Below are 54,829 nucleotides of genomic sequence, written 5' to 3'. Positions count from 1 at the left end.
ACTTTTCTTTTGAAGAAGAAGCGCTCCAACTCTTAGCAAAAGCAGCGCAAGGAAGTATGAGAGATGCTTTAAGCTTGTTAGATCAGGCTTTAGCCAGCTCTACTACATTAACGGCTGAAGAAGTTAGAGCTATTTTAGGTTATACACAACAAGATTATGCACTCCAAATTTTACAAGCGCTTGCCGACGTAAACGCTGTACAATTAATTCAAATTAGCCAGCAAATTGCTAAGGAAGGCGGGCAATTTAATTTTGTTCTCGATGAACTGCTAACTTATTTACATACTATAACCATTATCCAGCATTTACCGCCTAATAATACTTTAAATAATTATTCTGCTGAGCTCAAAGCCCTTGCAGTAAAATTTAAACCAGAAGATGTACAACTATTCTATCAAATTGGTCTTAAAAGTACGGAAGAAATTCATCTAGCACCTACTCTAGCAATTGGTTTTGAAATGGCTATATTGCGTATGTTTACTTTTAAACCTGCTGAAACATTGCCTACACCTGTTTTGACTTATGAACGTAACAATAAAAGTGAACAAAGTATAACTTTTCCGCCCTTGGCTAGTAATCAACCACAAGAAACTCAAGCACAAAAAACTGCAGAAGTTGCAATTAACTTAGAAGAAACTAAGCCATTAGTTAACAAGACTATAGATTCCCCTACACCAATAGCATCCTCTACATTAACTGAAAATTGGAGTATGATACTTAAAAAACTGCAATTAACAGGTTTAGCACAAACAGCTACTGAAAATGCAGAGCTACTTAGTAAATCAGCTGGAGAGATTAAATTACGCGTTGATAAGGGTCACCGTTCACTTTTTACTCCTAATATAACAGAACGTATTGAACAAGCTTTATCTAATTATTATCAGCAAAGAATTAAACTTAGTTTTGATTTTAATGAAGTACAAGCATCGCCAGCGCAGCAAAAAAGCGCCGCTCATGCACAGAATTTACAAGAAGCCGCGCTAAATTTAGAACAAGATTCCTTTTTACAGCGCTTAAAGCAAGAATTTTCAGCAGAATTAGTCAAAAATTCTATTGAACCACGTTAAGATCAATTATAATTATTTAAATAACCATAACTGTGAGGTTTTATACATGGATATGAATCAAAATTTAGCAAATTTAATGAAAGAAGCGCAAAAAATGCAGCAGCGCATGCAAGAAGCGCAAGAGCAGCTTAGTAAGCTCCAGGTTCGTGGTGAAGCTGGTAGCGGTATGGTAGTTGTCGAGATGAATGGTCGCCATGATGTATTAAAAGTCAGTATTAAACCTTCTTTAGCTGAAGAAGATTTAGAATTAATTGAAGATTTAGTTGCTGCAGCATTTAATGATGCTGTACGTAAAGTTGAAAAAGCTTCGAAAGAAAAAATTAGTCAACTTACAGCCGGTCTCAATATTCCTACTGATTTTATGCAGGGTGAAGAAGGTAATTAATAGCAGATGGATTCATTAAATCAGCTTATTACTGCGCTGCGCTGCCTGCCTGGCATAGGACCTCGGTCAGCGCAACGAATGGCCTATCATTTATTACAGCGGCAACGACAGCGAGGATTACACCTTGCAGCTTGTCTACAGTATGCTATGGAAGCTATTAAGCATTGCCAACGTTGTAATAATTATACAGAGTATGAACTATGTACGCTTTGTCAAGATAAAGAGCGTGACTTTTCTATCCTTTGTATAGTTGAAAATCCAGCTGATGTAATAGCTATCGAACAAAGTAACGCATTTAAAGGTGGATACTTTGTTTTAATGGGAAAAATATCGCCATTAGATGGTATTGGACCGGATGAAATTGGTTTACCACACCTACAACACTTAATTTTATCTGAAGGTATTAAAGAGGTTATTTTAGCTTTAAGCCCTTCTATTGAAGGTCAGACAACTACGCATTTTATTTGTGAATTACTGCGTCCTCATTCTATCAAAGTTAGTCAACTAGCGCATGGTATCCCGTCTGGAGGAGAGTTAGAGTTTCTAGATGGAATAACAATTAGTAGCGCTCTACGTAATCGTGCTGAGTTACATGAGTAAATCTTATCCTTATCGTAATACCACTTTAGCACTGGTATTATTGTTTGTAGCCAATATAGCTTTTGCAACTACTAAAAATTTATGGAGTATGTGGCAAGTCTTTGATCCGTTATCAACAACAACTATTTCGCATCAGGATTGGCAAAATTTTCTTGATAAAAGAGTTATAACTAATGGCGAAGGAATTAATTTAGTTGACTACTCTCACTTAAACGAAGCCGACTTAAATTTACTTAAAAATTACATTAATCAACTCAGTCAAATTGACATTAGTAACTATAACCGTAATGAGCAACTAGCTTATTGGATTAATCTTTATAATGCAGTAACTGTTCAAACGGTTGCAAGTTATTATCCTGTAAGTAGCATTGAAGAAATTAATATTTCGCCTGGTTTATTTAGTGTAGGCCCTTGGGGAGCAAAACTAGTTACTATAAACAAAGTTGCTTTATCACTTGATGATATTCAAAATCGAATTCTACGCCCTATATGGAATGATCCGCGTATATTGTATGCTATTAATAATGGTTCAATTGGTGCAGCCAATTTAAGCAAACAGGCTTACCAAGGTAACTTAATAGATAAGCAATTAAACTCAGCTGCTTTTGAATATATTAACTCTTTGCGCGGAGTTCAGGTAATAGAAGGCGCTTTAATTGTATCAAAGCTTTATGAATGGTTTTCTGAAGATTTTGGTGGAAGTAAACAAGATATCCTTAAACATTTGAAACAATTTGCGAAAGAGCCCTTATGCAACCAGCTTAAACATATTAATAGTATCGATGGTTATGTGTATAATTGGCATTTAAACTCAACGATTACAACTAATCGTGAATAATCATCCATTTCAATTTAAAAGGTATTTAATTGAATTTCTTATCTATAACCTAGTTTTCGTTTTTCTTCAGCTACTTTTTGTTTTCAGCAATGGCAGTAGTTTTATTCAAGCAATGCCCTTACCTATTGGTGTTTATATTGAATTATTAGCAGCTGTTTTTATTCAGCTTCTTCTTTATGGTATCTTGTCATGTTTACAGACAGGAATATTGTGGAGTATTGCTCAATTTACTTTTAATAAAAAAATAATTGAAAATTGGCAAATTTTTATTTACACCGTAACCATTATTGCTTTAATTACCCTTAACTGTTATTTCTTTCCGCTCAGTAAATTCAGCCGCATCTTCCTGCCAGGATTTTCAGTAACTCTTTTAAATGGATTAATGCTAATTAGTCTCAGCATTCTTGCTATTCTTGCTTTAATTGCCATCATTCAATTGATTTATAAACGGCCTGCCTCGCTTGTCCTTATCATACTAATAACTGCCATTATTATTTTTCCACAATTAAAGCCTGGCAAAACTAATTTAGATAGTAGTAAGCCTAACCTTATTATCATTGGCGTTGACTCGTTAAGCCCTAATCAAGTTAATAGCCAAACTATGCCTAATTTATATAAGTTTCTTCAAGAGAGTGTTCATTTTACCGAAACAATTAGCCCACTTGGTCGCACTTACGCTGCATGGACTACTATATTAACTGGGCTTTATCCATTGCATCATCACGCCCGAGAAAACTTATATCCTGCGGATGAAATCGATTTTAAAGCTAGTTTTGCATGGAAATTACATGAAAAAGGCTATAGGACTTATTTCGCTACTGATGACCGTCGATTTAATAATTTAGGTAATGAGTTTGGCTTTGATAAAATTATTGGTCCGCGCATTGGTGTTAATGAAACCTTACTAGGGTCATTTTATGACACACCTTTAAGCAATTTACTTATTAATTTACGATTCACCCGATGGCTATTTCCTTATAACTATGCCAATCGAGCTGGGCATTTTTCCTATTATCCTAGTACCTTTGACTTAGAATTAGAACATGCTCTAGCTGATGAAAATAGTCAACAGCCACTGTTTTTAGCCGTACATTTTACCCTGCCTCACTGGCCATATGCTTGGGCAACTTCATCACCTGCTCAAGTCCAAGATGAATTTAATATCAATAATCGTGAAGAGCTATATGATGCAGCTATTCAACAAGCCGATCAACAGGTAGGTAAGCTACTAACATACCTCGCTCAAAGTGGTGCATTAACTAATAGTTTTATTATTTTGTTAAGTGACCATGGTGAAGTTTTATATAAACAAGGTAGTCGGCAGACTGATCTTAAGCTCTATCGTGGGCAGGGTTATAATCAATTTATTAAATACATTAATAATAAAACAGATACCGAACTTGAGAAAAGTTCTGGACATGGAACCGATTTACTAAGCCCTGATCAGTATCATTGTGTGCTTGGATTTAAAATTTTTAAGCAAGATAAGCTACTCACTTATCCTAAAATAGTTTCCACTCGTATTGCTTTAATTGATATTGCACCAACAATTGCTGCCTTTTTTAAGTTTAACTTAGCAGAAAAACCAGATGGAATTTCTTTATTAAATACTATTTTAGGTAACCAACCACTACCAGAAAACAGAGCAATAATGCTTGAAAGCGGTATGTTACCCAATCTCGCACCAACACCAGCTAAGGTGATTGAATATGTCAGAAAACTTTTCCAAGTTAATCCGGAAACAACTCATCTTGAAATTCGAAAAGATAAGTTTACTACTATAAATGCTATGAAACTCTACGGTATTATTAAAAATAATTGGGTTTTGGCTTTATACCCTGATGATAATCATTATATAAGTGTTATTTTACAATTAGATACAGGTTATTGGTCTGACAATTTAAGCAGTGATTTTGCTAAATCTTCCCCAGCTCAGGAAATGTTATCAGAGCTTCTTCAATTTTATCGCAAAGATTTAAGTAAATATCCTTATGTATTGCCAAGTCCGCCCCCTTAATTAACGATTTACAGCCTATCCACTTAAATAGTTTTTAAAGGTAGTAATATCAAGCGATCGCTTTAGCAAATAAAATTCTAAGCACTTATTGCTATAATTAAGAATAGTTGTCTTTGCAAATTGTTAGTAAAAGTTTAATTAACCTCATATGGATGGAGGTTTTATGCATAACTTTAGCAGCCAAAACTCAATGATAACGATCTATGAAACGGCCGCCCGTAACCTTACGGTCGTACAAGGAAATTCAGGCGTTATCTACCCATTTTACAAATCATCTGGCAAAAATAGTGGCTTTGAAGGTATTTGGGCACCTTGGATGGGTTATTTTGCAGAACATCCCAAAGCTGCTCAGCAAATTTATATGGTTAAACCAAGTACGGCGAGCTTATCTTCAGAGTTAATTAAAATTATAGAAGCGCATTGCACTAAGCTAGAAACAGAAAGCCTCATGGCTCGTATGGGCAATGACGAAGCGCTAGCTATTTCTTGCGCCCTTGGTGGTGGCGTATGGACAGAGCGGCCAAGTTTTTGTGAGGCAATAAAAAATGCTGTATGTATAAAACCTTTTCTTAAAGAAATCATTGTACACCATGTTGAAACAGTATCGCTACCTACTTCAGATAAGGAAAACCCAGCTCAAACGGTTAACTTTAAAGGTAAAAATTATAAAGGTAATGTATTAAAAACTCAGGCTGAGATGGCAACTATAATGGAAAAGATCATTACCCAGGAATCAGCCAATATACAAACATCTAAAAAATTCAATTATGTCATTCAAGACCGCAAAAAGTTTCCAACTACTAAGCAACTTAAAAACATAGCTAGTGAGGTACATGGGTTAACTCTTAGAACTAACTATTACCATAAACTTGGTCTTTTTAAAAAAGAGCCGGGGCTTGCTGATAACCTAGTAAAAGGTAAAGCGAAAGTCACTGATTTACCAAGCCCTAGTAAGCAAGGATAATATTAACTTAGCTTTCATTATTATAATTTAATAGTGCTTTACAGTGCTAAAAATTCTGTAGCACTAACTTTTTGCTAGCCTAGATCTATCATTTTCCTTAAGTAAACAGTAAGTATCTATAGCATCACCCACTAAGTTTTAGACAGGGCGCAAGTAAAGAAGGCGAAGGAGTGTACGCAGAAATACATGACTGAGCCGAAAGAGCTTGCAACGAAGTATAAAGCTTAGTGGGTGATGCTATAAAACTATTCCTCTAATTTTGCAAACAACTGCTCAAGATTAGTCATTTGGACTGTAGAAGGCTCACAATAAATATCAAGGACACGCTGTAGAGCCTGTAAATTACGGCGCCCTGGCGTTAAAGTTTTAGTTTTAATATCATGATCATAAGGATCGGTAACAATATGTCTATTTTTAAGCTCTTCACGTAAGGTATTCATAACTAAATTTAAAACTGTATAAACAGTTAATACAGCCTCTTTTTCTGCTGGTAATAAAGTTCTAGGTAAAATTTTATAACCTTGATAACTCGCTAATAAAGTACGCATCAGGTAATTGGTATCTTTATTAGAAAAATAACCATATAAATTTAGACAATCTGTAGTAGTTAGCTGCTGATAGAGCATATTTAATTGATTTAAAAACAACCCCTTACTACCAGCCAGTGTTTTAGTAGTATTCGCTTTAGTATAAAAGTTCATTATAGAATCAATAAGGCTAATAGGATTAAACCAAAATTTATAAGCTCGAAATATCTCACTTAGCTGCTCTGGAACTGATTCACTAAATAAGTTTAAATGATTTAACCGCCATGTTTTAATAGCTTGTCTAATTAAATCCTTATGTTCACTCTTTATTTGTATATTTATACCTGCAGGAATTTCCTCCCCATGAAATAAATAATCATGCTTATCTCTTAACCCGCGTTGCTTTAACAATTGGCTAGAAAAATACTGTAACAATTCGATAAAATGATACAAAAATTTTAACCTCGTTTTTACAGAAATTAATTTCTCAGGATGAATAGTTTGTGGATACAATTCATTAGGATTAATTTTAAAAAAGAAAATACTGTTATGCAGAGCAATAAAATCTTGCGCCATCAATTTTTTATCAATAATTAATAAATCGTCCGTACTTAAACTACTTAATTGCTCTTGATAATAGTCAATATTATTACCTGTTTCATTAGCAAATTTAACGAGTGCTAACAACCATTCTTCGGTAGTAACGACCTGAATTAACTTTTTTAAAAAGATATTTTTAGATGATTCAACTGGCTTTAGAGCCTTAGTAGGTATACTTAATAATGATTTTAAATTTTGATAAAAAAATACTAATTCTGCAACCAGTTCTATTTCTGTTTTTAGTAATAAAATCCCCATTAATTTTTGCTTAACTTGCTGGATTTTAATATAACAGCTAACTAAATTATTTTCATATTGAAAAGATAAGCTAGTTATTTTAATTTGATTATCTGCATTAAGAATACCTAATAGCTCTCTGTATAATTTAATTAAAGCCGTAGAAAATTCTAAAGCGGACTGCCGCTGTGATGGACTATTTTGCCAACCCTGCATGACTTCTTTTTGAAAGCGAACCTCTGTTTGTTTAATATCATACTTAATAAATGCTTTAGCCTGATAAACTTCATCAAACAACCCGGGAAAAAGTACTTGTTTATCGTTCTTCATCCTTATCCTCCAAGCATTTATAATGGAAGTCGGACTAGCTAGACAATTTAATAACTATTTAAACTGGGCATACTCTACTATTTCACTTAAGTAAATATTCTCTTTAGCTAGCTTAGAGCAGTACTTCTATATTAATTACATCATGCAATGGAATAACTATATACTTTATCTAATTGGTATGTCTTTAAATTATAGTCATTTATACTTAAAAGGCAGAAACGCTTAGATTAGTCGTTATTTAAGTTTTAAATTATTTGCACAGTTAGTTTATAATAAAGACAAAATACAAATTAATTCTCTTTCTTCTTACATGTCAATGCCAGAAAGTTACTAAGAGATTAGTTATTATTTTAATTTAGAGATATAGACGAATACTATGCTAAAAATAATCATTATTTAGGCAAATTTTGTATAAGAAATTACAATTTACCATTAAATATTTGTAGCTAAACTTATTTAATGGTAATTTAGCTAGAATTTTTTTTAAAAAAATAAAATTTTACCATAAAAAATGTATTTTAATTTTATATTACTTACTGGAGAATTTTAAATGTTATCGCATCGAAAATACATCATAATTATTGACGATGCCCCAAAAGATATTCAAATTGACGAATATTTTGATAAATATGATTACCAAATTTTGCATTATAATACAGTTCCAGATTTAAATACTATTACGGAAATCCCTACAGCTTTTTTGATTCATACTAAGTTGCTTTCTGAAATAAAATTATCAACGATTAATGTATTTTATCAATGGGCGGTTCCTATCATTGTTCTTAATGATGATAAGGATGAAACCCTGTGCGTTAGAATGCTAGAAGAAGGCGCTGATGATTTTTTAGTAAAACCTATATTAGCTCGTGAGCTTCATGCCAGAATTGGAGCAATAAGTAGGCGGGTTCAACGCTCTTTAAAAGAACAAGATCAAGAAAGAGACGTTTTAATATTTGATAATTGGCGATTATACCCTGCTTCGCGGCAAGTTTTTGATAGTAATCAGCAAGAACTACAGTTAAGTGCCGGAGAATATGACTTATTATTAGCTTTTGTCCGTCAACCTCAACAAATTCTAGGCAGAGAATTTTTGTCACAAATTACTAAAAGTAACGATCTAAGTCCTTTTGATCGGCGGATTGATGTACAAATAAGTCGACTAAGGCAGAAAATTGAAACAGACACTAAAAAACCTGCATTAATTAAAACTATCCGTAATGGTGGATATCTTTTTACGGCCCAAGTTTTTACCTTAAAAGAAGGACCAAATCCTTATTCAAATATTGAGTAAACCATGACAATTTATAAAAAAAAATGGCTAATATCCTTTGTTCTTTTTATAACAGCTACAGCTTTAATCTATGTTAGTTTTTTAAAAAAAACTGCGACTGTAAGTACAGATAAGCCCAAACTTGTTGAAACCAAGATTCTCAAACAAGCAGAGATAGAAGAAACCGTACATATTCTAGGTACTATCCATCCTAAGCATTTAACTGTCTTAGTTGCCAAAAATAGTGGCACGCTTGATGCGTTAATTCCTACAGGTCAAAAAGTTAAAAAAGGCGAGTTAATAGCTAAGATTGATAATGCAGATATTGAAAATAACTTACAATTATCACAAGGCACAGAAGCCATCGCTAAAACCCAATATGAACGCCTGCTTAGCCTTTTAAAAACAGGATTTGTTAGCTCTAAAGAAGTAGAAGAAAGGAAAAATACTTGGCTAGATACCCAAAAGGAATTAACTAAAGCTAAGATTGAGTTAGACACACTACGTTTTTATGCACCATTTGATGGCATTATAGGCGCTTATAAGAAGAAAGAAGGTAGTCAGGTAAGTAGCGGTGATGCTATTGTCACAGTTTATGATCCCACTACCTTAGTAGTCGATTTTGATATACCTTGTACCAACTTATCTGTTTTTCATGAAGGTCAATTAGTACGTGTTTTTAACAAATTTTATAAGCTCTCACACTTACAAAAAATGATTGATGAAGATACGCATATGTGCCCTGCTGATGTCATTATTTCATGTAAGGATTGCCTAATTGGCACAAGCACCGAGGTTGAATTAGTTTTACAAAAGAGGAAAGATACTATTGTTATACCTGAACAAGCCATTTTCCTGCGTAACAGTAAACCTCATGTCTATATTGTTAAAGATAATGTTATTGAATTAGTTCCTATAACGACCGGCATTAAGAATAAATCGCAGATAGAAGTTACCTCTGGTTTAAAATTTGGTCAGCAACTGGTAATTAAAGGTCAAGAACGCTTGTATCCAGGTTTGCAAGTTGCAATTTATCGGGCTTGAGTAACATGAAGATTGATAGCTCAGGCAAGCTATCTTGTCTCTTAATGAACGGTAAGATTTGCGTACAGTTTAGATAAAATTATCCTAACAAGCGAAGTTTTAGCATTCTAAGTAAGTATTTTGAAAGATGATTTTCGTGTGTTGTGCCAAATACAAGTTTTTGGTGCAAGAAAGAGTAATTTATTAAAATGAAAATAACTAGCTATTTTATTAAGCATCCGGTTACCGCAATTATTTTTAATTGTTTAATTATTGTTGTCGGATTACTTTGCTTACAAAATCTTGCCATTCGAGAGTACCCTAATATTAGCTTTCCAACTATTACTGTTACCGCTAATTATCCTAGCGCAAGCCCTGACTTAGTAGAAAATGCCGTTACGAATGTATTAGAAGATCGCCTTGCAGGCATTGAGGGTTTAGAAACAATTACCTCTGAATCCAATGGAGGTTATGCACTTATCACGCTAACTTTTCGTAGTAATATCCCTATGGATAAAGCTTATAATACCACACAAGATGCAGTCAATTTAGCTAAAGCCTTACTTCCGCCTGAAGTTAAAGCCCCTCTAGTTGAACGTAAAGTAAAAGCAAATGGTTTACCCTTTATTGGGATTGCCCTTGATTCTACCTCTCTAGATTTTGGCCAACTTACTCATTTTGCCCATTTACGTTTAAAAAACGCCTTTCGTAGTATACCAGGTGTTGCTGCAGTTGATGTGTGGGGCCAACCTTATACTTATGAAATTACCCTTGACCCCAAAAAATTATTCTTATTTGGCGTGAATGTTGATGAAGTTCTTAATGCACTTAATAGTAGCCGTATCTCTTTACCAGCGGGTAATTTTCAAAATCGGGTACCCAGCACATTAAATTCTGAATTAAAAACCATTAAGGATTATGAAAATCTATTAATTAAAACTTCTAAGCAGCATCCTATTTTATTAAAATCAATTGCCGAAATAAAATTAGCTACGGATACACGCAAGATGCGTGTTCGTGTTAATGGACATAGTGGCCTAGTTCTTTCCCTTACTCGTGCTAATGATGCTAACCCTATTGAAGTGTCCCGATTAGTGCGACAAGAATTAAAAGCTATCCAAGCTAGCTTACCTCCTGGTATGAATACAAAAATAATTATTGATCAATCAGATTTTATCCGGGCTTCTTTACACAATATTAAATCTTCAATTGTTGAAGCTATCATACTGGTATTAATTATCGTATTTCTTTTTCTGCGCAACTTAAGAGCAACTATTATTCCCTTAATTACTATTCCTATATCCTTATTAGGCTCATTAATTTTTTTAAAATTATTTGGTTTTTCTATTAATTTAATGACGTTATTAGCAATGGTTTTAGCAATCGGGCTTGTGGTGGACGATGCCATTATCGCCTTAGAAAATATTTGGCGTCACATTGAAGAAGGCTTAGAGCCTATCCAGGCCGCCTTAAAAGGCGCGCAAGAAATTGGGTTTGCTATTATTGCCATGACCTTTACGCTTGCTAGCGTTTACATGCCGATTGCTTTTATTGAAGGTTTGTTAGGTCAACTCTTTATTGAATTTGCAGTAGCTCTAGCAGGCAGCGTTATTATTTCAGGAATTGTAGCGCTTACTCTTACCCCTTTAATGTGCGCAAAATTAATTAAGAAAAATAATAATCATTGGCTACCGCAAATTGATACTTTTCTCACTCATTTAGGACAAAAATATACTTCTCTATTAAATTGGTTTTTAAAAAGAAATTATCTCTCCGTACTAGCTGCCTGTTTATTTATAATTTGCTCTGTTGTTTTTTACAATTTATTACCCAGTGAGACTGCACCTCGTGAGGATAGGGGATTAATTGGCGTATATGTACCGCCAGTTGCCGGAGAGGCCATTGATGATTTAGATAAGAAAGTTAATAGTATAGAGCAAAAAACAAACTCTCTTTCGGAAGCAAGTAATAAATTAACTTTTATTGGTGATTGGGGCGCTAGTGTTATTCTTCCTTTGAAGCAACATGCTGAGCGCCATCGCTCTGCAGAACAAATTAGATCAGAATTAAAACCTAAATTTAGTCAATTTCCTTCTATTGATCCTATGGTATGGAGTTGGGATACAGGCTTACCAGGCAATGATAATGCTGGTAGTGGTTCAGAACTTACTTTAGTTATTTCCACTCCTGATAGTTATCGTCAATTATTTGCCTCTCTAGAAAAATTAAAAAAATACTTAGATAGTAGTAAATACTTTGAATCGTCTTCTTATGATTTACGCCTAGACTCGCTAGGCTATCAAATTGATCTTGATAATAATGCTATAGCTAAACTTGGTTTATCTGCGGCTCAAATTGCTAAAACGATTGAAGTATTTTTCAGTGGTGATCAATCGATTAAATTTCAAAAAGATAGTATTAGTTATAATTTGACAATTCAAGGGGCACATTCACCTTGGGCTTTAGATGAGTTGTATCTTACAACACCAACGGGCAAGCGTGTCTCATTAGGGGCTATTACTAAAATGTCTACTAAAGCCCAGCCAGCAACACTGGAGCACTTTAAACAGATGCGCTCTACAACTTTACACGTCAGTCTGCATAAAGGACAATCTATTGCGCCAGCAATGACAAAACTTTGGAGCATTGCTAAACAAGAATTACCAGAACGATATAAATTAACTTGGACTGGAATTGCAAAAACATATAACGAAACATCACATGCCATGTTATATTTACTATTGCTTGCAATAATATTTATATATGCCATTTTAGCCATTCAATTTGAAAATTTTATTGATCCTTTAATTATTTTGTTTACAGTCCCTTTAGCTAGTTCGGGGGCCTTATTATTCGCTTGGTTATTCGGTCAATCTCTTAATATCTATTCGCAGGTAGGCTTGATAACGCTGATTGGTTTAATTAGTAAACATGGAATCTTAATTGTTGAATTTACAAATCAATTATATTTACAAGGCTTAGCATTAAAAGAGGCAATTTATCAAGCCTGTATGTTACGCTTTAGGCCAATTTTAATGACAACTGGTGCCATGATTTTTGGTGCAATTCCTTTAATCTTATCACACGCAGCTGGCGCTGAATCTCGACATGCTATTGGTATTATTTTGATTGGCGGTTTATTGTTTGGAACCTTCTTTACTTTATTTGTTTTACCTGGAATCTATTATTTTATCAAATTAAGGTTAGTAAAAAGGCAAGAAAAAATTATAGAAACTTTAAAAGAAATTAGAGTATAGAGTTTTAATGTTATTAACCTTTTCTCAAGGCTTTCGACTGAAATATCATAACTACTAGCAAATATTAATTAGTATTTATCTTCTTTTAAAATTCAATTTTCTCATACGCACTGTTTTAATCATATTATCACTAACTTTTAAGATTTCGATTTGATAATTTTCCATTTTTAAACAACAGTCAGCGGGTGGAATATAACCCAAATATTCAATAATTAAGCCACTTAACGTACGTGGACCAAGGGATGGTAATTGCCAGCCTAATACTCGTTTTAAATGCCTTAGCGTAATACTTGCATCAACCAGAACTGTCCCGTCCCCTTGCTCAATGATATCCTTACCTAAGGTGGCTATGTCAGTGGTAAATTCTCCTACTACTTCCTCTAGGATATCCTCTAAGGTAACTAAACCTTGCAAATCGCCGTATTCATCCACTACAAACGAAATACGTTTTTTTACCTTTTGGAAATTTAGTATTTGTACGCTTAAGGGAGTTTCTTCTGGAATAAAATAAGGTGCATCGGCAATTTTTACTAATGTCTCCTTATCTAGCCGCTCTTCTAAGCTTAAATTAAGAATGCTACGTACATGCACCGTACCTATTAAGTGATCAATACTATCTTGAAAGAGGGGTAGACGAGTATGTTGGGCAGTCTCAAGTTGGTCGAGTATTTCATGCCATGTTTTATTTAAATCAATTCCAACAATGTCTGCTTTAGGAATCATGATATCTTCTACAGTAGCTTTTTCTAAATCGAGCAAACCAATTAACATACTTTTATGCTCTATAGGCAAGAGGCCCCCTGCCTCATTTACAACCGAACGCAATTCATCTGCAGTTAAGGCTTCTCGTTGAGCTCTGTCAAAAGAAACACCAAATAGCTTTAAAATACTGTTTGTTACCCAGCTGATTAACTGCACCAGGGGAGCCATGACTTGTTGTAGAATTTTTAGTAGAAAAGAAGCTTTGAAAGCAACCTGCTGTGGATATAAGGCAGCTAACGTTTTAGGGATCATCTCAGAGATAACTAAGATAACTATTGTCAGTAAAATAGTAGCAATTGCAACACCTGCATTGCCATAGAGTTGCTGACCAATCAATGTTGCAACCATAGAAGCAACAATATTTGCTAATGTACTACCTATTAAAATTACACCTAATAATTTTTCTGGCCTTAATAATAACTTACTAACCCGTAGTGCTTGATTATTTTTATTTTTAGCTAAATGTCTTAATCGATAGCGATTTAACGACATCATACCTATTTCGGAGCCAGAAAAAAAAGCAGAAATGCCAATTAGAATAATTAAAATAATAAATAATATAATTAAGGATAAATCCACTGACTTCCTTTAATAATTAGAATTTAAAATAATTGCCTATTAGCTACAATCTCTAGTCTAAGCTAGATTATAATACAGTTTTTTTATTGCCGGCTATCTATATAGTAAAATGTAGGTAACTTAAGTAGATAAAATCTTATTGTTTGCGAACAATCATTGCAGACCTACTTTGCCGTGTTACAATTATTATTTTTGATCGGATGATATCATGTTTGAAAACTTAACCGAACGCCTGACGCGTACTTTTAAATCTCTTAGTGGTCAAAGTAGGTTTACCGAAGAAAATACGCAACAAGCATTGCGTGAAATACGTTTGTCATTGCTAGAAGCTGATGTTGCTTTACCTGTTGTTAAGCAATTTATCGAACAAGCAAAAACAAAAGTACTCGGTCAAGAGGTTGATCTTAATCTTAAGCCTGAACAAGCATTGGTTAAAATAGTTCATGATGAATTAGTTCATTTCTTAGGTGATGAACGGGTCGATCTTAATTTTAAAACCCAACCACCAGCCGTATTTCTTATGGCAGGCTTACAAGGTTCTGGTAAAACAACAAGTGCTGCTAAATTAGCACGCTATTTAAAAGAACAAACCGATAAAAAAGTTATGCTGGTAAGCTTAGATATCTACCGACCAGCAGCTATTGAACAATTACAATTATTAGCCAATCAACTTAATGTGCCTTTTCATCCAGCCACCACGCAAGAGAAACCAGTTGATATTGCTAAGCAAGCCTTAGAAAGCGCTCGCAAGCAATATATGGATGTACTTATTGTAGATACTGCAGGACGGCTACATATCGATGACGAGATGATGACTGAAATTAAGGCCATTCATCAAGCCATTACCCCTATTGAAACCTTGTTTGTAGTGGATAGTATGACTGGGCAGGATGCAGCAAATACTGCTAAAGCCTTTCATGAAACGCTGCCTTTAACTGGTGTGATTTTAACAAAAATAGATGGTGATGCCCGAGGTGGTGCTGCCTTATCTGTTAAATCTATTACCGGTCAGCCCATTAAATTTTTAGGTAGTGGCGAAAAAATAGATGCCTTAGAGCCTTTTCACCCTGATCGTATTGCTTCACGTATTCTTGGTATGGGTGACATTTTATCCTTAATTGAAGAAGTTGAACGTAAAGCTGACAAAAAGGCAAGCGAGAAGCTAGCTAAAAAAATTAAAAAGGGTAAAGGTTTTGATTTAGAAGATTTTAAAGAACAACTGTTACAAATGAATAATATGGGTGGTATTACTGGAATGATGAGCAAATTACCAGGTATAGGCCAACTTCCGCAGCAAGCCATGAGTCAAGTTAATGATAAAGCCATGAATCAAACTATTGCCATTATTAATTCGATGACACTCAAAGAACGCCGTTTACCCAAAATTATTGTAGGCTCACGGAAAAAAAGAATCGCACAAGGCTCAGGAACTCAAATTCAGGATGTTAATCGTTTGTTAAAACAATACGAGCAGATGCAAAAGATGATGAAAAAATTTACAAAACCAGGCGGCCTTAAGCAAATGATGCGTGGTATTAAAGGTCTTCCCGGTTTAAAAGGTATGTTACCAGATGACTTTAAATAATTAGCTAGAGGACTTCCCTTACTGAGTTAATTTTCGTACAATACACGGCATTTTTACCGTAACACTCTTAAAGAGGAATATAATGGTCGTTATACGTTTATCAAGAGCAGGTGCAAAAAAGCGCCCTTTTTATCACATGGTTGTTACCGATAGTCGTAAACGTAGGGATGGAAACTACATTGAGCGCGTTGGGTACTTTAATCCTGTAGCACGTGGTCAAGAAGTTCGTTTACATCTGGATATGGAAAAAGTTACCCATTGGCAAAGCCAAGGTGCACAATTATCTGATCGTGTACGTGCTTTACTTAAAGAATACAAAAAAGCTGGTACTACTGAATAACGTGGTTGATGATGACTGGATTATTGTAGGGCGTTTTGGTCGGGCTCATGGAATTAAAGGATTTATTTCTGTTAATTCTTACACCGAACCGCGCACTAATATTCTTAATTATCAAGGCTGGTACGCTTATATTAACAAAAATTGGCAACCTGTACAGTTAATAGATGTAGAAGTAACTGATAAACATATCCTTGTTAAGGTAGAAAAATTTAGTGAGCGAGAACTTGCAATGAGCTTAACTAATTGTGAAATTAGGGTTCATAAGGAGCAATTGCCAAGCCTTAATCCAGGTGAATTTTACTGGCATCAACTTCTAGGATTAGAGGTTTTTAGTCAGCAAGGTGAACATTTCGGCAAAGTCGTTGAAATATTGCCTACTGGTTCTAATGATGTTTTAGTAGTGGAAGGCGAGGACAAAAGTAAACAAGTCTTAATTCCTTATCTACTTAACCAGTTTATAATAGATATAAATCTTGAAAACCAACGAATTATAGTTGATTGGGATACCAATTTTTAGTATTTGAGATGCCTTAAGCGGCAGAATTAACATAAATTATGTTAAGGTAGGCGTTAAAATTTGCTGATGTAGAGGCAGTTATTTAATATTGAGCATTGTAAAAGCGTAAGTCCAATGGTAGACACTTTGCATTTAGGCATAATTACTTTAATGCCTGAGATATTTGAAGGGCTAAACTATGGTATACCTGGCCGTACAGTGACTCAAGGCTTAGCAAAACTTCACTATTGGAATCCACGTGATTGGTCTTCTAGACTATACCGTCAGGTAGACGATAAACCATATGGTGGCGGACCAGGAATGGTTATGATGTATGAGCCTTTAAATGCTGCTATTTTGCATGCTAAGACGCAAATGCCTGAAACATGTAAGACAGTTTACTTAAGCCCTCAGGGTAAAAGAATCTGTCAATTAGAATTAAACGATATTGCCCAACACAGACAATCGCTACTTTTTATTGCGGGGCGATATGAAGGAATAGATGAACGAATCATTCAACATCATATTGATGAAGAATGGTCGATAGGTGATTTTGTTTTAAGCGGTGGTGAGTTAGCTGCTATGGTATTTATTGATGCTATCTTGCGTCTCCTACCGGGAAGCCTTGGTCACCCAAAATCAGCTGTAGAAGATTCATTTATGAATGGTTTACTTGATTATCCTCACTATACGAGGCCTGCAATTGTAGATGGAATGGAAGTTCCAGCAGTCTTACTTAGTGGAAATCATTATGAGATTGAACGTTGGCGCAGAAAACAAGCGCTTGGTAAAACATGGCTAAAACGCCCGGAGTTATTAGATTCAATTGAATTAAGTAATCTCGACAAGCAGCTACTTGTTGAGTTTAAACGCGAACACGGCGATTCCTGTTAGAAGCGCCATTTTGAGGAGTTACTTCATGACCAATATTATTGACCAACTAAACGCTGAGCAAATGCAAGGCAAAAAGATTCCTGATTTCAGCCCAGGTGACACTGTTTTAGTTCAAGTAAGGGTAAAAGAAGGCTCACGCGAGCGTTTACAAGCATTTGAAGGGGTGGTTATAGCCAAGCGCAATCGTGGGTTAAATTCTGCTTTTACAGTCAGAAAAATTTCCCACAATGTTGGCGTTGAGCGTGTTTTTCAAACTTATAGCCCTGTTGTTGATAGTATTACTGTTAAACGTCGTGGTGATGTACGCCGTGCTAAATTATATTATTTACGTGATTTAGCTGGTCGGGCTGCTCGTATTAAAGAAAAATTAGCTACTAAAAAAGATAGTTAATTTGCATGCTCATCGTTACTTCATTTGAAACACCAATTGGCTGGCTTCAAGTAGAGTTCGATGAGCATTATATTTATCAAGCTAACTTTACTCTTACTCCAATTATAAGTTCGGATGCTAACGACTTAACACAGCTAATAGCGGCTGAAATTAAGGCTTATTTTTATAATTGCCATCATCGTTTTCAATTACCGCTAAAACCACAAGGCACAACTTATCAGCAACGTGTTTGGAACGCGCTTTTAGTAATACCAGTAGGTCGAACCATCACTTATGGTGCACTAGCTAATACATTGCAAACCAGCCCACGCGCTATAGGACAAGCTTGCAAACGAAATCCTTTGGCCTTGTTTATACCCTGCCATCGTGTAGTTGGTAAAACATCTCATGGCGGTTATATGGGTGACCTTAAAGCTATTGATTATAAGATTAAGCTGCTAAAGCATGAATATTCAAACTTTGTTTAACTAAAATACCTACTACAACCTAGTCATTTCAGTTAAAAACTACATTTAACAAATTTATAAAATCTATATGACTCTAATCAAATTTAGTCGCTAGTAAAGCTTAGCAAATGGAAAGAAAATTAAGAAGGAATTTGTTCGTTTTTTTCTTGTTTAGTTTCAGCGTCTGCACTAAAGGTGAAAAGCGTATTAATAACTCCTTTCGTAAAAAAACCTACACAATATTTAGATTGTTCATATATACGTTGAAAAGTGGTTTTATCTTCTAGCTGTTTAAGGTAATTTTCCTCATGCACTAATATTAAATTCTGTTCTTGCTCAGCCCGTATTTTATTAAGATAAGAGAGGATTTCTTTTTTCACTGCAGAAGTACAAATAACTTGATTGCTAAGATAATCGTAAAGTGATCGTGCAATACCCATACGCATTCCAGTTTTCACTGTTTTTTCTTTTTCAGGTAAATTATCTAATAATTGAATATACTCTAAGCAAAGTTCTTGATAGCGGTTTATTATAAGAATTTGTTTGCCTAATTGTTCCATTAACTTAGAATATTTTGGTAATTTTTGTTCTAATGAAGCTGTTTTTTCAGCTAAACAAATATTATTTGTTGCCGTATTTAAGACTGGATTTGTTCGATTCATCCAGGCCTCAATTAGTTCAACATCGTTTAAGTTTGCATTGTTGTTTAAATTTGCATTGTTAAAGAAATTTCTTATATCGGTCAAACTTCCCTTAAAAAAGTTAAGTAGGCCTTTCTCTAAATAAATATAATACTGTATGGCAGCACTAATTATTATGGTACCAGCATAAGCTTTTTCGGCAGGTAAAATAAAAGAGTTTAAAAAAGCGTATAAAATTTGAATGGACTCTAATTCGTTGATTGAAAAATCAGAGTTAACAAGTTCGTAAATAGTTAAAACTAATAAACTATCAGCGCCTACAGATTTATCATCTGCGCTATATTTATTATGCACAAAAGTAGGCCATTCTAATGCCTCTATATAATTTCCTTGATGAAGCAAATCTAAAAATTGTTTGGTAGACAAATTATTCCCCCATCCTTATTTTGAAGAATAAAGCCTAATGCCAATATTGAGCTTGTTATTAGATTATTAAAACAAGTATTAGTCACTAAGGATAGACTGATTTTAAAAATTTATAAAATAAAATTACTGAGAACATATGCCACATTAAAAATGGATCTCAGAGAGCTGATACGCCTCAATATGATAACCCTCTGCATACACCAAAACTTAAGTACTGCCAACCTGTAATTAACCTATACAAAATGTGCCAAATACAGGCTTTCAGCAGGTTGGAGATGATCTATTACGCCAAAATTAAAGATCTTTTCTAAACAGTCGACAAAAAAATAAATAAGAGGAATATTATGGCTAAAATTAAAATTACCCTCCTACTTAGTTTACTTCCTATCCAGCTGGCCTTTGCTAATTGTGATCTGACGCGGTTTCGTTGGGAATGTGATATTCCTATTCACCCCAAGCCTACTAAAAGCGCTACATCACTTGTGTATTGTGGAACTAGTTACGGTTATGTGACGCCTGCAAATTTTGATATACTTTCACGTTACCATCGACGCAGTGTAAATATGGTACTTAAAATAAATGGTGAATTTGTGGAAGCACCTTGCATTCCGGGGCGACGTTAACGATTGCTTGTAAAAGAATAATTTTTGGTTAAAATGCCTACTATTTAATAACGTGGTGTTTTGTGATTAATAGTAGTCTTTTAGTCAATGCGCTTTGTGAGCAAGGATTTTATATTTGTGATCATTTCTTAGATGAGCAAGTTGCTTATTTATTGCAACATAACGCTCTAGCATTAATCAAGCAAGGTAAATTTCGTCCTGCTAGAATTGGTAATTTAACAAATACCAAGCAAAATACATCCATTCGAACAGATAAAATTTACTGGTTAGATGAATCCTTTCCCAATATTAAGCCCTTCTGGCAAGTAATAATGCAAATAAAACTAACTTTAAATGAACAACTTTATTTAAGTTTAACCGAATTAGAAACTCATTTTGCTTTTTACCAAACAGGCTCTTTTTATAAAAAACATATCGATCAATTTAAAAATAACTATCATAGAAAAATATCTTTTGTATATTATCTTAATCCTAACTGGCAACCAGACTATGGTGGTCAATTAACTCTTTATAATCAAGAAAATCAATTAATTACTTCTATTTTGCCCACTTATAATCGCTTTATTTGTTTCTTAAGTCACCTACCTCATGAAGTGCAAAAGACAACTATAGATAGACTTAGTATTACCGGCTGGCTAAAAACAAAAGCAAGCTTACTGATATAACCCTACTTTATAATTTTTATAGCCATTTAAGCTGCAAAATATATTACTAATTTCCATAATGTTTAATTGACGCGCGCTTAAGGTTAGTATTAAATGCTAGAAGGGAATTTCTTAGGAGCTAGGAATGCCACTGTCACCTCAATTTATTCAATTATTTAAAAAATTAACTACTGATTACTCGCAAAAAGCGAAAGGCGGCCTCATTTTTTATAAAAAGGACGAGCACTATGATTATATAACAAGCAACTTAAATAGCATTTTAACAAGTATCGAATACGGTGATGATGGAGGTAGCTTATTTGAAGATAAAAGCCTAATTTCCGTTTTAGCTGTTACAGCCACTCGTTATTTAGTAAGCGATCCATGGTTTGCCAATTTAGTTAGCACCTTTTTAAGTGAGTATTATGAAAAGGATAAAACATATAGCTTTATCACCGATCCAAATATGCTTATTCAAATTAATCCCGAGGCCAAACATTCCATTAATGTATTAAATGAATTACAGCGCGCCATTGGTAATTTACAAAATGCGCATCAAAGTCAAATAGCAATGTTAACTGATCAAATTAATTGTCAGCAAACAGAAATGAATTTATTAAAAGAGCAAAATGGACACTTAAGAGAGCAGGTAAGAGGCTTAGAGTCAGCCAAAAACCAATGGGAAAAACTATCTACAGCGGGACCTATCCTCGAACAAATAAAAAAAACTGTTGCTAGTTTAAATGACTTAATTACCACTAAACCTGAGCCAGACAAGCCGTTAGCTTTTACTAATGATTTTGTGCAGAAAGATACTAGCCAGGCAAAGCAGGATTTAATGGATGATAAATCAAATAATGAAATGAATAGTACTTCATTACCTATTGGCAGTGTAGCAATGATTTTAGATAATTTAACGCCTCCTCCTAAGGCCCCTACTCCGCCGCCTATTTGGACCTCTCCTAATATAACGAAGAAAAAAGATACTAGCGTAAAGCCAACTACTCTTAAGAGCTCAGAGTCTGATCAGCGCCCTATAGAGAAGCCTCCTGCTAAGACATTAAGTTTTCATTCAGAATTAGAAGAAAAAATTGCTGAGCGTCGCAGGAAAGGCAAGCAAAATGAAACGCTTGAAGTAGAAAAAAAAAGTACTCTCCAAATCTAGGCTTTTTTAATGATCCGAAATTACTAGAAAAACTGGCTAAAATTCGTGCAGCTAATCAATCTAGAGATTTAGAAGATTCCGAGGATGAAAATGATAGCTTTGCAAGTGACTATAATTACTAAGTAGAAAGCTTAAAACAGTCTAAGAGCACTTAACCACTAAGTGCTCGCCTAACCTAGTCTAGATACATGAGTAATTGGTATCATTAACAATACAAGTTATGGTATTTTAATGCATAGCTATACTTAATTTCTTAAGACTTGATCATTAATAAAGATCATACATGAAAAAGAGGCACCAAATACTCTAGTATACTAAGCTATGGTACTTTTAATGCTCTTTTTGTAATATATCTTACCTTATCACAGCTCGAAAGAAATTTATTCAAAATCTAATTAAGTATTGGTAATAAGAATTTATGTACGCTCTTGAAATTAAAGCTTTGCGAAAGGTTTATAAAAGTGGGGTTGAAGCCTTAAAAGGTATTGACTTAAATGTTAAGGCAGGCGATTTTTTTGCCCTGTTAGGTGCAAATGGTGCAGGTAAATCAACTACTATTGGCGTAATTACTACTCTTTTAACTAAGACATCTGGGACCATTAAGATTTGTGGATACAATTTAGATACCCATCCTGCACAAGCTAAATCCTGCTTAGGTTTAGTACCACAAGAATTTAATTTAAATATTTTCGAAACATGTGAACAAATTTTAATTAATGAAGCCGGTTTTTATGGTATCACACGCCATATGGCAAAGCCGCGTGTTGACGAATTACTTCAACAACTTGGATTATGGGAAAAACGACAAGTTATTGCCCGCCATTTATCCGGTGGTATGAAGCGTCGCTTAATGATTGCCCGCGCACTTATTCATAAACCTAAAGTTTTAATTCTTGACGAGCCAACAGCAGGCGTAGATATTGAAATTAGACGTAGCATGTGGGATTTTTTCACTAAAACGAACGCTGAAGGCACTACCATTATTTTAACTACACACTACTTAGAAGAAGCAGAACAGCTTTGTAAAAATATTGCCATTATCAATAAAGGTGAGATTGTTAAGAACACTTCAATGAAAAAACTACTCACAAGTTTACATCATCAAACGTTAATCTTTACCACACAAGCCCCTATAGCAGAATTACCACCACTTAACCCTTTTACACCTCAATTAATTGATTCTTATACTTTTGAACTGCGAATTGATAATAGTGTGAGCTTAAATGATGTTTTTAAACGTTTAAGTGAGGTAGGTATTCATATACATAGTTTAAGAAATAAAACGAATCGCTTAGAAGAGCTTTTTTTGGATTTAATTAATCATGACCATTAATCAACAGTTCATTGGCTTATATACTATTGTTAGACGCGAAACTGTAAGAATGTTTCGCATAGCAAGTCAAGTATTCTTACCGCCAGTTATTACTACTGCCCTTTATTTTTTAATCTTTGGTAGCTTAATTGGCAAACGCATTGGTCCTATTGAGGGCGTAGATTACACAACCTTTATTGCCCCAGGCTTAGTAATGATGTCCGTGATTACTAATGCTTACGGCAATGTTTCAACCTCTTTATTTAGTTTGCGTTTCCAAAAAAGTATTGAAGAAATTTTGGTAAGCCCTCTGCACAATGGCCTACTTTTATTAGGTTATGTATTAGGTGGTATCATTCGTGGCGTCATCGTAGCGTTTTTAGTAATTATAGTAGCTGGCTTCTTTGTAACATTGCATATTAGTAATATTCCTCTCACAATTTTAGTTATTGTTTTAGTATCTGCTTTATTTTCCTTAGCAGGTTTTACTAATGCTATGATTGCACGAAACTTTGATGATGTTATGCTTATTCCAACCTTTGTTTTAGCGCCACTTACCTACCTTGGAGGCGTTTTTTATTCAACCAGTATGCTATCGCCTATGTGGCAGAAAATTTCTCACTTTAATCCTATCTTATATAAAGTTAATGCCTTACGACATGCCATGATTGGACATGAAGAAGTAGATATTCATCTGTCTATGACCATTATTTGTTCAATAGTTATTGCTTTGACTATCCTAAATTTAATCCTGTTAAAAAAAGGAGTTGGTTTAAGAGATTAATAGTAAGCCCTCATGACAGTTTGTTGAGAGGTTTATTGATTTATTGAACTTTATGACCAACAATAAATAGTAATGACTGCTTAGTATAGCGTCATCCACTAAATTTTAAGCAAATTGCGAGAGTGTAAGGTGAAAGGCGTACATGACGTATATGACGAACGAGCTTACAACAGAGTATAAAGCTTAGTTGATGATACTAGATTTGCTAATAACTTAAAGATGGATCTTGATTATGGCAAAATTTAATTTAAAAACTTTAGCAATCTTACTTATTGTTACTTTTCCAATATGTAGCTTTGCTTATACACCCGATCAGATTAGTGAATGGACAGAAGAAACATTAATGGCTACCCTTATTGCTGGCCAGCATGAAACAATTTCTGAAGCCGCTAATGTGCACCGCTTTTATAAACATCGAGCTTGGCGTACTATGGAAGTTTTTTTAAATCACTATTTAGGTAATAGTGTAGAAGCTAATTTTCGCGGCCAACCTCCCATTACACTTCAGCCAGAGCCTATTTTACCAGCAGTCATTGTAGAACCAGAAGATTGTGATGAAGCTAGCTGCTGGCGTGTCCATCAATCATTTATTATTCCTGAAATAAATAAAAAAGTAGAATTTACCGCTTTAGTAGCTACTGCCAATCCCGCTCACTCTTCTCCATTAATTATTAATACTTTAGATATTATTGTTAGTCCTTACTAAATTAAGTATTAAGTTTTTGCAAAAAATTGCTATTAACAGTCAATCTCAAGCGAAAAAAGTACTGCAAAATGCGCATTTACGCTATGGAAACTGCACTTTTAACATTGCGGACCTTGTCTCAATATCAACAGTTTCCAAAGAAGTCCTATATTACAATAAACGTATAATAGGTGTGCTGTTTTATAAACAATATAAATAGCTAAGACTAAATTGTAGTTGATGAGCATACACGCTACCTATCTTTGGTGGTGGAAATACCTCACCAAAATAGGATTTTTTAAGCTGACTTCTACCCCAATCAGCCAATTCATAGCCCATGCCAAACTCCCAATTCTTAGCAAGTTTAACCTGAAAACCTAAGCCTATTGTGTAGGCGAATGAGCCTTTAGTACTTGCAGGAAATTTTAATAAGGTAAGCGCGCCATTATTGCCATTATTATAGTTATAAAAATTAAGGGGGGGATTGGTTTTAAATGAATCAGATGCATTGAAACTATAACCAAAACTGCCACTAATATAGGGTTGAATCCATAGATCCGGACAAGCAAAGAATAGTCCTTTTAAAGCCACATGAGCATGACTGATTTTATAACGGTAACTTGCTACCGGTATTAAATTCAATGCCAAGGTTCCATGTAAATCTGCTTCGGTTGTAGCGGCAAAAGCAATACCTAGGCGCTGGGTTACCCAAGGCGTTAATGGCCGTTGTAACGCAAAAAACACCTCACCTGAGGTAACAGTTTCTGTAGTTTCACGCGCTAAATATTGGGTATACTGATAATTCGGTGATATACCTGGAGGAGTGTAGTAAGTTTGGGTTTCTCCTGGACTTGCCCAAGTGGGCCCCATACTGAGAGTAATAACTTTTGTCCAATCTGGAGTAAAAAAAGTAAAATCTTCAGCGAAAACAGTCGTAGCTAAACAAGCACTAGCTATAGATATCACAAATCTTTTGCAACTCACAATGCATCCTTGTACTTAAATATCTTAATTTTACGCTAACTAATAAGCGCCACTAATTAGACTCCACTTCAGTTATCATCAAGCAACTTAAGAAGGAATTTTTTTTCAAGATAGATAGTATATTTCAAGTAAATATGTTGCAACTTAAATTCTAAAAAATTGTCTAATTAACCTGATTTATCTTTCCTACGTTTAAAACCTATTGCTTCTAAACGTTGTTCAATTTGAGGGTGGGTAGAAAAAGCATTAAATAGTGATTTAACTGGATCAATGCTTGAAGGGTCAAATAAATAAGAAGCTTGCCGAATCTGTTCGTGCGGGGTCTCCCCATATTCATGGCTATATTCATTAGCGTGATTTAAATGATCTTGACTTATTTTTAATAAAGCCCGTGCCATAGGCTCGTTATCGCGCATCAATTCTACTGAGCCAGAATCTGCCATATATTCGCGAGTACGACTTAAGAAAAGTGTTAAGAGAACGGTTATTAAAGGCAATACATAACGTAAAACAATGATTACTGTCGCTAAAGTATTAGCGTTATTATTTTGTCGGCGATCATTATTGCCGCGGTAAATTACAGAATAAAATAGAATATCAATTACAATCAGTAAAATATTACTTAATACAGCAACGGTTAAGGTTAATTTAATATCATTATGGCGTATATGACTAAGCTCATGGGCCATAACTGCTTGTAGTTCGGCTCGATCTAGTTTTTCAATTAGACCTCGGGTAATAGCGACCATAGCTGATTTTTCACTATAACCACTTGCAAATGCATTCATATAATCTGCTTCAATAAGATATACTTTGGGCATATATCTTAAGCCTGCAGCAACTTTCATCTCTTCTACAACATTATAAAGTTGTTTTTCTTGCAGATTCTGTGCATTTTCTGCAGTGATTTCGTGATATTCAGTACCTAGCAACATAATAGTATCGTACATCGAATAGGTAACTAATAAGGAAATACCGGCAATAACCGCCATAATAATTGTTGCCCAAGGCACAATTTTAAATGTTATTAGTGCTGTAAGTATTTGCGTTAAAGGAACATTAGGGTAGTTAGAAATATTAATGGCACTATCAGCAATTAATCCAACGCCAACATAGATTAAAATAAACGTTATAATAACTAGGCGAGTTTTGCGTTCATTACGCTTAAGCCCTTCTCGCCAGTTACCAACACTTGCCTCATAATCACTAATCGGCATGCTTATTACTCAATTAAAATTTAACTGTATAATTTTCATTAGCCTTAATTTGCTCTTCGGGTAATGACCAATATTCAAATTCTTTATCTAATTTTGCTGGGAAAAAATTTACGACCATTGATTCAAAGAAAGATTTTTTCTTAGCGTAATAACGTTCAACACTATCGTTATAAGCTTGCTTTGCATAAGCAAGTTTATTTTCAGTATTAACGATTTCTTCTTGTAGTTGCATAACGTTTTGATTTGCTTTTAAGTCAGGGTATTGTTCAAAAACCACATTTAAACCTGAAGCAATTTGGGAAATGCCATTTTCCGCTGCAATCCTTGCTTTTTCATCACCAGAAGCTCTTGCAGCTTGTGCTTGATTACGTAGTGCAACAACGTCTTTTAATGTTGTCTGCTCATAATCCATATATTTTTTTACAGTTTCAATTAAAGACTCAAACACTTTAAAGCGACGATCAAGTTGAATATCAATTTGACGTTTATTATTATTAATTGATTCTATCATGCCGATTAAAGTATTAAATATACCAATCGCCCAAAAAAACAATACCGCTAAGATAATTAATATAACTATTAAAAACTTAGTCATCTGATTTTCCCAACTGATTTAATTATTACTAATTATGGCTCTAACAGGCTAAAAATCAATGTTAAAATGCTTGAAAATTGTTAACAGCAAGCTAATGCAGCTGAAAGAGCATAGACTAGACTATACAGAGCAAGCGCATGCCCTCACACAAGAGCATGCAAAGCCTAAACTATCGAAGTATTGAAGAGGTTTGCAAATTATTACTTAAATCTTCAACTATTTGTAATGATTTAGAGACATCAGCGCCACAACCACCGCTAAAGAATGTAAAGCAACTAATACGCTTCATATTTACCGCTTGATAAAGTTCAGACTCTTTATTCCCCATTTCAACCGCTAAGGAGACGGTAGGCTCTAAATTATTAAGGGCTGAAAGAATACTATTTAATTTTTTCTGACTGTTTTGCCAATAAGGATTCCATCGATGACTAGCGCCATGATGTAAACGGTCTAAAACTTGATATAAGGAGTTACCTGTTAAACCTTTTGTTTTAAGCCAGGCAAGCATTTCTTCATAATTGGCTGGCCTCTCGTTTGATTCATTTAAAATAGGCTGTAAGGCTAAATCCGCACGTTTATTTTTAGCTAGTATAGCGATCTTAGCAGTATCTTGTTCTAAACCTAGTGACGGTACAAATTGTTTACTAGGACTTTGCGTTGGCAAAGGTTTCTCAGAAACATTAGCTATAGGCTGCTGAGATGGCGATTTTGTTGGCTGGTTATTATCTATTTCAGCACATAAATTTTCGTTATAAGCTACTTGTGGAAGCGCTATTATACCTAATTCAATTTTTTTGTTTTCTTGTAGCGCTTGATATCTTTCTTTTAACTCATTAATAACAAGTACTTGCGAAGGAGCCAATTTATCCTGGCCAATGCTTTTAATCCGTCTATTGTGCCGCTTTATTAACTGTTGCATAGCATGAGCACTACGGCAGTCAAAAAGCCCGTCATAATCTCTTTGATATTGCTTTTTTAGGTTTTTAAATTGTTTTTCAGGTTCATTATTATTTTTTTTCTTAGTCATGATCAGCTTCATTATGATTATAATTTAATCGCAGTATAACAAATACAATCATAATGTCTGTAATAAAACAGCAAATTTACGTAATAGGAATTTAATATTATCTAGTTTAAACACTGTTAATTAATTTCAAATAACGTGTTGAAAGCATTAATAATGCATATTTAGCAGCATTAATTTGAATTCTAGCTCGGCTTCCTTGAAAACGCTTAGTTTCCGTTGTAAATTTTAGCTTTCCTTGTTTTTTAATTCCCCAAGCAAAACAAACCGTACCTGGCGCAACATCATCCATAGGTTCATCACCTGTTATACCAGTCGTAGCAATAACAACATTAGCACTACTGCCTTCTAAAGCACCTTTAGCCATTTCAAGCGCCACTTCTTCACTGGTTAAAGTATACTTATCAATAGTTGTTTGTTTCACGGCTAAAAGTCTTTTTTTAGCGTTTGAAGAGTAAACAACAAAGCCTGCGTCTAGACAGGTTCCACACCCTTCAATTTTTCCTAATAAGGCAAGAATTTGTCCTGCTGTACATGACTCAGCAGTGACTAAGGTAAGCTCCGTTTCTTTAAGGAAAGTAACTACTTGTTTTATTGTTTTCATATACCACTACCTAAAATAAAATATTTTTAATTTTTAACTGTAAAAATTTAATTAAGCTTAGCTAATTTTCGATGGATAGTTGTAGCAGCAATCGCTGCATGGCTCTCAGCCACACAAATTTGATATAAATTAGAGACTAAATCACCTATGGCAAATAACCCTTTAATAGAAGTTTCATAACAATGATTTACCAATAATTTTCCATCTTTATGCTTTGCATTAAGCATAAGGGCTAAAGCAGTATGCTTAATACAACCCAGAGCGGAATAAAGACAATGGTAGTGCTCTTTTTGGCCATCAGCAAAATAAAGCGTTGCCCCCTTATCTATAGTCAGTTCAACTTTCACTAAGGGTAAGGAATTAACAATTAACCCCGCTTGTTTAATATCTTTCAGTTCTTTCTTAGTCCAGTGCGGCTCACGGCCTAAAGTAAGTAAAGTAATATATGGCGTGTAATGGCGCAAAAATATAGCTTCAGCTAGACCATCCTTCCCTTCACCTATTACGGCAATTTTTTGATCAATAATTTCAAAACCATCACAAATAGGGCAGTGACGAATTAATCCTAGTCGTACTGCATCATTAACAAAAGGTAGCTCCGGTTCAATATCTTTTACACCAGTAGCTAAAATAATGTATTTACTTAAAATTTCCCCTTGGCTACTTTTCGCTATAAAGTGCCCATCAACTTGGCTTAATGACTCAATTTTCTCTCTGACTACAGCTATATTATAAGGCTGTAATTGCTGCTTTAACCGCTCTAGTAATTCATTACCAGAAATGCCGTTCACAAAACCAGGATAATTATGAGAAGTAGGGATTAAGGAAGCTCTACTGTAACTACAATCATAAATAGCAATATTGCGACGGAAGCGCGCTAAATAAATAGCAGCTGTTAATCCAGCAGGCCCTGCACCAACTATTAGACAATCCTTTATCTCCGTCTCCATTATTAACCCTATTAAAATTTAATAGTGCTTTTAAATAAGCGTAGACTAAGAATAGGTTTCTAGAATCTATTAAAGTAGCCAGAAGGTACTTATTTTCTGTAGTTCATTGCGCACATGCTTTTATATAATCCACTACAGTCCTTAAAAATCTAGATCTTTTTCTCATCCTAGCGACTTTGAAAACAGTGCTAATAAATTTGAAAATAAATTAAAAGGATAATAGCCGCTAACATTAAGAAGAAAGTAATAAAACCTAATATGTTTGATAGTCTGTTATTAGTAAAATTGCCCATTATTTTTTTATTGTTAGCCATATGTAGCACAATTAATATTAAAATGGGCGCTATAATGCCATAGAAAATAGCCGTATAAATTAAAGCATCAATAACCGATATTCCAACGAAATTGATACTTAAGCCTAATATTAATGAGATAAAAATTGTTCCATAAAAAGCTTTTGCCTGATAATATTTTTTATCTAAGCTACCTCGCCAATTAAATGTTGCTGAGAGAGTATAAGAAAGACAACCTGTTAACACCGGAATTGCAAGTAATCCTGTACCAATTACTCCTAGTGCAAATAACAAATAGGCAAATCGTCCAGCTAGTGGCTCTAAAGCTTTTGCGGCTTGCTCTACAGTATCAATATGCTGAATACCCGCCTTAAATAAGGTAGCTCCCGTCGTTAAAATAATAAAATACATAATTAAATTGGAAAATAGCATACCAAATTGAATATCAAATTTAACTTCACTCATTGTTCTTTTATTAACAATCACTTTTTTTATTTGATGTTTTTTATGCTCTACTACCATAGTCGCTTGCCAAAAAAACAAATAAGGTGAAATGGTTGTACCTAATATTGCGACTAAAATATTTATAAACTCTTTATTAAAATGAATGGTGGGAATAAAAGTATATTTAAGTACTTGTAGTAAATCTGGTTTAATTAAGAAAGGAATAATTAAATACAGTAAAAGCGATAAGCATAGGTATTTTAAAACAGCAGCAATTTTCTGATAGGGTAAAAAAACAATTGCTATAGTTAAAATAAGGGTAAATAAAATAGAAAATACATAAGTAGGAACTGCTGGGATAAGTAAATGGGTAACAGCTCCCATGCCCGCAATATCAGCACCAATGTTTAAAATAATAGCAGGGATGCAAAAAAATAAAACAAGATATAGTATGGTTAATGAATAATGTTTTTTAATATTACTTACTAACCCCTCACCAGTCACTGCACCAATACGAGCACACATTTCTTGAATGGACGCCATTAAAGGAAAGGTAATTAGTGCCGTCCAAAGTGTAGCAAAACCAAATTGCGCACCAGCTTGAGAGTAGGTAGCAATTCCCGATGGATCGTCATCGCTGGCGCCTGTAATCAATCCTGGCCCTAATAACTTTAAAAACCCTGAAAATATTTTTTTAGTCTTATTCTTATTTTTCATAATCACTTTTAACTTCTTAAAGCATCTAGCTGTAAGGATTGCCTGATTTGTCTAAATTTCTGCCATGGATCAGCTTTTAAATTCTTTAAACGTTTAGGCAATGTTCGTATGGTATAAAATGTATCATTAAAATTATCTGTAAGTTCATCCCAATAAAGTGGCGTTGCGACAGGCGCATGCAAGCGAGCGCGCGTAGAATAAGCGCTAATGGCTGTTGCGCTGCGCTGATTGCGCAAATAATCGATAAATATTTTTCCTCTACGCTTAGTTTTAGTCATTTTACTGACATAAGCATCTGGCCTTAATTTTTCTAAAAATTGCACAAAAACTTCAGTAAATTGCTTTACATCATCCCAAGTATATTCAGGTAAAATAGGAATAACTACGTGTAACCCTTTCCCTCCAGTTGTTTTAATAAAACACGTTAGTTTAATTTCTTCTAAGTATTTTTTTATTTCCAAAGCAGCTTGTACTACTTCTTTCCAAAGAACATCTGGGGCAGGATCTAGATCAATGGTAATAGTATCCGGATATTCTAAACTCTCAATATGACTTCCCCATGGGTGAATTTCTAAAACACCCATTTGTATTAAACTTAGTAACCCTTGTTTATCTTTAAGATAAAGATATTGCTCCGTTTCAGTTCTTCCTTTAACAGCTAAAGAATAAAGTGACGGAGAGCTATGGGCGGAAAGATGCTTTTGATAAAAACATGTTGAGTACTTTTCCGGGCACCTTACCAGCGTTAGTAGGCGATCTTTTATATGAGGTAAGATATATTCACTTAGTTCATCATAATAACTAAATAACTCACCTTTGGTGATCTTGTCTTCAGAATAAATAATTTTATCGGCATGAGTTATACTAACGCCCCTTTGTTGCTTTACCTTTTTTTTAGTTGGTTTAGCTACCGACTTATTAATTTTTTCAATTGCTTTCTCAACTTCTTTATGGACGGCTTTCGCTTCTTTATCATAGCGCAAGCCCTGAAAACTGGGATGGCGCAAGCGTTCATCATTAGTCCACTCAGTAAATTCAACTTCTGCAACTAAAACTGGTTTTACCCATAAAGCCTTAGAGGCATCGGGCGGCCTTGAATTAAAGGGATTCTTAGCTTCACGATTTTTTTCAAGCTCTTTAAAAACCGATTTTAATGATGCTTTAGTAAAACCTGTGCCTACATTACCGCAATAATGTAATTGACCTTGACTATCGTAAAATCCTACCAATAATGAGCCAAAATAATCTCTTGCACCCTTAGGTAAGGTATAGCCACCAACCACAAACTCTTGACGTTTAATGCACTTCACCTTAACCCAATCCTCACTACGCTTTTCTAAATAAGGAGAATTAATTTTTTTTGAAACAATTCCCTCTAAAGCTAGCGCGCAAGATTGTTTTAATACCTCTTCACCTTGATCAATAATGTGATCACTGAAACGTAAAATTTGTTTATTACTATTTTCTAAAAGCGTTATTAAAGTTTTTTTTCTTTCTATTAGCGGCTTCTCTCTTAAATCAAACTGCTCAACATAAAGCAAATCAAAAATATAATAAATAAAAGGGATTTCCTTATTAGCTTTAACTGAATTTTGTAAAAGTTGAAAATTAGATTTATGGTTTTCATCCAATACTACAATTTCACCATCAAAAATTCCTCGTTTTACAGGTAATTTCTTAAGCTCAGCAACGACATTAGGAAAATTACTAGTCCAATCTTTATTATTACGCGACATTAGCCGAATCGTGTTGCCGTTTTTAAATGCAATAATTCGATATCCGTCAAATTTAATTTCATGAAGCCAATCAGGTCCTTCTGGTATTTCAGCAACTAAGGTCGCAAGCTCGGGTGATATAGTCTCTGGAAAAGTCGATTGGTTGGTATTTTCTGATAAGGCAGAAGCTAATTGTTTGGCAATGTCTGATTTTTTGGTTTTTGGGGCTTTCTTTAAACCTTGTTTATCCCAACTATAAGTATAGTGCTCAGTAATTTCTTCTAAACTTTGTTCAGTTAAGACGCTGTTAGGTTTAGCTTCTGTAATATCATAGGTCGTCAATAACTTTGCTTCTTTATCTTTAAATTTAACTAAAAACCAAACCTTCTTATCTCGATTTGATTGGATTAAATCCCAACGCCCTTTTAACTTTTCAGCCTTTAAGTCAAAACGCAAATGTCCTTTTTGATAAGCTGCTAAGGGGTCTTCATCTAGAGCATGCCAGCTACCTTTATCCCAAAGCATAACAGTGCCACCACCATATTCACCAGCCGGAATAATCCCTTCAAAAGAGCCGTATTCGACGGGATGATCTTCTACTTGCATAGCTAGACGCTTTACGCTTGGGTCTAGAGAAGGTCCTTTAGGTACAGCCCAGCTTTTAAGCACACCGTCTAATTCGAGACGAAAATCATAGTGGAGGTGGCTCGCAGCATGTTTTTGAATAATAAAAAGATTTTTATGAGTATGTTGAACCTTGCCTTCAGGCTCTGGTGTCTTATTAAAATCCCTTTTTTCATGGTATTTTTTTAAACTCATAAATGCATCCTTCTTGAAAGTCCCTTTAATCGAGAAGATTAAATAGTCTTACTTTATGATGTTGTTTTGCCACTTAAACTCTGTCTTAAAAGTCAATTAAAGCAGTGTAGAGCTGATTTCTTATAGTTCGCTGCCATCCTTGAAAGAGTCCTTTTTGTTTCTTAGCGACGCTGAAAACAAGTTCTTATAATTCACTATAAGCTATAATCTACTGAGAAAGCAAAATCATACTTTAGTGGTAGATAGGGTAAAATTCGTACCTTTAAATGCAACTATATTTTGCATACGCACCAGCTCTTAGCCTGAAAGCCAAGGTTTATTAGGGCTTAAAAGCTTAAAGAGGATGTTTGCCAAACTTATTTAGCCAACAGCGGTTTTAAAAATTGCCCCGTGTAGGATCCTTTGCACTCAGCAACCGCTTCCGGTGTGCCTGTTGCAATAATTTTTCCGCCTTTACTACCTCCTTCGGGGCCTAAATCTATAATCCAATCTGCAGTTTTAATCACATCTAAGTTATGTTCAATGATGATAATCGTATTGCCTTGTTCACGCAGTCGAAATAACACCGCTAGTAGCTGCTTGGTATCATGAAAATGTAAACCTGTTGTAGGCTCATCAAGGATATAGAGTGTTTTACCTGTATCACGCTTAGATAATTCACGGGCAAGCTTAATACGTTGAGCCTCACCGCCGGATAGTGTCGTTGCACTCTGACCAATGTGAATATAAGATAATCCTACATCAATTAACGTTTGACATTTCCTTGCTATAACCGGAATGGCATCAAAAAACTCTCGCGCCTCTTCAACAGTCATTTCTAATACTTCATGAATATTTTTGCCTTTATATTGAATTTCTAACGTTTCGCGATTATAGCGCTTACCTTTACATACATCGCATGCCACATAAATATCAGGTAGAAAATGCATTTCAACTTTAATCAAGCCATCACCCTGACAGGCCTCGCAACGCCCTCCCTTAACATTAAAACTAAAACGGCCAGGTTGATAACCGCGAGCGCGTGCTTCAGGTGTATTTGAAAATAATTCACGAATTGGCGTAAATACCCCTGTATAAGTAGCAGGATTAGAACGAGGCGTACGACCGATAGGACTTTGATCAATATCAATAACTTTGTCACAAAGCTCTAATCCTTGAATATTATTTACGGCACCCACGCACATTAAACTAGCACGATTAAGTTTATTAGCGGCAATGGGATATAAGGTATCATTAATTAAACTTGATTTTCCGGAACCAGAAACTCCTGTAATACAAGTTACCAATCCTAGTGGAATACTAACTTTAATATTGTTTAAGTTATTGCAACTAACACCTAATAAATGCAGCATACGTGATTCATCAATAGGTCTTCTTTGCGCAGGTATAGCAATGCACTCTACGCCAGATAAATATTTACCCGTTAAGGAGGCTGGATTTTTAATGATTTCAGCCGGGCTTCCACAAGCAACAATTTTTCCGCCATGCACACCTGCTCCAGGGCCTACATCTAAAACATAATCAGCGGCGCGAATAGCATCTTCATCATGCTCAACTACGATAATGGTATTACCTAAATTACGTAAGTGCACTAGTGTTTTTAAAAGCCGGTCATTATCGCGTTGATGTAATCCAATAGATGGTTCATCTAAAATATACATGACCCCCACTAACCCTGAGCCAATTTGACTTGCTAAACGAATACGCTGAGCCTCACCACCTGATAAAGTTTCAGCACTACGCGTTAAGGAAAGATAATCTAAACCGACGTTGACTAAAAAACCAAGCCGCTCCACGATCTCTTTATTAATTTTATCAGCAATTTCACCACGCGAACCCGTTAAATGTAAATTTTTAAAGAATTCATAAGCCTTATCGATAGAGTATGCACAAAGTTCCGGTAGATTCTTATTATCAATAAAAACATTTCTTGCCTCTTCTCGCAAACGCGTACCAAAACAGGCAGGACAGGGACGAGAAGATAGATATTTTGCTAATTCTTCACGGGTTGTTAAAGATTCTGACTCATGGTAGCGACGCTGCATATTAGGAATAATGCCTTCAAAAGCATGACGTCTAATGAAGTATCCTCCCCGCGGCCGTTGATAACGAAATTCAATTTCTTCCTTACCACTGCCCTGTAAAACAACATTTTTTACTTTCTCAGGCAAATCACAAAAAGGGGTTTCTAGATCAAATCGATAATGATGAGCTAATGATTCCAATAAGGAATAATAGTAGGTGGTTTTTCTATCCCAACCACGTACGGCTCCTGCTGCTAAGCTGACTGTTTCATCATGAATGACACGGTCGGGATCAAAAAACTGGTTAACCCCTAAGCCATCACAAGTAGAACAGGCACCCATAGGGTTATTAAAAGAAAATAATCTTGGCTCTAGTTCACTTAAGCTATATCCGCATTCAGGACAAGCAAACTTTGACGAAAAAACCAGATCAGGAAAACTTCCATCTAAAGCAACAACTAATACAAGACCTTCTGCTAAATGAAGCGCATTTTCAAAAGATTCACTAAGACGCTGCTTAATATCAGGACGAATTTTAAAACGATCTACTACTACTTCAATAGTGTGTTTTTGTCGCAACGATAATTTAGGAGGGTCATCTAATTCATAAATCTCACCATCAATTCGTGCACGAATATAACCTTGAGCTTGTAATTGTTGTAATAGCTGTAAATGTTCACCTTTGCGCTCACGCACAACAGGCGCTAAAATCATAGCCTTACTATCGATTGGTAGAGTTAAAACTTGGTCAACCATCTGACTTACCGTTTGCGCATGCAAACTAAGTTTATGAATAGGACAACGAGGTTCGCCCACACGAGCAAAAAGCAATCGTAAATAGTCATAAACTTCGGTAATTGTTCCCACTGTTGAGCGTGGATTATGAGAAGTAGCTTTTTGCTCAATAGAAATAGCAGGCGATAAGCCTTCAATAGCATCGACATCAGGCTTTTCCATAACCGATAAAAATTGACGGGCATAAGCGGAAAGCGACTCTACATAACGACGCTGTCCTTCTGCATATAAAGTATCAAAGGCAAGGGATGACTTCCCTGAGCCAGACAGCCCTGTAATTACGGTTAATTGATTACGAGGAATTTTAACATCAATATTTTTTAAATTATGAGTTCTTGCGCCTCGAATACTAATTGATTGCATAAGACTAATCATCTTGCTATAAAAAATTACAAATTATATACCCATTCCACTTGAAAGTAATGGTTTTCAATAGACTTCTAATGTTGATTGAATTTAATTGCTATACTAATTAACGTTAAAAAGAGAAAAAACCTCTAAGGAAATGATATGTCTAAGGGTTTTTATAAGTTACTTTGGCTTCTTATCTTTATACCTTGCTTAGGCTACGCTAATGATGCACAAGTACTTACTTGGACAAGGCAAACTCTATCTAAAACTCTATGCATAAGCTATCAAACTATTGATAGTCAGCTAAGTTCAGTTAAAACAAATTATACATTAGAAGCTTGGCAAAATTTAAAAAGTTTTTTAGGTGATAAGATTATTATGGTACGAGACAATCGGCTTACTTTGCATCCTAAAGCAGTTAAAACCAATCAGTTAGTTGCGAAACAAGGTTTTAGAAATATTATTTACTGGCGTGTTAATCAAGGTTTTGATATTCCTGAGTTAAAAATGATGATTTATTTTTCAGTGATTGTCATTCCTGCTAAAAATCCTCCTTATTTAATTCAAAGTCTTAATGTAACTACATTAGATTATTAATTTTCTTGCAAAAGAAACCATTTGTATTGCTAATTTTAAAAATTTATTAAACAATTCGTAGTGACTTAAAAAATTTTAGGAATTTCGGCTCAGGAGCAAAGGGATAAGCTATTAAGTTTTGTTAAATTCTTGCAAGCTCATACTAATCAATAAATTATGATGAAAGCTACTTTCTTTACTTCTTGCATTCTTACGCTTTGGTTATTTGTTATTAAGCTACTTTCTGCCTATTCCTCATTTCTACTTTATTAGAATGCTGCCTCATAAGAGCGTATCTTAATTTAGTGTTCATCTTAAACTTTTTTATTAGTCGTTTCATATTGTTAATAAATTATTTCGGTATGTATAGGAGCAGCAATGAAAAAACATTATCCGTGGTTAATTTTATCAGCTAGTTTAACGGTTGGAAGTGCAAATGCAGGAACAATGGGACCTGTCGTTGAACCTTCTCCATGGCGCTGGGTAGGCACACTAAGCGCAGGACCTGTGTGGATTGATAATGTAAAATCGCAAACCTTTTTTTTAACGCCTGAGATTGTAAAAACTTATACAGTCAATGACGATAATTCTCCTGTATTTAATGGAGAAATCTTTATCGGTGCTCAACAAATGTGGTCACCAAGCTTCTATAGCCAATGGGGACTGGCTGTTGCAGCAACTACTAACGCGAAATTGTCAGGTCATATTTGGGATGATGCCGATCCAGAATTTGATAACCTCACTTATCGGTATAAAATTCAGCATACTTATGTGGCTTTCAAAGGTAAATTACTAGCTGATATGGGCTATTGGTTTATGCCTTGGCTCAGTGGCAGCGTAGGTGTGGGCTTTAATCATGCACACGACTTTACTAACAAGCCTTTGATTTTTGAAGCACTGCCTAACCCTAATTTTACTTCTCACAATGAAACAAGCTTTTCCTATACAGTTGGAGCTGGAGTACAAATGACAGTTAATTCTAATTGGCAAGTCGGGGTTGGTTATGAATTTGCTGACTGGGGAAAAAATACATTAGGACGCGCAGCAGGACAAACTACTCATTCCAGTTTAGGACACGATCACCTTTATACGAATGGTGTTTTATTTAATCTTACTTATCTAGCTTAAAGATAACCTAAGACTAATAAGGATAGTACAATGAAAAAGGATTTAATTAGTAAACTATTTCTGACTGCCTTGCTAATGCTTACTATGGCATTTGTACAGGCAGGAACCCCATTATGGACATTTACCCCTTTAACGCCAACAACGCTAGCGGTTTCGCCATATGGTAGCGCTACGGTGCAATATCAAGTGACCAATCAATCGCGAAGAACTCATACACTAATAATGCGAGCGATTCCAGGTATTACGCAAGTCATGACGGCACCCGGCCATTGTTCTACTCCTTTTGTCTTAGGCTATCAACAATCTTGTATTTTAAACTTGCTGATTCAGGGTGCAAGCTTAAGCGGCAATATTCATGGTGGGCCTGTAGTATGTGAACAAGTAAATCCCTTACAGTGTTATCAGCCTAGTATTGCTAATAGCTTAAATGTTACTAAAGGCCCCTCTGTAGCTTACACGGTAGGCGGTAGAGTTTTTGGCCTTTCAGGCACGTTAGTATTGGTCAATAATGCTAGTGAAGCTTTAACTATACATACAGATGGGACTTTCACTTTTCCAAGTGCCCTAACACCAGGTAGTACCTATGTTGTTACTATCCAAAATCAACCTGCTACCCAAACGTGTACGGTTAGTAATGGCAATGGCACCATAACCAATGCCAATATAACAAATATTACGGTAAATTGTTCGACTAATACGAGAACTATAGGTGGTAATGTGGCAGGCCTTGCCGCTTCTGAGTCAGTCGTATTGCAAAATAATGGCGGCGATAACTTAACTATTAATAGTAACGGCACCTTTACCTTTTCTATTCCAGTGGCACAAGGCGCCCCCTATCATGTTTCGATATTGACCCAACCTGCCACGCAAACCTGTACAGTAACTAATGGCAATGGCATAGCGAGCACGACTAACATCACCAATGTTCAAGTAACCTGTGCAACCAATGCCTATACAGTTGGCGGAACTGTCTCAGGCTTAACAGGCACCGTGGTATTGCAAAATAATGGCAGCGATAATTTAAGCCTCAACAGCAATGGGCCTTTTACTTTTCCCACGCCAGTAGCTGAAGGTACAACCTATCACGTAACTGTCTTAACACAACCTACAGGTCAAAACTGTAGTGTGACTAATGACAATGGCACTATGGGAGGGGCTAACATCACCAATGTTGCTGTAAACTGTGCTAACACTACAACTACTTTAACTGCTAGTACTAATGCCTTAGCATTAAGTGTAACAGGATTAGTAGAATATGGTGTGACAGGAACACCTAACTCAGGATTAACTCGACTTATTACAATTACCAATACAGGGACTCTTCCAGCTGTTAATATGGTCGTTACACCACCTACCTGGCCTACTGGAACTACCAGCAGTACAACCTGTCCTAATACGCTACCTTTTGGCGCAAGTTGCACCATCACAATTATACCAGGTAATACCGCAACATCAGATGGTACCGCCTCTTGCTCAAGTGGAACAGCGCCTATTCCAGGCGTCATTCAGGTAACCGCTGATAATGCTAATACGGTCGATATTAATGTAGTAGTCTTAAGTTATGGCTGCATTTATCAAGGGGGCTATGTGTATGCTTTTGATGATACAACTTCAGCCAATACAAGTGTAGGAGGAAAAGTAGTAACAACGAGCAACCAATCTGCAGCGGGTGTAATTTGGAGTTCGGATGCGCAAGGCAATGTTGTTTATGATATTATTTACGGTATTTCAGAAACTTCAACTCCATCTGCACCGGATCCAAGCACTAACCAAATAGCTGGACAACTAAGGTGCTATGGTGCTGCCGATGGCGCTTGTAATACAAATAATATTGTTGTCTATTACCCAACAATTAATCCTATTCTTTATGCAGCAGGTGTTTGTAACCAAAGTACTAGTGGTGGTTTTTCAGATTGGTATTTACCGGCTATTTGTGAATTAGGGTATGATACGACGAGTACTGGTAGCGGTTGCGGTAGCCAAGCTTCACCAACACTACAAAATATGCAATCCAGCCTAATAGATTTTACTCCCGTTTTACCTATTGCTAACTACTGGAGTTCTACTGAAGTATCAAGCGACCCACTGCGCGGAGCCTGGGTCCAGGTTTACACTACGAACCCCCAGCAACAGACTCGTAGTAAGGACTACTCCTTTGGAGCCCTTTGCTCCCGCGCTTTAACTTTTTAACTTTTAATAAGGCCACTTTAAGTGGCCTTAATTAACTAGAAAAAGAAAATTACATACCTTAGTTATTTAAATATATTATTCATCTAAATGGGTTAATCCTATTGGCTTAAATTTATTGCCAAGTGCTTTAGAAAAGAAATACATCATCGATCTTTTTTTATTAAAATTATTATAGTCATGGATAGGCTTTTCAAAACCCGATTCATCCTTTAAAGTTATAGGTCGTACACAACATTATTAACTTAAGGAATATTAATGAAAAGGAGATTTATTTTACTATCTCTAACTACAAGTTTATTAACTCAGAGTGTGTTAGCTGGTGGAATGGGTCCTGCATTTATACCCAGTTGGACTTGGGTAGGCACTATCAGTTTAGGGCCTGTGTGGGAAGATGGAGGTAGAACGCAAAACCTTTTTCTAACACCTGAGATTGAAAAAAAATATGTCAATAATAAATCCACTGATACATTATTTGATGGAGAGGCTTTTATAGGAATCCAAAAAATATTATCCCCAACATTGCAGGGTCAATTAGGGATTGCAGTAGCAGCAACGAGTAATGCCAATCTTGATGGTGTGATTTGGGATGATGCTGATCCGGAGTTTGCCAATTATAGTTATCGATATAAAATCCAACATACACACGTAGCTGCTAAAGGAAAGCTACTTTTAGACCAAGGTTATTGGTTTATTCCTTGGATTAGCGGTAGTATTGGCGTAGGTTTTAATGATGCTCATTCCTTCCATAATAACCCACTTATTCCTGAAGCAGTACCCAACCCTAATTTTACTTCAAATGTAAAAACGACTTTTACCTATACAGTGGGTGCTGGTATACAAAAAGCATTAAATGACCATTGGCAAGTTGGTGTCGGTTATGAATTTGCTGATTGGGGTAAAAGTCGGTTAGACCGAGCCTATGGCCAAACCCTAAACTCAGGACTTACTCTCAATCATCTTTATACCAATGGAGTTATGTTTAATCTCAGCTATCTTGCATAAGTTTTATAAAAATTAGGAAAGATAATTTATTGAAATTAAAATTTAATATCCGTTAACAGATTGAAAAAGAGCCTTAGTTCTAGCTCATAGAAACTATCTGCGTTAATTAACTTTCAATCATTTAAATTTAAACAGAGTTTAAAAAGTGCTTCTATATTACTTAAGGAAAAGATCATGAGTAAGTTTTTTAAACAAACCAGATTAGTCATTGGGCTAGCTACCTTTTTTATAATGCTCACAGCACAAGCAGGGAGTCCCTTATGGACTATAACACCAGTTACCTCAACTACTGCGACAGTTTCAGCTACTAGCACCGCAATAATTCAGTATTTAGTAACAAACCAATCAAGAAAAGTTCATACACTTGTAATGAATCCTATTGCAGGCATTAGTCAACTAATTACATCAGGTAATTGCTCTAACGTATTTACTTTAGGCTATATGCAATCTTGTGTGCTTACTTTACAAGTAATTGGAAGTGCACTACAAGGGAATATTACTGATGGACCCCAACTATGCCAGTCAGGTAACCCATTACAATGTTATCAACCTAGCCTACCTAATCGTTTAAATATTACGTTTTTGCCTGCAGCAGGTGAAACAACGCTATCAACAAGTGTCTCTACTTTAGCACTCGCGGCAGGTGGCACAGCACGAGTTATAAGTATTACAAATACAGGCGTAAATACAGCTACCGGGGTAACCTTTCGTACTTCCTCTGCTCTACCAACTGGCACAACTATAACTCCTCTGAGCTGTGGCACCATTCTTCCAGGAGGAACTTGCGTCTTAACAATTATGCCAGGCCCTATTCCAAGTGCGATACCTAGTGATATTGCGCCAACGCCTATTACACTAAGTATTGCGGGGGATAATACCAACACTGTAGCGCCTACATTAAATATACTGACTTATGGAAGTGTATATCAGTCAGGCTTTATCTTTGCTATTGATGACACAACGCCTATTACTACTAGTATTGGTGGAAAAGTTGCGGCTCTAGTTGATCAAGCCAATATATTTAATAGAATCATTTGGAGCTCTAACGGTAATGGCAGTGGTAGCGGCGATGTCGCAAATGATAATATTCCAGGCATTTATGAAACCTCCACTAATCCGCCAGCAGCCTGTAATGGAAACACTAATGGTTTTTGTGATACAAGCGTCATTGTTGCTTTTTATTCGCCACCTACTACTACGCCTGCAGTTAATTTATCTTTTTATGCGGCGGGATTATGTAAGGCAACTATTGGTGGTTACTCCGATTGGTACCTGCCAGCTATTTGTGAATTAGGGTATGATACGACGAATTCTGGTAGCGGCTGTGGCACTCAAACCTCGCCAACACTACAAAATATGCAATCAAACCTAGTGGAAAGAGGAATTCTTAATGCACCAACAGGTATTTATTGGTCCTCTACAGAAGCTGCAGTGGATCCTACTGGCGGAGCTTGGGTTCAACTTTTTGCTCCCCCTAACCTTACCCAACAAGGGACTGATGATAAATTTGAGTTACATAGTGTACGTTGTGCTCGACTTATTACGCCTTAATACTATTTAATTCTGGGATGTAGAAGACACCCATATGGGTGTCTTCTACTATAGGTAGAGTGAATCTAGATTAGAAGCTTAAACATAATCAATTTAATAAGTTAGATTCTTATCCCTAATTTTATCTTGATATAGATACCTAGTTGAATACTTACAAGGTTTAGAAATTAAACTACAAAAATGATACAATCCTATCCTGTTTGCTATGAGCTATCATTATGCGCACCCTTATTAATTTAATTTTTGGCTTATTTTTAATAACTATTCTCCATGCAGGTTATGCGGAAACTAAGCTAGAAGAAATAGAACAAACCATTAGTGATTCAGTAATTACTACAAAAATTACTGCTAAATTTACGAAAGATAGGGATTTAAACCCACTAAAAATTTCCGTGTCAACCGAGGATGGTATTGTCACTTTAAAGGGTTATGTTAAAAATAATGACGCTTTTATTAAAGCACTGCGTTTAGTTAATTCAACCAAAGGTGTAAAGTCTATTGAAGTAGAAGACTTAGCAATTAAACAAGTTAATACTGCTTTAACAGACACTTATATCACTGCTAAAGTTGAAGCGGCTGTGCTTAAAGCAAAAGTATTAGATGATGAATCTATTCCCTTAGTGGGTATCAATGCCACAACGACTAATGGAGTTGTTACTTTAAGTGGTCAGGTAAAATACAGAAAATCAATTGTTGCTATTATTAAACATGCTGCCGCAGTTCACGGAGTTAAGAAAGTTATTTCTAATTTGGAGGTTAAGAAAGAAGATTCTTAATTTCTCTATTTACAAAAGGATATTGTTTCATGTCTATTTTAACTCGTTTTAAATTCTTTCTTTGGTATTTTGGCCGTTTTAAAGTGCCTTTAATTGGTTACTTAAAACCTAAAATTATTGAAATTAATGATCAAAAATTAGTTATTAAATTACCTTTAATGCGGCGTAGTAAAAATCATTTAAACTCAATGTATTTTGGCGCTTTAGCAGTTGGTGCAGATTTAGCCGGTGGTTTATACGGCTTTTATTACGCAAATCAGATGAAAGAAAAAATATCGCTTGTTTTTAAATCATTTGAAGCAAAATTTATCAAACGACCTGAGTCCGCTGTTTATTTTATTTGCTACAAGGGCGACAGTGTTAAAGATATGCTTATAAAGTCGCTGCAAACTAAAGAACGTATTAATAATTTTATACCAATACAAGCCTTTACTCATTATCCTCATAACCCTGAACTTATAGCCGACTTTAAGCTGGAATTATCGATAAAAGTGCTTACAAAATAAGTCTCTATTTTCATTATGGATATAATTTTGAGTAAAACGAAATTAGCAAAACAAGTAAATTATAAATGGTTTAAACTATTTATTTTTTCAGTTCTGCTAACCTATATACTTCTTTTTTACTTTTTATTTAAGTTAGATTTACGGTTGGATTTTGCTTCATTTTATGCTTCAGCATTGGCTTATTATCAGCATTCAGACCCCTATAAAATATTAATTGGCACCTTCTTATCTGCTGATGCAAAGTTACCAATTAATCTAAATCCTCCCTTTTTTCTTGAGATTATACAGCTACTAGCGCTTCTAGATTATAGGGTAGCAGTCATCGTGTGGTCTCTAATAATTTTTATTTTAGGATTAATCGGTGCTTATTTTGGTTTTAAAGTATCTGTTAGCCCAGCTTTTTTTAAACGTTATTGGCCTTTTTTATTATTTATTTATCTTGCATTTTATCCAACCATTGCCAGTACTGTTATTGCGCAAGTAGGTGGTTTATTAATGTTTTTTATTTTCGTTGGTTATTATTTTTACCTACAAAAAAAAGACTATGTAGCTGGTATTTTATGGGGAATTATAATCTCACTTAAACTCTTTCCTGCTTTATTATTTATTTTTGCCTGTCAACAAAAGCGCTATCGAGTTTTAGGAGTCATGTTTATTACTTTCTTGATTGCATATCTAATACCAATACTAACTTATGGCAATCATATCTATTATGTTTATTTTACAATTTTAAAGCGTGTTCTTTGGTATGGTGATTTGTGGAACGCGTCAATTTATGGTTTTCTATTTCGCTTTTTAATTAACCCACAAGATAGAAATCCAAGTTTGTGGTTATTCTATTTACTTTATTGGACTATCTTTGTAGGAGCATTAGTTTGGTATATTAAAAAACTTAATTACTTGCAAAAATTCGATAATCAGCGTCCTTTTTGTTTAACATTAGTAATGATGCTGGTTTTAAGTCCCTTAGGTTGGCTTTATTATTTTCCATTGTTAATAATGCCACTTATCAATCTATTTAAAGCGCTTAATAAGGAGAAATTAGCTAACAAATTTTATATTTATTTATGGTTAATCGCTTTGTTTTTAGCAAATTTTCCTCTAGGTTATTCGTCTACTCAAGACATAACTTTAACCTACTTTTGTAGAACCATTGGCTACTCAATTTATTTTTATAGTTTATTATTACTAGCCTTTCTTTTAAGTAAACCTACCTTTGTTAATAGAAACAATAGCTTCACAACAAATCCTATAGAAAAGAATTATCTATCATTTCCTGCTATGCTTATCTTATCCTTTGGATTATTTGTTCCAATGTTAACTTTTGTTATACATTTAATATATTACTTAGTAGAAAAAATTTAAATTAAAAGCCAAGTGTTTGTAAAGTAATCATTATTTGACAACAGCAAGTGTTAAGTCTAACGTTAATAAATTAAGTAAGGGAATTGTTTAAAGCAGCTATGATTGATTTAACAATCTATACCCAACCTGATGATGAAACATGCGGTCCTACTAGCTTACATGCAATTTATCGTTATTATAATTTAGAATTGTCCTTAGAACAGATTGTTAATACTGTTGAGCGTGCAATTTCGGGAGGTACTTTAGCATCAATGCTAGGCAAGCATGCCTTATTACAAGGTTTTGATACTATTTTATATGTCAATAATTTAAATGTTTTCGATCCTACTTGGTTTGAGAATAATGGTACCGCCTGCCCGGCATTTCTAACTCGCAAACTTAAAACACAAATGAAATACAAAAAAACAAAACGTTTCCTACAAGCAAGCCATTCTTATTTAGATTATATTAATTTAGGTGGCCAAATACGTTTTAAAACACTAAGTGTGCAACTGTTAAAAAACTATTTCAATCAACAAATTCCTATCCTAACCGGTTTAAGTGCCACTTATCTATATCGAAGTGCACGAGAAATTTATACTAAAGATGGCCAAGGGCTTTATGATGATATTCGTGGTACCCCTGCCGGCCATTTTGTTGTGTTATGCGGCTTTGATGAATCACAGAAATTAATTATTGTTGCTGATCCTCATCGAGAAAATCCGCTATCACAGGATAATTATTATAAAGTAAATAGTAGTAGATTAATTAATGCAATCATGTTGGGTGTCTTAACTTATGACGCTAACTTATTGATTATTCAACCTAAGGGGGTGATGGATGCAAACGATAATCGTAACTGATGAGCCTCCCAGTTGGGAGTTCTTAAGCCACCTTGCAACAATCGTTCATGCAAGAGATTATCTCTCTAAAGAGGAATACACGCAAAGTAAAGCAATGCGCGTTATTAATCTTTGCCAATCCTATCATCATCAGAGTATTGGTTACTATGCTTCACTCTTAGCCCATGCTCGTGATCATAAAGTTATTCCCTCAGTAGATAGTATTCAAGATGTGCTAAGTACCAGCTTGTCTAAGTTAATTTCACAAGAAATAGATGAAGAAATTGAACATAGCCTTCATGATATTAAAACAGATGAATTTGTTTTTAGCCTTTACTTTGGCCAAAATATGGCTAAACGTCATGCCTTACTGGCTAAGAAATTACATGGTCTTTTTCCCCTCCCTCTACTTCGCTTTACACTGGAGCGAAAAAGGCAGTGGCGGATAAAAAATCTCCAAGCCTTATCGATAACCGATGTACCCACTCATCACATGGATTTTTTAAAACAAGCAGCAGAAAGTTATTTATCTAAAAAACGTTTTCATCAATGGCGTAAAAAACAACGTTATCATGATTTAGCTATTTTAATTGACCCGACTGAAACTAATGCACCATCTAATAAAAAAGCATTGGATTTCTTTGCTCATATTGGTGAGGACATGGGTTTGAATGTCGACTTTATTGAAAAAAGTGATAATAAATCCCTTGCTGAATATGATGCCTTATTTATTCGCGCGACCACCGCTGTCAATCATTATACTTATCGTATGGCCAGATATGCTCATCAACAAAACTTGGTAGTTATTGATGATCCGCAGTCAATTGTTAAGTGTAGTAATAAAGTCTATTTGGCTGAATTAATGCGCAGTCATCAAATTTTAACGCCTGAAACACTTTTTTTAAGCAAATACGATAAAGAGGTACCAGAAATTGAATTTCCTTGTGTATTAAAAAAGCCTGATGGCGCTTTTTCACATGGTGTTATTAAAATTGAAGATAATAAATCGCTGCAAAAATCATTATCACAATTTTTTAAAACTTCAGACTTAGTGTTAATTCAACCCTTTATTCCAACAGAATTTGATTGGCGTATCGGTATCCTTGATAATCGTCCAATTTTTGCCTGCCGTTACTACATGGCTAAGAATCATTGGCAGATTTATAATTGGGAAGAAGCAACTAAAGAAACGCGAGAAGGTAAAATTGAATCAGTACCTATTCACGAAGTTCCTGAAGCAATTATTAAAACTGCCTTAAAAGTAACCCGCTTAATTGGTGATGGATTGTATGGGGTTGACATGAAAAGCTACGGCGATAAACATTATGTTATTGAAGTTAATGACAACCCTAATATCGATTACGGTTGGGAAGATAAAATACTAGGTGATGCACTTTATCAACAGATTATGAATGTTTTTCTTCAACGGATTCGCAGGAAGCACGGTTATGTCTAATTATTCTCTTTTCTCTGTAATAGGTATCGAAATTGAATACATGTTAGTTGATAAGATGTCACTAAATATTGAAGCTAAAAGTGACTTAATTTTGCAGGAGCTTGCCGGAAAACTAGTCAATGAAGTTAGCTTAGGCGATATTGCGGTCAGTAATGAATTAGTTTTACATGTTCTGGAATTAAAAAATAATGGCCCTCGTCCAATCTCTAATCCTTTAGTTGATTATTTTCAACAAGCCATTGAAAAGATTAATCAGGTATTAGCCAAGCACCAACTGCAATTATTACCTACTGGCGCCCATCCTTGGATGAATCCTTTTAAAGAAACTAAACGTTGGCCGCATGATAAAAAAGAGCTTTATCAACAATTTGATACTATTTTTAATTGCGAAGGTCATGGCTGGGCAAATCTACAAAGCATGCATATTAATTTGCCTTTTGCTGATGATGCTGAATTTAATCAACTGCATAATGCCATCCGCTTATTATTACCCTTACTACCCGCTCTTGCCGCAAGCACACCTTTTCTAGAAGGACGCGCAACCGGAATTATAGATACTCGTTTAGATTTTTATGGTAGCAATCAAGGCAGAATTCCTTCTATTAGTGGCAATATTATTCCAGAATTCATAAGTACAGAAGCTGATTATCAACAAAAAGTACTACAACCTATGTATAAAGCCATTAAGCCTTATGACCCACAAGGTATTTTGCAATATGAATGGTTAAATTCTCGAGCAGCTATTCCTAAATTTGGTCCAAAAGCGATCGAAATTCGTATTCTGGATTCACAAGAGTGTGTAACTGCCGATATTGCTATTGCGAAAGCAATTTTCTATATCCTTAAAAATTGGATTGAAAGCTCCACTTATTTTTTAGAAAACCCTTATCCTACCGAACGTTTAAAAACACTTTATGATAAAACTAGAGTCAATGGATTTAATGTAATCGTTGAAGATAAAGAATTATTTAAGCAATGGCAATTAAATGACTCTCTAAAAAATTGCAGGCAGATATGGTCGCAACTTATAGAGCAAGTTAGTAGTCATTTAGATAATGCCAGCCAACGTGCTTTAGAATATATTTTAAGTCAAGGTAATTTAAGCGAGCGTTTATTAAAAGCGAGCGGGCTAAATATAAGCCAAAATATTCTCTTAAGTATTTATCGTCAACTTAGTCATTGTTTATTAACAAATCAACAATTTAATCCAGCGTGAAACCTATAAGAGTTATTTTAAGCTGTGAACATGCAGTCAATACTATCCCAAGTAGTTATAGTTATCACTTTAAGGATTATAAGCAATTATTAACTACGCATAGGGGCTACGATATTGGCGCCTTAGAAGTGGCTAACCATTTAAACCAAACACTTGCTTATCCGTTAATTTGTGCCACAGTTAGCCGTTTATTAATTGATTGTAATCGTAGCCTCAAGCACAAAGCATGTTTTTCTGAAGTATCTAGCCAATTTTCAATTACAGAAAAAGAGTATTTAATTCAGCACTACTACTTGCCTTATCGCCAAACAGTTGAACAATTAATTCAAGAAACTATGGCAGACGGCTATCAGGTCTGTCATTTATCTGTACATAGCTTTACACCAAACTTAAATGGAACAGTTAGAACAACTGATATTGGCTTACTATATGATCCTAAACGTGCCGCTGAACAACAACTTGCTCGCTGCTGGCAGCAGTTATTAAGACAACACGCTAAGCACTTAAAGACGAAACTAAATTACCCCTACCGAGGTAGCAGTGATGGCTTTACAACAAGTTTAAGGAAAAAGTATACGGCTGCTGACTACTTAGGGCTTGAATTAGAATGTAAACAAAGTCTAACAGGACAAAAAAATACATTAATTATGCTCAATAATGTTATAGCTAGTACCTTAAAATTATTAATAAAAGACTAAGGGCTAAAAATACAGCCTAGTCTATAAAATTTTATGCTAAGGATTATTTCTTTATTCCCATTGCTCGTAAAAATGCTTTAGTTAATTCGCGGAAAACTTGTCGCACTATTTGTTGAAATAACTTACTTTTACCTAAAGTAGTCATAAAGGTTGGTGGCTCTTTTTTTAATTTAGCTCGACCTACTTTACCCGCTACAGATTGTTTTTTATTATTTAATATTTGTGCAGCTGTCGGTGTAATAGTTATTTTTCGATAATGTTCTAATAAAGTAGACTTCGCAACAATTGATTCTGCTTCTTGTGGGGTTAATGGTCCCATACGCGACATAGGCGGGCGTATCATACAATGCACAACTGGCGCTGGCTGACCACGCTCGTCTAAAGCGGTAATTAACGCCTCACCTATACCGAGAGAAGTAAGTAACTGAGTCACATTATAATAATCTGAAGGTGGAAAATTTTGTCCAATTAACTTAATTGCTTGCCTATCTTTGGCTGTAAATGCGCGTAAGGAATGCTGAATTTTTAAACCTAGCTGACTTAAAATATTAGATGGAATATCATCAGGTGTTTGGGTACAAAAAATAATCCCCACCCCTTTTGAACGAATTAATTTTACAGTAGTTTCTAATAGTTGTAATAAGGTCTTGCTAGCTTCATTGAAAATTAGATGCGCCTCATCAATAAATAAAACTAACTTCGGCTTAACTGGGTCACCAATTTCTGGTAATTTTTGATAAACATCGGTTAAGAGCTTAATCATAAATGTAGAAAATAACTTAGGATTTTCTTGCATTGTCATTAACCGCAAAATAGAAATTATCCCTTCGCCTTGCTCATTTACGCGTAACAAATCTTCAATTTTAAATGCAGGCTTGGCAAAAAACTGATGTATTCCTTGTGCTTCAAGCTCAATAATCTTACGCAAAATAATATTAATTGATGTACTGGCAATATTGCCAAACTGGGCTTTAAAATCAGCCCGAGCAGAGTCTGTTTGCGTAAAATTTAAGATAGCTTTGAAATCAGCTAAAGAAATAAGTGGTAAATTATTTACTTTGGCATATTCAAAAATAATGGTAATAATGCTAGCTTGTGTTTCATTAAGTTCTAAAAGCCGAGCTAACAATAGCGCGCCAAACTCCACTAGCGTGGTTCGTAAAGGAATTCCAGCTAGTGATTGACTTAAAGTGAATAATTCAATTGGATAAGCTTTAGGTTCTAAAGGAACATTTAATAATTGGCTGCGACTTGCTAGAAAATCACTACTTACAGCCGACATAGCTAATCCTGATATATCACCTTTTATATCCATCACAAATGAGGGTATACCGGCTAACGATAATTGCTCACATAACACCTGCATGGTTTTAGTTTTACCAGTGCCTGTTGCACCAGCAATTAATCCATGACGATTAAGATTTTTAAATAATAAATTAATTGAGCCATCGGCGATAACCTGATTGTTAATCAAAAGATTACCTAAAGAAAAAGTAGAGCTTTGCTTAGCTTGGTAGAAGTCTAGTAATGTTTTTATAGAATGTAGGTTCATTATTCTTAGCGCTACTAAAATAGTGTAATAATATATCTTCTTTTATAAAATAGCGCGCCTACTAAAATTTTATTATAAATTGTAATTAAAAAAAAATTTAATAAATTATCTTAGCAACAATAAAAACGAGAAGACTCATTATTTTCAAAATCTGCAACTGGATCATTCCAAGGTAAATTCTCATTAGGAATTTTTTGCAACTCTTCTAAGAGAAAAGTACTAAATGAATGACGTTGATACCTACATTTAGGGTGATACAAAAAGTTTAGAATGCTTAAGATAGCATCAGCACTATTAGTAGTTCTTTGAATTTCATCATTTAATTCAAGTGCCCTTTGCTGGCCTTTTAAACCATGACGCAATCGACTAAACAAACCTTTTCTAACCTGACTTTTATCTTCGCTAAAATACCAATCTCGATAATTATTAACGGCTTTAATAGTAGCCTGTTTTATTGCTGATAATATTGCTTTATCAATTACTAGTTGCTCCTCGTGTACTGGCTTGATAGATAGAGGATTTGATGAACTTATCACTTCATTTTCATGAAATTGTATGCTTTGAGAAGGCATCACCGGTAGTGAGTAAATTAAAGGTGTAATAGGTAGATGAAAGAATTTTAATAATGTTTCTCTCTCAGCTACTATTAAATTCAATAAATAACTTAATTTACTTTTATATAAGTATTTCCTTATTTCAGCATTGCTATTATTAGGGTTAATGTTTGTTTCTCTATCAAATGCAGTCTCGGCAGCAATGCTTTTCAGTAACTGATATAAAGGACTTCTCTCATCTGTAACAGTTTCTAAGGTAGCTAAATAACTATATACATCAGAAAATAATTCCGGATTAAGCATTTCAAATAAATTAGCTTCGCCATAGCTGTATAGAATAGATTCCGCGTTATGTAGGCTTTTAAGTTTTTCATTTAATTCGGGTAATTCGCTTATAAGGTTAATATTATTTACCAGAGTTGCGCGAATAGAAGACTTTTGCCAAGCTTGCCATTGCTTTTGTTGAATAGCTTGCATTTCTGGTGTACGTGGTAGCTTAGGAAGTAGCTTTTCACTAGACAACGTACTTGTTTTAGGGTTAGGACCTACAAAAGGATTATTTTCCAAACGATCAGGAGAAATACGTTTAAAATTTATATCAGCAATTAATTGGCTGATTTCAAATTGGTCCGGGTTTAGGTAAGGCGATCTGTTCCAATTCGTTCTGTAAAGAATGCCATTTTTAAGATAAAAGCCTTGTTTAACCTCTTTTAAGGAGTAGTCCTCAACCGCTATACCCTGAAGAAATGATTGCTTCAAATTTAACTGTGCATTCACTATCCAAAATCCACTTTCAACAGCGACCCAAGCTGAGCAAACACCAGTTTCAGTTGCCCAAGCAATTTCAGCAACACATTGTCCACTTTTTTGAATATTAAAACGTAACCAATGCTTTCTTTCCTCGCACCAAAAAGGACCTAAGTACATAAACAAGACCTAAAACAAATATAACCTGTAGAACATACCATAATCTTGAAATCAATTAAACAAATGGTTTATTTACAGATCACAAAATAAATTTATTGCGCCGCAAATTATTGACAATTTGGACATAGACCATAAATATTTAGTGCATGATCAGTCATTTTAAATTGCGCTTGTTTGGCGATTAATTGTTGTCGCTGCTCGATTACTTCATCAACAAATTCTTCAACCTTTCCACACTTGACACAGACTAGATGATCATGATGCTCGCCTTGCGATAATTCAAAGACTGAATAACCACCCTCAAAATTATGCCGAGATACTAAACCTGCGGCTTCAAATTGGGTTAAAACACGATATACAGTAGCTAAGCCTACATCTTCACCCATATCTAACAATTTTTTATATACAGCCTCAGCACTTAGATGATGATCGGCTGATTGTTCTAAGATTTGTAATACCTTTAACCGAGGCATAGTAATTTTTAAACCAGCATCTTTTAATTGTTGACTCTCTTCCACTAAAGACTCCTAGACAGTTATGCTTAAAGCAGGTGTTTTTCTAAAGATAGCATGATATTATGGCGAAATTTTTAGTAGTGAGCAAAAAAAATGAGATTTACTCTACGTATCTTAATGATTGCTTTAACACTGTTATTAACACAGTGTATGTCTTATGATTTTGCTAGACGTGTTGTCCAACAAGGAAATTTATTACCTCAAGCAAAAATAGAACGTTTAAAAGTTGGCATGAGTAAAGAAGATGTCGCAATTTTAATGGGCACTAGCCTATTAAGCCCAACTTTTAACAACGATCGCTGGGATTATGTTTATACATGGCGGCGTGGTAATGGTGCTACTGAAACGCGAAATATTGTGCTGTACTTTAAACGCAATACTTTAGTTAAGATAGAACGTAATTAATGCAAATAAGATCTTATAAATTTTTTAGATTTCAAGACAGCGCTGCCATTCCTGCGCAGTCAGGAAGCTAGTTTTATGTAGGCTCCATGTGAGTATTAAAATAGATTTTATTTTGTCATTCCGGCGCAAGCGGGAATCTATTGTTATCTAGGCACAGTGCGAATGTTAGGA

48 protein-coding genes and 1 pseudogene (1 of these 49 running past the window's edge) are annotated in these 54,829 nt (G+C 35.0%); 34 read left to right on the top strand and 15 right to left on the bottom strand.

Translation table 11 applies throughout. The annotated features are described in order from the left end of the window. From dnaX to ACNVED_RS01985, 6 genes are all read left to right on the top strand, one after another. Nucleotides 1-1,067: the 3' portion of a DNA polymerase III subunit gamma/tau gene (gene dnaX, locus ACNVED_RS02010; RefSeq protein ID WP_419420095.1), read on the top strand. It extends 583 nt beyond the left edge of the window; only the last 1,067 of its 1,650 coding nucleotides appear in the window; its start codon lies off the left edge, out of view; the stop codon is at nucleotides 1,065-1,067. Between the two features lie 46 nt (nucleotides 1,068-1,113). Next, nucleotides 1,114-1,452 (top strand): YbaB/EbfC family nucleoid-associated protein, encoded by a 339-nt coding sequence (locus ACNVED_RS02005; protein WP_419420094.1) that lies wholly within the window; start codon nucleotides 1,114-1,116, stop codon nucleotides 1,450-1,452. Between the two features lie 6 nt (nucleotides 1,453-1,458). Next, entirely contained in the window at nucleotides 1,459-2,052 is a 594-nt protein-coding gene (gene recR, locus ACNVED_RS02000) for a recombination mediator RecR (protein ID WP_419420093.1), read from the top strand. Further along, nucleotides 2,045-2,890, top strand: coding sequence for a DUF547 domain-containing protein (locus ACNVED_RS01995; RefSeq protein ID WP_419420092.1), 846 nt, complete (start codon nucleotides 2,045-2,047; stop codon nucleotides 2,888-2,890). Before recR ends, ACNVED_RS01995 begins: the two co-directional genes overlap by 8 nt. Beyond that, on the top strand, nucleotides 2,883-4,907 hold the full coding sequence (locus tag ACNVED_RS01990; RefSeq protein WP_419420091.1) for a sulfatase-like hydrolase/transferase: 2,025 nt from the start codon (nucleotides 2,883-2,885) through the stop codon (nucleotides 4,905-4,907). Before ACNVED_RS01995 ends, ACNVED_RS01990 begins: the two co-directional genes overlap by 8 nt. Before the next feature lie 163 nt (nucleotides 4,908-5,070). Further along, nucleotides 5,071-5,871 (top strand): hypothetical protein, encoded by an 801-nt coding sequence (locus ACNVED_RS01985; protein WP_419420090.1) that lies wholly within the window; start codon nucleotides 5,071-5,073, stop codon nucleotides 5,869-5,871. A 245-nt stretch (nucleotides 5,872-6,116) separates the two neighbouring features. Here ACNVED_RS01985 and ACNVED_RS01980 read toward each other — a convergent pair whose 3' ends face one another. Next, entirely contained in the window at nucleotides 6,117-7,565 is a 1,449-nt protein-coding gene (locus ACNVED_RS01980) for a hypothetical protein (protein ID WP_419420089.1), read from the bottom strand. 550 nt (nucleotides 7,566-8,115) lie between these two features. Here ACNVED_RS01980 and ACNVED_RS01975 point away from each other — a divergent pair. From ACNVED_RS01975 to ACNVED_RS01965, 3 genes are all read left to right on the top strand, one after another. Then, nucleotides 8,116-8,856, top strand: a complete 741-nt coding sequence (locus ACNVED_RS01975) for a winged helix-turn-helix domain-containing protein (RefSeq protein ID WP_419420088.1) — start codon at nucleotides 8,116-8,118, stop codon at nucleotides 8,854-8,856. A 3-nt stretch (nucleotides 8,857-8,859) separates the two neighbouring features. Beyond that, the gene (locus ACNVED_RS01970) at nucleotides 8,860-9,879 is read left to right on the top strand and encodes an efflux RND transporter periplasmic adaptor subunit (protein WP_419420087.1); all 1,020 of its coding nucleotides are present in this window, start codon (nucleotides 8,860-8,862) and stop codon (nucleotides 9,877-9,879) included. Nucleotides 9,880-10,067: 188 nt separating this feature from the next. Next, nucleotides 10,068-13,115 carry an efflux RND transporter permease subunit gene (locus ACNVED_RS01965; protein WP_419420086.1) on the top strand — a complete coding sequence of 1,016 codons (3,048 nt, stop codon included), beginning with the start codon at nucleotides 10,068-10,070 and terminating at the stop codon, nucleotides 13,113-13,115. A gap of 75 nt (nucleotides 13,116-13,190) precedes the next feature. Here the strand turns inward: ACNVED_RS01965 and ACNVED_RS01960 are convergent, their stop codons facing one another. Then, nucleotides 13,191-14,456 carry an HlyC/CorC family transporter gene (locus ACNVED_RS01960; protein WP_419420085.1) on the bottom strand — a complete coding sequence of 422 codons (1,266 nt, stop codon included), beginning with the start codon at nucleotides 14,454-14,456 and terminating at the stop codon, nucleotides 13,191-13,193. A gap of 208 nt (nucleotides 14,457-14,664) precedes the next feature. On the opposite strand from ACNVED_RS01960, the gene ffh reads away from it, so the two are divergent. From ffh to ACNVED_RS01930, 6 genes are all read left to right on the top strand, one after another. Further along, nucleotides 14,665-16,041: a signal recognition particle protein gene (gene ffh / locus ACNVED_RS01955; RefSeq protein WP_419420084.1), complete on the top strand. Its 1,377-nt coding sequence runs from the start codon at nucleotides 14,665-14,667 to the stop codon at nucleotides 16,039-16,041. A gap of 82 nt (nucleotides 16,042-16,123) precedes the next feature. Further along, nucleotides 16,124-16,381, top strand: a complete 258-nt coding sequence (rpsP, locus tag ACNVED_RS01950; RefSeq protein ID WP_419420083.1) for a 30S ribosomal protein S16 — start codon at nucleotides 16,124-16,126, stop codon at nucleotides 16,379-16,381. Further along, nucleotides 16,374-16,898 (top strand): ribosome maturation factor RimM, encoded by a 525-nt coding sequence (gene rimM, locus ACNVED_RS01945; RefSeq protein ID WP_419421132.1) that lies wholly within the window; start codon nucleotides 16,374-16,376, stop codon nucleotides 16,896-16,898. Before rpsP ends, rimM begins: the two co-directional genes overlap by 8 nt. A 114-nt stretch (nucleotides 16,899-17,012) precedes the next feature. After that, the gene (gene trmD, locus ACNVED_RS01940) at nucleotides 17,013-17,771 is read left to right on the top strand and encodes a tRNA (guanosine(37)-N1)-methyltransferase TrmD (protein WP_419420082.1); all 759 of its coding nucleotides are present in this window, start codon (nucleotides 17,013-17,015) and stop codon (nucleotides 17,769-17,771) included. Nucleotides 17,772-17,796: 25 nt separating this feature from the next. Next, nucleotides 17,797-18,162, top strand: a complete 366-nt coding sequence (rplS, locus tag ACNVED_RS01935; RefSeq protein ID WP_419420081.1) for a 50S ribosomal protein L19 — start codon at nucleotides 17,797-17,799, stop codon at nucleotides 18,160-18,162. Nucleotides 18,163-18,167: 5 nt separating this feature from the next. Continuing rightward, complete coding sequence (locus tag ACNVED_RS01930; protein WP_419420080.1) at nucleotides 18,168-18,629, top strand: methylated-DNA--[protein]-cysteine S-methyltransferase; 462 nt, start codon at nucleotides 18,168-18,170, stop codon at nucleotides 18,627-18,629. A 119-nt stretch (nucleotides 18,630-18,748) separates the two neighbouring features. Here the strand turns inward: ACNVED_RS01930 and ACNVED_RS01925 are convergent, their stop codons facing one another. Continuing rightward, nucleotides 18,749-19,675 (bottom strand): helical bundle domain-containing protein, encoded by a 927-nt coding sequence (locus tag ACNVED_RS01925; protein ID WP_419420079.1) that lies wholly within the window; start codon nucleotides 19,673-19,675, stop codon nucleotides 18,749-18,751. A 344-nt stretch (nucleotides 19,676-20,019) separates the two neighbouring features. On the opposite strand from ACNVED_RS01925, the gene ACNVED_RS01920 reads away from it, so the two are divergent. The 6 genes from ACNVED_RS01920 (at nucleotide 20,020) to ACNVED_RS01895 (ending at nucleotide 24,909) form a co-directional block, all read left to right on the top strand. Continuing rightward, the gene (locus ACNVED_RS01920; RefSeq protein WP_419420078.1) at nucleotides 20,020-20,298 is read left to right on the top strand and encodes a hypothetical protein; all 279 of its coding nucleotides are present in this window, start codon (nucleotides 20,020-20,022) and stop codon (nucleotides 20,296-20,298) included. A 62-nt stretch (nucleotides 20,299-20,360) separates the two neighbouring features. Beyond that, a complete protein-coding gene (locus ACNVED_RS01915; protein WP_419420077.1) occupies nucleotides 20,361-20,963 on the top strand; it encodes a 2OG-Fe(II) oxygenase in 603 nt (200 codons plus the stop codon). Between the two features lie 124 nt (nucleotides 20,964-21,087). Next, nucleotides 21,088-22,107 carry a hypothetical protein gene (locus ACNVED_RS01910; RefSeq protein ID WP_419420076.1) on the top strand — a complete coding sequence of 340 codons (1,020 nt, stop codon included), beginning with the start codon at nucleotides 21,088-21,090 and terminating at the stop codon, nucleotides 22,105-22,107. Between the two features lie 418 nt (nucleotides 22,108-22,525). Further along, entirely contained in the window at nucleotides 22,526-23,440 is a 915-nt protein-coding gene (locus ACNVED_RS01905; protein WP_419420075.1) for an ABC transporter ATP-binding protein, read from the top strand. Next, on the top strand, nucleotides 23,430-24,203 hold the full coding sequence (locus ACNVED_RS01900) for an ABC transporter permease (RefSeq protein WP_419420074.1): 774 nt from the start codon (nucleotides 23,430-23,432) through the stop codon (nucleotides 24,201-24,203). Before ACNVED_RS01905 ends, ACNVED_RS01900 begins: the two co-directional genes overlap by 11 nt. A gap of 232 nt (nucleotides 24,204-24,435) precedes the next feature. Further along, nucleotides 24,436-24,909: a hypothetical protein gene (locus ACNVED_RS01895; RefSeq protein WP_419420073.1), complete on the top strand. Its 474-nt coding sequence runs from the start codon at nucleotides 24,436-24,438 to the stop codon at nucleotides 24,907-24,909. A gap of 180 nt (nucleotides 24,910-25,089) precedes the next feature. Here ACNVED_RS01895 and ACNVED_RS01890 read toward each other — a convergent pair whose 3' ends face one another. The 9 genes from ACNVED_RS01890 to uvrA all read right to left on the bottom strand — a co-directional run bounded on the left by ACNVED_RS01890 (nucleotide 25,090) and on the right by uvrA (nucleotide 37,432). Continuing rightward, nucleotides 25,090-25,872: a hypothetical protein gene (locus ACNVED_RS01890; protein WP_419420072.1), complete on the bottom strand. Its 783-nt coding sequence runs from the start codon at nucleotides 25,870-25,872 to the stop codon at nucleotides 25,090-25,092. A 167-nt stretch (nucleotides 25,873-26,039) separates the two neighbouring features. After that, nucleotides 26,040-27,089, bottom strand: a complete 1,050-nt coding sequence (gene htpX / locus ACNVED_RS01885) for a zinc metalloprotease HtpX (protein WP_419420071.1) — start codon at nucleotides 27,087-27,089, stop codon at nucleotides 26,040-26,042. A gap of 13 nt (nucleotides 27,090-27,102) precedes the next feature. Then, nucleotides 27,103-27,684, bottom strand: a complete 582-nt coding sequence (locus ACNVED_RS01880; protein ID WP_419420070.1) for a LemA family protein — start codon at nucleotides 27,682-27,684, stop codon at nucleotides 27,103-27,105. Nucleotides 27,685-27,853: 169 nt separating this feature from the next. Next, on the bottom strand, nucleotides 27,854-28,711 hold the full coding sequence (locus ACNVED_RS01875) for a hypothetical protein (RefSeq protein ID WP_419420069.1): 858 nt from the start codon (nucleotides 28,709-28,711) through the stop codon (nucleotides 27,854-27,856). Nucleotides 28,712-28,817: 106 nt separating this feature from the next. Further along, a complete protein-coding gene (locus tag ACNVED_RS01870; RefSeq protein WP_419420068.1) occupies nucleotides 28,818-29,312 on the bottom strand; it encodes a CinA family protein in 495 nt (164 codons plus the stop codon). A 47-nt stretch (nucleotides 29,313-29,359) separates the two neighbouring features. Continuing rightward, nucleotides 29,360-30,262, bottom strand: coding sequence for an NAD(P)/FAD-dependent oxidoreductase (locus ACNVED_RS01865; RefSeq protein WP_419420067.1), 903 nt, complete (start codon nucleotides 30,260-30,262; stop codon nucleotides 29,360-29,362). A 188-nt stretch (nucleotides 30,263-30,450) separates the two neighbouring features. Further along, nucleotides 30,451-31,716 (bottom strand): NRAMP family divalent metal transporter, encoded by a 1,266-nt coding sequence (locus ACNVED_RS01860; protein WP_419420066.1) that lies wholly within the window; start codon nucleotides 31,714-31,716, stop codon nucleotides 30,451-30,453. A gap of 8 nt (nucleotides 31,717-31,724) precedes the next feature. Then, nucleotides 31,725-34,250, bottom strand: a complete 2,526-nt coding sequence (gene ligD, locus ACNVED_RS01855; protein WP_419420065.1) for a DNA ligase D — start codon at nucleotides 34,248-34,250, stop codon at nucleotides 31,725-31,727. Nucleotides 34,251-34,606: 356 nt separating this feature from the next. Then, entirely contained in the window at nucleotides 34,607-37,432 is a 2,826-nt protein-coding gene (uvrA, locus tag ACNVED_RS01850; RefSeq protein WP_419420064.1) for an excinuclease ABC subunit UvrA, read from the bottom strand. Nucleotides 37,433-37,579: 147 nt separating this feature from the next. Between uvrA and ACNVED_RS01845 the strand changes: the two genes are divergently transcribed. The 12 genes from ACNVED_RS01845 to ACNVED_RS01790 all read left to right on the top strand — a co-directional run bounded on the left by ACNVED_RS01845 (nucleotide 37,580) and on the right by ACNVED_RS01790 (nucleotide 50,705). Next, nucleotides 37,580-38,017: a hypothetical protein gene (locus tag ACNVED_RS01845; protein ID WP_419420063.1), complete on the top strand. Its 438-nt coding sequence runs from the start codon at nucleotides 37,580-37,582 to the stop codon at nucleotides 38,015-38,017. A gap of 357 nt (nucleotides 38,018-38,374) precedes the next feature. Then, nucleotides 38,375-39,124, top strand: coding sequence for an outer membrane protein (locus tag ACNVED_RS01840; protein WP_419420062.1), 750 nt, complete (start codon nucleotides 38,375-38,377; stop codon nucleotides 39,122-39,124). A gap of 30 nt (nucleotides 39,125-39,154) precedes the next feature. Beyond that, nucleotides 39,155-41,314 carry a hypothetical protein gene (locus ACNVED_RS01835; RefSeq protein WP_419420061.1) on the top strand — a complete coding sequence of 720 codons (2,160 nt, stop codon included), beginning with the start codon at nucleotides 39,155-39,157 and terminating at the stop codon, nucleotides 41,312-41,314. A gap of 255 nt (nucleotides 41,315-41,569) precedes the next feature. Beyond that, the gene (locus ACNVED_RS01830) at nucleotides 41,570-42,316 is read left to right on the top strand and encodes an outer membrane protein (RefSeq protein WP_419420060.1); all 747 of its coding nucleotides are present in this window, start codon (nucleotides 41,570-41,572) and stop codon (nucleotides 42,314-42,316) included. 174 nt (nucleotides 42,317-42,490) lie between these two features. Further along, nucleotides 42,491-43,867 (top strand): DUF1566 domain-containing protein, encoded by a 1,377-nt coding sequence (locus tag ACNVED_RS01825; RefSeq protein ID WP_419420059.1) that lies wholly within the window; start codon nucleotides 42,491-42,493, stop codon nucleotides 43,865-43,867. A 218-nt stretch (nucleotides 43,868-44,085) separates the two neighbouring features. Next, the gene (locus ACNVED_RS01820) at nucleotides 44,086-44,643 is read left to right on the top strand and encodes a BON domain-containing protein (protein WP_419420058.1); all 558 of its coding nucleotides are present in this window, start codon (nucleotides 44,086-44,088) and stop codon (nucleotides 44,641-44,643) included. 29 nt (nucleotides 44,644-44,672) lie between these two features. After that, nucleotides 44,673-45,149 (top strand): hypothetical protein, encoded by a 477-nt coding sequence (locus ACNVED_RS01815; protein WP_419420057.1) that lies wholly within the window; start codon nucleotides 44,673-44,675, stop codon nucleotides 45,147-45,149. 27 nt (nucleotides 45,150-45,176) lie between these two features. Then, nucleotides 45,177-46,514 (top strand): glycosyltransferase family 87 protein, encoded by a 1,338-nt coding sequence (locus ACNVED_RS01810; protein ID WP_419420056.1) that lies wholly within the window; start codon nucleotides 45,177-45,179, stop codon nucleotides 46,512-46,514. A 98-nt stretch (nucleotides 46,515-46,612) separates the two neighbouring features. Further along, nucleotides 46,613-47,356 (top strand): C39 family peptidase, encoded by a 744-nt coding sequence (locus ACNVED_RS01805; protein WP_419421131.1) that lies wholly within the window; start codon nucleotides 46,613-46,615, stop codon nucleotides 47,354-47,356. Beyond that, nucleotides 47,334-48,791: a RimK family protein gene (locus ACNVED_RS01800; RefSeq protein WP_419420055.1), complete on the top strand. Its 1,458-nt coding sequence runs from the start codon at nucleotides 47,334-47,336 to the stop codon at nucleotides 48,789-48,791. The genes ACNVED_RS01805 and ACNVED_RS01800 overlap by 23 nt, the downstream gene beginning before the upstream one ends. Then, entirely contained in the window at nucleotides 48,784-50,007 is a 1,224-nt protein-coding gene (locus ACNVED_RS01795) for a glutamate-cysteine ligase family protein (RefSeq protein WP_419420054.1), read from the top strand. Before ACNVED_RS01800 ends, ACNVED_RS01795 begins: the two co-directional genes overlap by 8 nt. Then, complete coding sequence (locus tag ACNVED_RS01790; protein ID WP_419420053.1) at nucleotides 50,004-50,705, top strand: N-formylglutamate amidohydrolase; 702 nt, start codon at nucleotides 50,004-50,006, stop codon at nucleotides 50,703-50,705. Before ACNVED_RS01795 ends, ACNVED_RS01790 begins: the two co-directional genes overlap by 4 nt. 43 nt (nucleotides 50,706-50,748) lie before the next feature. On the opposite strand, the gene ACNVED_RS01785 is transcribed toward ACNVED_RS01790, so the two are convergent. The 3 genes from ACNVED_RS01785 to fur all read right to left on the bottom strand — a co-directional run bounded on the left by ACNVED_RS01785 (nucleotide 50,749) and on the right by fur (nucleotide 54,256). Further along, on the bottom strand, nucleotides 50,749-52,257 hold the full coding sequence (locus tag ACNVED_RS01785) for a helicase HerA-like domain-containing protein (RefSeq protein WP_419420052.1): 1,509 nt from the start codon (nucleotides 52,255-52,257) through the stop codon (nucleotides 50,749-50,751). 110 nt (nucleotides 52,258-52,367) lie between these two features. Further along, on the bottom strand, nucleotides 52,368-53,738 hold the full coding sequence (locus ACNVED_RS01780; RefSeq protein ID WP_419420051.1) for a hypothetical protein: 1,371 nt from the start codon (nucleotides 53,736-53,738) through the stop codon (nucleotides 52,368-52,370). Between the two features lie 107 nt (nucleotides 53,739-53,845). After that, complete coding sequence (gene fur, locus ACNVED_RS01775) at nucleotides 53,846-54,256, bottom strand: ferric iron uptake transcriptional regulator (RefSeq protein ID WP_419420050.1); 411 nt, start codon at nucleotides 54,254-54,256, stop codon at nucleotides 53,846-53,848. Nucleotides 54,257-54,315: 59 nt separating this feature from the next. Here fur and ACNVED_RS01770 point away from each other — a divergent pair. Beyond that, nucleotides 54,316-54,658 (top strand): annotated as a pseudogene (locus ACNVED_RS01770) (outer membrane protein assembly factor BamE). The last annotated feature ends 171 nt before the right edge of the window (nucleotides 54,659-54,829 follow it).

This window comes from Legionella sp. D16C41 (assembly GCF_048541585.1).
Lineage (GTDB): Bacteria > Pseudomonadota > Gammaproteobacteria > Legionellales > Legionellaceae > Legionella_C.
The sequence above is the reverse complement of the archived record's forward strand: the minus strand, read 5'-3'. Positions and strand labels throughout refer to the sequence as shown.

What these genes read in the sequence shown, in the direction of transcription:
- ACNVED_RS02005 (WP_419420094.1), top strand. Translation starts at nt 1,114, where the DNA reads ATGGATATGAATCAAAATTTAGCAAATTTAATGAAAGAAGCGCAAAAA.
- recR (WP_419420093.1), top strand. Translation starts at nt 1,459, where the DNA reads ATGGATTCATTAAATCAGCTTATTACTGCGCTGCGCTGCCTGCCTGGC.
- ACNVED_RS01995 (WP_419420092.1), top strand. Translation starts at nt 2,045, where the DNA reads ATGAGTAAATCTTATCCTTATCGTAATACCACTTTAGCACTGGTATTA.
- ACNVED_RS01985 (WP_419420090.1), top strand. Translation starts at nt 5,071, where the DNA reads ATGCATAACTTTAGCAGCCAAAACTCAATGATAACGATCTATGAAACG.
- ACNVED_RS01980 (WP_419420089.1), bottom strand. Translation starts at nt 7,565, where the DNA reads ATGAAGAACGATAAACAAGTACTTTTTCCCGGGTTGTTTGATGAAGTT.
- ACNVED_RS01975 (WP_419420088.1), top strand. Translation starts at nt 8,116, where the DNA reads ATGTTATCGCATCGAAAATACATCATAATTATTGACGATGCCCCAAAA.
- ACNVED_RS01970 (WP_419420087.1), top strand. Translation starts at nt 8,860, where the DNA reads ATGACAATTTATAAAAAAAAATGGCTAATATCCTTTGTTCTTTTTATA.
- ACNVED_RS01965 (WP_419420086.1), top strand. Translation starts at nt 10,068, where the DNA reads ATGAAAATAACTAGCTATTTTATTAAGCATCCGGTTACCGCAATTATT.
- ffh (WP_419420084.1), top strand. Translation starts at nt 14,665, where the DNA reads ATGTTTGAAAACTTAACCGAACGCCTGACGCGTACTTTTAAATCTCTT.
- rpsP (WP_419420083.1), top strand. Translation starts at nt 16,124, where the DNA reads ATGGTCGTTATACGTTTATCAAGAGCAGGTGCAAAAAAGCGCCCTTTT.
- trmD (WP_419420082.1), top strand. Translation starts at nt 17,013, where the DNA reads ATGGTAGACACTTTGCATTTAGGCATAATTACTTTAATGCCTGAGATA.
- rplS (WP_419420081.1), top strand. Translation starts at nt 17,797, where the DNA reads ATGACCAATATTATTGACCAACTAAACGCTGAGCAAATGCAAGGCAAA.
- ACNVED_RS01930 (WP_419420080.1), top strand. Translation starts at nt 18,168, where the DNA reads ATGCTCATCGTTACTTCATTTGAAACACCAATTGGCTGGCTTCAAGTA.
- ACNVED_RS01920 (WP_419420078.1), top strand. Translation starts at nt 20,020, where the DNA reads ATGGCTAAAATTAAAATTACCCTCCTACTTAGTTTACTTCCTATCCAG.
- ACNVED_RS01910 (WP_419420076.1), top strand. Translation starts at nt 21,088, where the DNA reads ATGCCACTGTCACCTCAATTTATTCAATTATTTAAAAAATTAACTACT.
- ACNVED_RS01905 (WP_419420075.1), top strand. Translation starts at nt 22,526, where the DNA reads ATGTACGCTCTTGAAATTAAAGCTTTGCGAAAGGTTTATAAAAGTGGG.
- ACNVED_RS01900 (WP_419420074.1), top strand. Translation starts at nt 23,430, where the DNA reads ATGACCATTAATCAACAGTTCATTGGCTTATATACTATTGTTAGACGC.
- ACNVED_RS01895 (WP_419420073.1), top strand. Translation starts at nt 24,436, where the DNA reads ATGGCAAAATTTAATTTAAAAACTTTAGCAATCTTACTTATTGTTACT.
- htpX (WP_419420071.1), bottom strand. Translation starts at nt 27,089, where the DNA reads ATGCCGATTAGTGATTATGAGGCAAGTGTTGGTAACTGGCGAGAAGGG.
- ACNVED_RS01880 (WP_419420070.1), bottom strand. Translation starts at nt 27,684, where the DNA reads ATGACTAAGTTTTTAATAGTTATATTAATTATCTTAGCGGTATTGTTT.
- ACNVED_RS01875 (WP_419420069.1), bottom strand. Translation starts at nt 28,711, where the DNA reads ATGACTAAGAAAAAAAATAATAATGAACCTGAAAAACAATTTAAAAAC.
- ACNVED_RS01870 (WP_419420068.1), bottom strand. Translation starts at nt 29,312, where the DNA reads ATGAAAACAATAAAACAAGTAGTTACTTTCCTTAAAGAAACGGAGCTT.
- ACNVED_RS01865 (WP_419420067.1), bottom strand. Translation starts at nt 30,262, where the DNA reads ATGGAGACGGAGATAAAGGATTGTCTAATAGTTGGTGCAGGGCCTGCT.
- ACNVED_RS01860 (WP_419420066.1), bottom strand. Translation starts at nt 31,716, where the DNA reads ATGAAAAATAAGAATAAGACTAAAAAAATATTTTCAGGGTTTTTAAAG.
- ligD (WP_419420065.1), bottom strand. Translation starts at nt 34,250, where the DNA reads ATGAGTTTAAAAAAATACCATGAAAAAAGGGATTTTAATAAGACACCA.
- uvrA (WP_419420064.1), bottom strand. Translation starts at nt 37,432, where the DNA reads ATGCAATCAATTAGTATTCGAGGCGCAAGAACTCATAATTTAAAAAAT.
- ACNVED_RS01845 (WP_419420063.1), top strand. Translation starts at nt 37,580, where the DNA reads ATGTCTAAGGGTTTTTATAAGTTACTTTGGCTTCTTATCTTTATACCT.
- ACNVED_RS01840 (WP_419420062.1), top strand. Translation starts at nt 38,375, where the DNA reads ATGAAAAAACATTATCCGTGGTTAATTTTATCAGCTAGTTTAACGGTT.
- ACNVED_RS01835 (WP_419420061.1), top strand. Translation starts at nt 39,155, where the DNA reads ATGAAAAAGGATTTAATTAGTAAACTATTTCTGACTGCCTTGCTAATG.
- ACNVED_RS01830 (WP_419420060.1), top strand. Translation starts at nt 41,570, where the DNA reads ATGAAAAGGAGATTTATTTTACTATCTCTAACTACAAGTTTATTAACT.
- ACNVED_RS01825 (WP_419420059.1), top strand. Translation starts at nt 42,491, where the DNA reads ATGAGTAAGTTTTTTAAACAAACCAGATTAGTCATTGGGCTAGCTACC.
- ACNVED_RS01820 (WP_419420058.1), top strand. Translation starts at nt 44,086, where the DNA reads ATGCGCACCCTTATTAATTTAATTTTTGGCTTATTTTTAATAACTATT.
- ACNVED_RS01815 (WP_419420057.1), top strand. Translation starts at nt 44,673, where the DNA reads ATGTCTATTTTAACTCGTTTTAAATTCTTTCTTTGGTATTTTGGCCGT.
- ACNVED_RS01805 (WP_419421131.1), top strand. Translation starts at nt 46,613, where the DNA reads ATGATTGATTTAACAATCTATACCCAACCTGATGATGAAACATGCGGT.
- ACNVED_RS01800 (WP_419420055.1), top strand. Translation starts at nt 47,334, where the DNA reads ATGCAAACGATAATCGTAACTGATGAGCCTCCCAGTTGGGAGTTCTTA.
- ACNVED_RS01795 (WP_419420054.1), top strand. Translation starts at nt 48,784, where the DNA reads ATGTCTAATTATTCTCTTTTCTCTGTAATAGGTATCGAAATTGAATAC.
- ACNVED_RS01785 (WP_419420052.1), bottom strand. Translation starts at nt 52,257, where the DNA reads ATGAACCTACATTCTATAAAAACATTACTAGACTTCTACCAAGCTAAG.
- ACNVED_RS01780 (WP_419420051.1), bottom strand. Translation starts at nt 53,738, where the DNA reads ATGTACTTAGGTCCTTTTTGGTGCGAGGAAAGAAAGCATTGGTTACGT.